Source organism: Streptomyces sp. NPDC003635, assembly GCF_053587635.1.
The window spans coordinates 284,034-340,556 of record NZ_JBSFOK010000001.1; the positions used below are offsets into that span (position 1 = coordinate 284,034).

51 protein-coding genes and 1 pseudogene (2 of these 52 running past the window's edge) are annotated in these 56,523 nt (G+C 72.4%); 37 read left to right on the forward strand and 15 right to left on the reverse strand.

What is annotated here, in order from left to right; genetic code table 11:
- The 16 genes from ACWDRW_RS01350 to ACWDRW_RS01425 all read left to right on the forward strand — a co-directional run.
- Positions 1-1,242: the 3' portion of a class I adenylate-forming enzyme family protein gene (locus ACWDRW_RS01350; RefSeq protein WP_451718343.1), read on the forward strand. 321 nt of this gene lie to the left of the window's left edge; only the last 1,242 of its 1,563 coding nucleotides appear in the window; its start codon lies beyond the left edge, outside the window; its stop codon occupies positions 1,240-1,242.
- Positions 1,239-2,237, forward strand: coding sequence for a transglutaminase domain-containing protein (locus tag ACWDRW_RS01355; protein WP_451718346.1), 999 nt, complete (start codon positions 1,239-1,241; stop codon positions 2,235-2,237). Before ACWDRW_RS01350 ends, ACWDRW_RS01355 begins: the two co-directional genes overlap by 4 nt.
- Before the next feature lie 65 nt (positions 2,238-2,302).
- The gene (locus ACWDRW_RS01360) at positions 2,303-4,546 is read left to right on the forward strand and encodes an MMPL family transporter (RefSeq protein WP_451718349.1); all 2,244 of its coding nucleotides are present in this window, start codon (positions 2,303-2,305) and stop codon (positions 4,544-4,546) included.
- A 179-nt stretch (positions 4,547-4,725) separates the two neighbouring features.
- A complete protein-coding gene (locus ACWDRW_RS01365; RefSeq protein WP_451718352.1) occupies positions 4,726-4,983 on the forward strand; it encodes a phosphopantetheine-binding protein in 258 nt (85 codons plus the stop codon).
- 5 nt (positions 4,984-4,988) lie between these two features.
- Positions 4,989-6,530, forward strand: a complete 1,542-nt coding sequence (locus ACWDRW_RS01370; protein WP_451718355.1) for a class I adenylate-forming enzyme family protein — start codon at positions 4,989-4,991, stop codon at positions 6,528-6,530.
- A complete protein-coding gene (locus ACWDRW_RS01375) occupies positions 6,527-8,143 on the forward strand; it encodes an FAD-dependent monooxygenase (protein WP_451718357.1) in 1,617 nt (538 codons plus the stop codon). Before ACWDRW_RS01370 ends, ACWDRW_RS01375 begins: the two co-directional genes overlap by 4 nt.
- Before the next feature lie 142 nt (positions 8,144-8,285).
- On the forward strand, positions 8,286-10,484 hold the full coding sequence (locus ACWDRW_RS01380; protein ID WP_451718359.1) for an anthranilate synthase component I: 2,199 nt from the start codon (positions 8,286-8,288) through the stop codon (positions 10,482-10,484).
- The gene (locus ACWDRW_RS01385; protein ID WP_451718362.1) at positions 10,481-11,356 is read left to right on the forward strand and encodes a 4'-phosphopantetheinyl transferase family protein; all 876 of its coding nucleotides are present in this window, start codon (positions 10,481-10,483) and stop codon (positions 11,354-11,356) included. Before ACWDRW_RS01380 ends, ACWDRW_RS01385 begins: the two co-directional genes overlap by 4 nt.
- Position 11,357: 1 nt before the next feature.
- Entirely contained in the window at positions 11,358-13,310 is a 1,953-nt protein-coding gene (locus ACWDRW_RS01390) for an FAD/NAD(P)-binding protein (RefSeq protein WP_451718365.1), read from the forward strand.
- A gap of 119 nt (positions 13,311-13,429) precedes the next feature.
- Complete coding sequence (pcaB, locus tag ACWDRW_RS01395; RefSeq protein WP_451718368.1) at positions 13,430-14,995, forward strand: 3-carboxy-cis,cis-muconate cycloisomerase; 1,566 nt, start codon at positions 13,430-13,432, stop codon at positions 14,993-14,995.
- A complete protein-coding gene (locus tag ACWDRW_RS01400) occupies positions 14,992-15,813 on the forward strand; it encodes an alpha/beta fold hydrolase (protein WP_451718371.1) in 822 nt (273 codons plus the stop codon). Before pcaB ends, ACWDRW_RS01400 begins: the two co-directional genes overlap by 4 nt.
- A 34-nt stretch (positions 15,814-15,847) precedes the next feature.
- Positions 15,848-16,147: a hypothetical protein gene (locus ACWDRW_RS01405; protein WP_451718373.1), complete on the forward strand. Its 300-nt coding sequence runs from the start codon at positions 15,848-15,850 to the stop codon at positions 16,145-16,147.
- A 177-nt stretch (positions 16,148-16,324) separates the two neighbouring features.
- On the forward strand, positions 16,325-17,812 hold the full coding sequence (locus tag ACWDRW_RS01410) for a DUF2252 domain-containing protein (protein WP_451718378.1): 1,488 nt from the start codon (positions 16,325-16,327) through the stop codon (positions 17,810-17,812).
- Entirely contained in the window at positions 17,809-18,282 is a 474-nt protein-coding gene (locus ACWDRW_RS01415; RefSeq protein ID WP_451718384.1) for a hypothetical protein, read from the forward strand. The genes ACWDRW_RS01410 and ACWDRW_RS01415 overlap by 4 nt, the downstream gene beginning before the upstream one ends.
- 41 nt (positions 18,283-18,323) lie before the next feature.
- Positions 18,324-19,175, forward strand: coding sequence for a hypothetical protein (locus ACWDRW_RS01420; protein WP_451718386.1), 852 nt, complete (start codon positions 18,324-18,326; stop codon positions 19,173-19,175).
- A gap of 10 nt (positions 19,176-19,185) precedes the next feature.
- Complete coding sequence (locus ACWDRW_RS01425) at positions 19,186-19,533, forward strand: rhodanese-like domain-containing protein (protein WP_451718388.1); 348 nt, start codon at positions 19,186-19,188, stop codon at positions 19,531-19,533.
- A 64-nt stretch (positions 19,534-19,597) separates the two neighbouring features.
- Here ACWDRW_RS01425 and ACWDRW_RS01430 read toward each other — a convergent pair whose 3' ends face one another.
- Complete coding sequence (locus tag ACWDRW_RS01430) at positions 19,598-20,734, reverse strand: acyl-CoA dehydrogenase family protein (RefSeq protein WP_451718390.1); 1,137 nt, start codon at positions 20,732-20,734, stop codon at positions 19,598-19,600.
- A gap of 236 nt (positions 20,735-20,970) precedes the next feature.
- Between ACWDRW_RS01430 and ACWDRW_RS01435 the strand changes: the two genes are divergently transcribed.
- Genes ACWDRW_RS01435 through ACWDRW_RS01445 form a run of 3 tightly spaced genes read left to right on the forward strand, consistent with a single transcriptional unit; the run spans position 20,971 to position 23,593 of the window.
- Positions 20,971-21,684, forward strand: a complete 714-nt coding sequence (locus ACWDRW_RS01435) for a DUF5819 family protein (RefSeq protein ID WP_451718392.1) — start codon at positions 20,971-20,973, stop codon at positions 21,682-21,684.
- Entirely contained in the window at positions 21,681-22,853 is a 1,173-nt protein-coding gene (locus ACWDRW_RS01440; protein ID WP_451718394.1) for an HTTM domain-containing protein, read from the forward strand. The genes ACWDRW_RS01435 and ACWDRW_RS01440 overlap by 4 nt, the downstream gene beginning before the upstream one ends.
- Positions 22,850-23,593 carry a TrmH family RNA methyltransferase gene (locus tag ACWDRW_RS01445; RefSeq protein ID WP_451718396.1) on the forward strand — a complete coding sequence of 248 codons (744 nt, stop codon included), beginning with the start codon at positions 22,850-22,852 and terminating at the stop codon, positions 23,591-23,593. The genes ACWDRW_RS01440 and ACWDRW_RS01445 overlap by 4 nt, the downstream gene beginning before the upstream one ends.
- Here the strand turns inward: ACWDRW_RS01445 and paaN are convergent.
- On the reverse strand, positions 23,590-25,281 hold the full coding sequence (paaN, locus tag ACWDRW_RS01450; protein ID WP_451718398.1) for a phenylacetic acid degradation protein PaaN: 1,692 nt from the start codon (positions 25,279-25,281) through the stop codon (positions 23,590-23,592). The genes ACWDRW_RS01445 and paaN overlap by 4 nt on opposite strands.
- Positions 25,282-25,440: 159 nt before the next feature.
- On the opposite strand from paaN, the gene ACWDRW_RS01455 reads away from it, so the two are divergent.
- From ACWDRW_RS01455 to ACWDRW_RS01465, 3 genes are all read left to right on the forward strand, one after another.
- A complete protein-coding gene (locus tag ACWDRW_RS01455; protein WP_451718400.1) occupies positions 25,441-26,958 on the forward strand; it encodes a 3-hydroxyacyl-CoA dehydrogenase in 1,518 nt (505 codons plus the stop codon).
- Positions 26,955-27,545: a TetR/AcrR family transcriptional regulator gene (locus ACWDRW_RS01460; protein ID WP_451718403.1), complete on the forward strand. Its 591-nt coding sequence runs from the start codon at positions 26,955-26,957 to the stop codon at positions 27,543-27,545. The genes ACWDRW_RS01455 and ACWDRW_RS01460 overlap by 4 nt, the downstream gene beginning before the upstream one ends.
- Before the next feature lie 71 nt (positions 27,546-27,616).
- On the forward strand, positions 27,617-27,907 hold the full coding sequence (locus tag ACWDRW_RS01465) for a hypothetical protein (RefSeq protein ID WP_451718405.1): 291 nt from the start codon (positions 27,617-27,619) through the stop codon (positions 27,905-27,907).
- 12 nt (positions 27,908-27,919) lie between these two features.
- Here the strand turns inward: ACWDRW_RS01465 and ACWDRW_RS01470 are convergent, their stop codons facing one another.
- The gene (locus tag ACWDRW_RS01470; RefSeq protein ID WP_451718674.1) at positions 27,920-28,405 is read right to left on the reverse strand and encodes an Lrp/AsnC family transcriptional regulator; all 486 of its coding nucleotides are present in this window, start codon (positions 28,403-28,405) and stop codon (positions 27,920-27,922) included.
- Positions 28,406-28,595: 190 nt separating this feature from the next.
- Here ACWDRW_RS01470 and pdhA (ACWDRW_RS01475) point away from each other — a divergent pair, with 190 nt between their 5' ends.
- The 6 genes from pdhA (ACWDRW_RS01475) (at position 28,596) to ACWDRW_RS01500 (ending at position 35,601) form a co-directional block, all read left to right on the forward strand.
- Positions 28,596-29,726 (forward strand): pyruvate dehydrogenase (acetyl-transferring) E1 component subunit alpha, encoded by a 1,131-nt coding sequence (pdhA, locus tag ACWDRW_RS01475; RefSeq protein ID WP_451718407.1) that lies wholly within the window; start codon positions 28,596-28,598, stop codon positions 29,724-29,726.
- Complete coding sequence (locus ACWDRW_RS01480; protein WP_451718409.1) at positions 29,723-30,727, forward strand: alpha-ketoacid dehydrogenase subunit beta; 1,005 nt, start codon at positions 29,723-29,725, stop codon at positions 30,725-30,727. The genes pdhA (ACWDRW_RS01475) and ACWDRW_RS01480 overlap by 4 nt, the downstream gene beginning before the upstream one ends.
- Positions 30,727-32,097, forward strand: coding sequence for a dihydrolipoamide acetyltransferase family protein (locus ACWDRW_RS01485; protein ID WP_451718412.1), 1,371 nt, complete (start codon positions 30,727-30,729; stop codon positions 32,095-32,097). The genes ACWDRW_RS01480 and ACWDRW_RS01485 overlap by 1 nt, the downstream gene beginning before the upstream one ends.
- 71 nt (positions 32,098-32,168) lie before the next feature.
- Positions 32,169-33,092, forward strand: coding sequence for an NTP transferase domain-containing protein (locus tag ACWDRW_RS01490; RefSeq protein WP_451718415.1), 924 nt, complete (start codon positions 32,169-32,171; stop codon positions 33,090-33,092).
- Positions 33,089-34,507, forward strand: a complete 1,419-nt coding sequence (locus ACWDRW_RS01495; RefSeq protein ID WP_451718418.1) for a molybdopterin molybdotransferase MoeA — start codon at positions 33,089-33,091, stop codon at positions 34,505-34,507. The genes ACWDRW_RS01490 and ACWDRW_RS01495 overlap by 4 nt, the downstream gene beginning before the upstream one ends.
- On the forward strand, positions 34,495-35,601 hold the full coding sequence (locus tag ACWDRW_RS01500) for a potassium channel family protein (protein WP_451718421.1): 1,107 nt from the start codon (positions 34,495-34,497) through the stop codon (positions 35,599-35,601). The genes ACWDRW_RS01495 and ACWDRW_RS01500 overlap by 13 nt, the downstream gene beginning before the upstream one ends.
- A gap of 17 nt (positions 35,602-35,618) precedes the next feature.
- Here ACWDRW_RS01500 and ACWDRW_RS01505 read toward each other — a convergent pair whose 3' ends face one another.
- Both ACWDRW_RS01505 and ACWDRW_RS01510 read right to left on the reverse strand, forming a co-directional pair.
- Complete coding sequence (locus tag ACWDRW_RS01505; protein ID WP_451718424.1) at positions 35,619-36,467, reverse strand: ABC transporter permease; 849 nt, start codon at positions 36,465-36,467, stop codon at positions 35,619-35,621.
- Positions 36,464-37,462: an ATP-binding cassette domain-containing protein gene (locus ACWDRW_RS01510; RefSeq protein ID WP_451718426.1), complete on the reverse strand. Its 999-nt coding sequence runs from the start codon at positions 37,460-37,462 to the stop codon at positions 36,464-36,466. Before ACWDRW_RS01510 ends, ACWDRW_RS01505 begins: the two co-directional genes overlap by 4 nt.
- A 149-nt stretch (positions 37,463-37,611) precedes the next feature.
- On the opposite strand from ACWDRW_RS01510, the gene ACWDRW_RS01515 reads away from it, so the two are divergent.
- Entirely contained in the window at positions 37,612-38,592 is a 981-nt protein-coding gene (locus tag ACWDRW_RS01515) for an NAD(P)H-quinone oxidoreductase (RefSeq protein WP_451718428.1), read from the forward strand.
- Positions 38,593-38,627: 35 nt separating this feature from the next.
- Here the strand turns inward: ACWDRW_RS01515 and ACWDRW_RS01520 are convergent, their stop codons facing one another.
- The gene (locus ACWDRW_RS01520; RefSeq protein WP_451718430.1) at positions 38,628-39,008 is read right to left on the reverse strand and encodes a hypothetical protein; all 381 of its coding nucleotides are present in this window, start codon (positions 39,006-39,008) and stop codon (positions 38,628-38,630) included.
- 135 nt (positions 39,009-39,143) lie between these two features.
- Between ACWDRW_RS01520 and ACWDRW_RS01525 the strand changes: the two genes are divergently transcribed.
- Positions 39,144-39,686, forward strand: a complete 543-nt coding sequence (locus ACWDRW_RS01525; protein WP_451718432.1) for a bacterial proteasome activator family protein — start codon at positions 39,144-39,146, stop codon at positions 39,684-39,686.
- A 74-nt stretch (positions 39,687-39,760) separates the two neighbouring features.
- Here ACWDRW_RS01525 and ACWDRW_RS01530 read toward each other — a convergent pair whose 3' ends face one another.
- Positions 39,761-41,386, reverse strand: a complete 1,626-nt coding sequence (locus ACWDRW_RS01530) for a protein kinase domain-containing protein (protein WP_451718435.1) — start codon at positions 41,384-41,386, stop codon at positions 39,761-39,763.
- Between the two features lie 357 nt (positions 41,387-41,743).
- Between ACWDRW_RS01530 and ACWDRW_RS01535 the strand changes: the two genes are divergently transcribed.
- On the forward strand, positions 41,744-43,321 hold the full coding sequence (locus ACWDRW_RS01535; RefSeq protein WP_451718438.1) for a protein kinase domain-containing protein: 1,578 nt from the start codon (positions 41,744-41,746) through the stop codon (positions 43,319-43,321).
- 5 nt (positions 43,322-43,326) lie between these two features.
- Here the strand turns inward: ACWDRW_RS01535 and ACWDRW_RS01540 are convergent, their stop codons facing one another.
- Together ACWDRW_RS01540 and ACWDRW_RS01545 are read right to left on the reverse strand one after the other, a co-directional pair.
- Positions 43,327-44,322 (reverse strand): phosphotransferase enzyme family protein, encoded by a 996-nt coding sequence (locus ACWDRW_RS01540; protein WP_451718441.1) that lies wholly within the window; start codon positions 44,320-44,322, stop codon positions 43,327-43,329.
- 554 nt (positions 44,323-44,876) lie between these two features.
- Positions 44,877-45,034 (reverse strand): annotated as a pseudogene (locus tag ACWDRW_RS01545) (DNA-binding response regulator); the annotation flags it as partial.
- Between the two features lie 353 nt (positions 45,035-45,387).
- On the opposite strand from ACWDRW_RS01545, the gene pdhA (ACWDRW_RS01550) reads away from it, so the two are divergent.
- The 3 genes from pdhA (ACWDRW_RS01550) to ACWDRW_RS01560 are packed head-to-tail and all read left to right on the forward strand — an operon-like array spanning position 45,388 to position 48,911.
- Entirely contained in the window at positions 45,388-46,539 is a 1,152-nt protein-coding gene (pdhA, locus tag ACWDRW_RS01550; RefSeq protein WP_451718443.1) for a pyruvate dehydrogenase (acetyl-transferring) E1 component subunit alpha, read from the forward strand.
- 1 nt (position 46,540) lies between these two features.
- Positions 46,541-47,518 carry an alpha-ketoacid dehydrogenase subunit beta gene (locus tag ACWDRW_RS01555; protein WP_451718446.1) on the forward strand — a complete coding sequence of 326 codons (978 nt, stop codon included), beginning with the start codon at positions 46,541-46,543 and terminating at the stop codon, positions 47,516-47,518.
- A gap of 10 nt (positions 47,519-47,528) precedes the next feature.
- Positions 47,529-48,911, forward strand: coding sequence for a dihydrolipoamide acetyltransferase family protein (locus ACWDRW_RS01560; RefSeq protein ID WP_451718449.1), 1,383 nt, complete (start codon positions 47,529-47,531; stop codon positions 48,909-48,911).
- 47 nt (positions 48,912-48,958) lie between these two features.
- Here the strand turns inward: ACWDRW_RS01560 and ACWDRW_RS01565 are convergent, their stop codons facing one another.
- From ACWDRW_RS01565 to ACWDRW_RS01580, 4 genes are all read right to left on the reverse strand, one after another.
- Positions 48,959-49,129: a hypothetical protein gene (locus ACWDRW_RS01565; protein WP_451718451.1), complete on the reverse strand. Its 171-nt coding sequence runs from the start codon at positions 49,127-49,129 to the stop codon at positions 48,959-48,961.
- Between the two features lie 124 nt (positions 49,130-49,253).
- Complete coding sequence (locus tag ACWDRW_RS01570) at positions 49,254-49,841, reverse strand: hypothetical protein (RefSeq protein WP_451718454.1); 588 nt, start codon at positions 49,839-49,841, stop codon at positions 49,254-49,256.
- A 355-nt stretch (positions 49,842-50,196) separates the two neighbouring features.
- Positions 50,197-51,159 (reverse strand): D-alanyl-D-alanine carboxypeptidase family protein, encoded by a 963-nt coding sequence (locus tag ACWDRW_RS01575; RefSeq protein ID WP_451718457.1) that lies wholly within the window; start codon positions 51,157-51,159, stop codon positions 50,197-50,199.
- 105 nt (positions 51,160-51,264) lie between these two features.
- Positions 51,265-52,167 carry a D-alanyl-D-alanine carboxypeptidase family protein gene (locus tag ACWDRW_RS01580; protein ID WP_451718459.1) on the reverse strand — a complete coding sequence of 301 codons (903 nt, stop codon included), beginning with the start codon at positions 52,165-52,167 and terminating at the stop codon, positions 51,265-51,267.
- 231 nt (positions 52,168-52,398) lie between these two features.
- Here ACWDRW_RS01580 and ACWDRW_RS01585 point away from each other — a divergent pair, with 231 nt between their 5' ends.
- Together ACWDRW_RS01585 and ACWDRW_RS01590 are read left to right on the forward strand one after the other, a co-directional pair.
- Positions 52,399-53,073, forward strand: coding sequence for a GntR family transcriptional regulator (locus ACWDRW_RS01585; protein ID WP_451718461.1), 675 nt, complete (start codon positions 52,399-52,401; stop codon positions 53,071-53,073).
- Positions 53,070-54,365: an MFS transporter gene (locus tag ACWDRW_RS01590; RefSeq protein ID WP_451718464.1), complete on the forward strand. Its 1,296-nt coding sequence runs from the start codon at positions 53,070-53,072 to the stop codon at positions 54,363-54,365. Before ACWDRW_RS01585 ends, ACWDRW_RS01590 begins: the two co-directional genes overlap by 4 nt.
- A gap of 4 nt (positions 54,366-54,369) precedes the next feature.
- Here the strand turns inward: ACWDRW_RS01590 and ACWDRW_RS01595 are convergent, their stop codons facing one another.
- Both ACWDRW_RS01595 and ACWDRW_RS01600 read right to left on the reverse strand, forming a co-directional pair.
- On the reverse strand, positions 54,370-55,122 hold the full coding sequence (locus ACWDRW_RS01595; RefSeq protein WP_451718467.1) for an SAM-dependent methyltransferase: 753 nt from the start codon (positions 55,120-55,122) through the stop codon (positions 54,370-54,372).
- Between the two features lie 74 nt (positions 55,123-55,196).
- Complete coding sequence (locus ACWDRW_RS01600; protein ID WP_451718469.1) at positions 55,197-56,021, reverse strand: maleylpyruvate isomerase family mycothiol-dependent enzyme; 825 nt, start codon at positions 56,019-56,021, stop codon at positions 55,197-55,199.
- A 215-nt stretch (positions 56,022-56,236) separates the two neighbouring features.
- Between ACWDRW_RS01600 and ACWDRW_RS01605 the strand changes: the two genes are divergently transcribed.
- Positions 56,237-56,523, forward strand: the beginning of a protein-coding gene (locus tag ACWDRW_RS01605) for a carbon-nitrogen family hydrolase (RefSeq protein WP_451718472.1). Its footprint extends 511 nt past the window's final position; 287 of the gene's 798 nt are visible here — the first part of the coding sequence; it begins with the start codon at positions 56,237-56,239; its stop codon lies beyond the right edge, outside the window.

Sequence of the window (56,523 nt, forward strand, 5' to 3'; positions counted from 1 at the left end):
ATGACCGGCCGCGCCGAGCCGGCCGCCCTCCTCACCGACGCCGTCACCGAGGCGGCCGGCGTGCTGGACTCCGTCGACCCGACCCTGCCGCGCTGGTACGTCGGTGAGCGCGGCGAGCACGGCCTGTCCCTGCTGGACGCCGAGCGCGGTCACATCCCGCCCGCCGTGGTGCCCCGCGAGGACACCCCGCAGCTGGTCACCCACAGCTCCGGCACCACCGGAGTGCCCAAGCTGGTGCTGCACTCCGTGCACAGCTTCGCCGGGCACGCCCGTCCCCAGATCACCATCGGCAAGGTGCTGCGGGTGCGCGACCCGTACCTGATGTGCCTGTCGCCGGTGCACGCCCGCTGCATGTCCGGGATGCTCGCCATCCTCGCGCTCGGCCTGCCGCTCGGCTTCCTCACCGACACCGCCCCCGAGAACGCGGCCGAGCTGCTCGCCGCCGTCCGCCCGGGCGTCGTGGAGACCGTCCCGAACGCCTTCATCCGCTGGGAGGAGGTCGCCGAGAAGCAGCCCGAACTCTTCGCGCAGACGCGGCTGTTCGTCAGCTCCTTCGACGCCGCCCACCCGCGCACCATCCGCACCCTGCTGGGCGCGGCCAAGCCCGGCGCCCGCTACATGCAGGCGTACGGCCAGACCGAGACCGGACCCGTCACCGTCAAGTCCCACAAGCTCAAAAGCCGTTGCGACGACGGTCGTTGCGTCGGCCGGGCCGTGCTCGGACACACCAAGATCCGCGTCCTCGACGACGCGGGCGACAAGGCCCGCAAGGGCACCCCCGGGCAGATCTTCGCCCGTTCCTCCGGAGTCACCCCCAGCTACCTCGGCTCCCCCGACCAGCGGGTCGACGGCTGGTGGGCGATGGGCGACTACGGCCTGGTCAGCGACCGCGGCTGTCTGCACCTGTTCGACCGGATCGTGGACCGGGGCAGCGGCGTGGAGAGCCTGCTGGCGGCCGAGGACGACATCCTCGAGGCGCTGCCGCAGCTCACCGAGGCCGTGATCATCCCGATGGCCGACGGGCCCGCGATCCCGCTGGTCGTCACCCGCGGCGACGCCCCGCTGGACCTGGCCGCCTGGCGCCGCGCGGTCGCCTCGCTGCCGGAGCTCGCCGCGCCGGTGCAGTGCCGCTGGGACGACATCCCCCACACCGCCACCTGGAAGGTCAAGCGCCTGGAGGTGGCGCGCCGGCTCGCCGCGGGCGACCTGCCGGTGCTGACCACGGCAGGGGAGGAACGATGACGACCGCCCCGACCCGCCGGACCACCACCGCGTCGGAGCTCTGGACGAACTGGCTTCCGGCGGTGGAACGGCTCGTCCCGGTGCCCGAGGAGTTCCGGGTCGCCCGGCTCGCCCACGCGGAGGCCGCGCGCGAACTCGCCGTCGACGAGGACGTGCTGGAGAACCTGGTCGGCGCCGGCTTCCCCGCCGAGGACACCCCCGACGGGCTGCGCTACGACTACCACGACGTGATGAACCTCGGGCTCCAGTCCGGGCTCGGCCGCTCCCTGGCCGAGCTCGGCGAACGCCAGTGCATGCGGCTCGCGGCCGGACAGCCCGAGAGCTGGACGACCGAGCGCGTCACCCGGCTCCGGCTCACCGCCACCTGCTCCGCCGCCGGGTGCACCAGCTGCGTCACCAGCCCGGTACCCGCCGAGCCCGCCCCCAAGCTGTTCGAGGGCCGGCTCACGGAGTGGGTTCGGGAGGAGGGCGGTACCGCGGTGGCCACCGTCACCACCCGCGGCCACCGGGACGCCCCCCGCACCGACACCGTCCGCCGGATCTACGACGACCTGCTCGACCGGCTGGTCTCCGGCGAGTACCAGTACGGCTGGGTGCCCGAGGAGCTGCGGGCCCGCCCCGCGACCGCGATCGAGCACCGCACCGTGGACTGTGTCGTCGCCGCCTGGCAGATGCAGCGGTGGGCCGAGGAGGCGGGCGTCCGCGCCCGTACCCGCCGCGGCTTCCTGCTCGGTCTGGTCGGCGTCGAGCACGCCTGGACCGAGGTGTTCGAGGAGGGCCGCTGGCTGCTCCTGGACCCGGTGCTGGCGTACCTGGGTTCCCGGCACCGGGCCACCCACCCGGAGTTCGCCGACTTCACCCGAGGTTCGGTGCACAACCGGCTCCTCGCCTGGGACCGGTCCGTCGACGAGTCGCTGGCCGACCACGACTGCGTGGCCGGCGGACACGTCCGCGTCGACTGCCGTCAGCTCCCCGCCGCCCGTACCCCCGCCTGAGCGTACGGCGGACACATCCCCCCATCGGGGCGACGCCCCGCCCCGTCATTTCTGGAGGAATACCCATGTTCAACAAGCTGGCCGCCTTGGCGACCGGCCGCCGAAAGCTGGTTCTCTGGCTGGGACTGCTCTTCTGTGTCGTGGCCGGCGGACTCGGCGGCGCCGTCAACAGCAAGCTGTCCTCCGGTGGTTACGAGGTACCCGACGCTCCGTCGACGCAGGCGAACGAGATCCTCAGCGAGAAGTTCGGCACCGGTGAGCCCAACCTCGTGCTGCTGGTCAAGACCCCGAAGGGCGTCGACGACCCGGACACCGCCGCCAAGGGTGCCGAGCTGACCGAGAAGCTCGGCGCGGAGGACGGCGTGCAGGAGGCCGCCTCCTACTGGACCCTGGACAAGGCGCCCAGCCTGAAGGCCGAGAAGTCCGACTCCGCCCTCGTGCTCGCCCACCTTCAGGGCAACGAGGACGAGGTCGACGACTACCTGGCCAAGCTCCGCCCGCACTACGAGGACGGCTTCGAGGGCCTGCAGATCCAGTTCGGCGGCCGCGCCGAGGCCTACGCGGAGATGAACGAGCAGACCCAGGAGGACCTGGCGCTCGCCGAGACCCTGGTGCTGCCGCTCACCCTGATCCTGCTGGTCCTCATCTTCCGCGGGGTCATCGCCGCCCTGCTGCCGCTGGCCGTCGGGATCGTCGCCATCATCGGCGCGCTCGGTGTGCTGCGGGTGCTGGTGGAGCTGACCGACGTGTCGGTCTTCGCGATGAACCTCACCACCGGCCTCGGCCTCGGTCTCGGTATCGACTACAGCCTGTTCGTGGTCAGCAGGTACCGGGAGGAGCTGAGGAAGGGCGCCGAGGTCAACGCCGCCATCGCAACCAGCCTGCGCACCGCCGGCCGGACCGTCCTGTACTCGGCGATCACCGTGGCGCTCTCGCTGTCGGCGCTGCTGCTGTTCCCGATGTACTTCCTGCGCTCCTTCGCCTACGCCGGTATCGCCGTCGTCGCCTTCGCGGTGCTCGCCGCCCTGGTGCTGCTGCCGGCGCTGCTCGCGGTCATCGGCACCCGGATCAACAAGTGGTCCTGGAACCGCAAGAAGCCCGAGCAGGCCGTCGAGAACGGCTTCTGGCACAGGCTGGCCACCCTGGTCATGCGCCGTCCGCTGCCGCTGGCCACCGGCGTCATCGTGGTCCTGCTGCTGCTCGGCGCGCCGTTCCTCGGCATCAAGCTCAACCTCGCCGACGAGCGCACCCTGCCCGCGGACGCCGAGGCGCACCAGGTCGGCACCGTCCTCGTCGAGGACTACTCGGCCCGCGAGATGGAACCGCTCATGGTGGTGGCCGAGAACGCGGGCGGCGCGGCCGACCGCGAGTCCAAGGTCGCGGCCTACGCCGAAGAACTCTCGAAGATCGACAACGTGGCCCGGGTGGACGCCCTGACCGGCTCCTACGCGGACGGAAAGCAGATCGCCCCGGCCGGCGCGCTCAACGAGCGCTACGAGAAGGGCGAGGGCACCTGGCTCTCGGTCATCCCGGAGGTCGGCTCCTACACCGACGAGGGCCAGGACCTGGTCGTCGACGTGCGGGACGCGAAGGCGCCGTTCGAGGACGTGAAGGTCGCGGGCACCGCCGCCTCCTTCAAGGACACGATGACCTCGCTGACCGACCGGATGCCGTGGGCGCTGCTGCTGATCGCCGTCTCCACGTTCGTGCTGCTGTTCCTGATGACGGGCAGCGTGCTGATGCCGGTGAAGGCGTTCGTGCTCAACCTGCTCAGCCTCACCGCCACCTTCGGCGCGATGGTCTGGGTCTTCCAGGACGGCAACCTGATGTGGCTGACCGGCGACTTCACCGTCACCGGCGGCATCGTGGCCACCACCCCGATCATGATGTTCTGCGTGGCCTTCGGCCTCTCCATGGACTACGAGGTCTTCCTCCTGTCCCGGATCAAGGAGGAGTACGACCGCAATGGCGACAACACCCGTGCCGTCGCCCTGGGCCTCCAGCGCACCGGGGGCCTGGTCACCGCGGCCGCCGCGCTGATCGCCCTGGTCTTCGCCTCCTTCCTGGTCTCCGGCATCACCTACATGAAGCTGCTCGGCCTCGGTCTCGCCCTGGCCGTGCTGATGGACGCCACGCTGGTGCGGGGCATCCTCGTTCCGGCCTTCATGCGCCTGGCCGGCCGCTACAACTGGTGGGCCCCGCGCCCCCTGACCCGTGTCTACGAGCGGTTCGGGCTGAGCGAGGGCGAGGAAGCCTCCGGCGGTAAGGCCGTGAGCCCTGCGCGTGAGCCCGTGGACGCAGGCCGATGAGTGCCGCGACAGGCCGTCGAGCGTCTGCGGCCTGACCGTGGCTGGTCGCGCAGTTCCCCGCGCCCCTTAGCGGCGCCGGCGGACCGCCCGACCGTCCAGTACCCAACTCCGGCGGGGTCCATGGCCACCCGGGCCCCGCCGGCCCCTCCACCCGCCTCTTCACCTCTAGGGGAACTCCCATGTCCGACCAGCTCACCCCGGGCCACGCGCTCCTGCTGGAGTTCGTCGATATGCCCGAACTGCTCGACGGCATCGGCCGTGACGACGACCTGACGACGGCCGGGCTCAACTCCGGCGACCTGATCCGGCTCGCCCTCGCCATCGAGGAGCAGACCGGCAGCCCGCTCGACGACGACGAACTGACCGCGCTGCACACCGTCGAGGGCATCGACCAGGTGCTGACCGCGCGCTCCGCAGCCGTGAGCGAGGCCCGCTGATGTGGATGGCCCACTTCGTCCGGCGTCACGCCGGACAGCGCCCCGACGCACTCGCCCTGGCCGACGAGCGGCTCTCGCTCACCTGGCGTGAACTGGACGAACGCACCGACGCGTTGGCCGCCGCCCTGATCGACCGCGGGATCGGCCCCGGTGAGCGCCTCGTGGTCAGCTCGCCCAACCGGGTCGAGGTCCTGGAGCTGTACATCGCGGCCGGCAAGGCCGGGGCGATCGTCTGCCCCGTCAACCACTCCTTCCCGGCCCCCGAGGTCGAGCACGTCGTCTCCAACTCCGCCCCGCGCGGGGTGATCGCCGAGCAGGGCGTGCTGGACCGGCTCGGTGACGCGTTCGGCGACAGCTGGAAGCTCGCCCTGGACAGCCCCGCCTACCAGGAGCTGCTCAGCACCCCGCGCCGGGCGCTGCCGCTGCCCCACATGGACGACCTGTTCGCGATCCTGCACACCTCGGCCACCACCGGCCGGGCCAAGGGCGTCGCCGTCACCCACCGCTCGGTGTCCGCCTGCTACACGGCGCTCGCCGCCGAGGCCCGGTTCACCGCGGACGACGTGATGCTCAACCCCTGTCCCCTGTTCCACGGCTCCATGGTGATCGGCCTGGCCCTGCTCGCGGCCGGCGGAACCCTGGTGCTCCAGCGGGAGTTCGCGCCGCAGCGGTTCCTCGCCGAGGCCGAGCAGCGCGGCGCGACCCGTGCCTTCCTGGTCCCGTCGATGGTCCGCTTCGCCCTGCGCACCAAGGCGTTCGACACCACCGACCTGTCCACCCTCGTCGACGTCATGTTCGGCGGCGCCCCCATGCCGGAGGAGCTGCTGCGCGAGTCCCTGGAGCGCTTCCCCTGCCCGTTCCGCGGGATCTACGGCATCACCGAGGGCGGTGGCCCGATCGCCACCGTCGTCTTCGGCGGGGCCGAGGACCACGGCGCGGACGCCACCGCCCGGGAGCTCCGGCTGCGCTCGGCCGGGCGGATGCTGCCCGGCTGCCACATCGAGGTCCAGGACAAGGAGGGCGGCGCGCTGCCGCCCGGCGAGATCGGCGAGGTCTGCGTCCGCGGCGACGGGGTGATGCGCGGCTACTGGCGCAACCCCACGGCCACCGAGTCCACCCTGCGCGACGGCTGGCTGCGCACCGGTGACCTCGGTTACTCCGACGCCGACGGCTACCTCTACCTGGTCGACCGGATCAACGACGTGCTCATCCGCGGCGGGCAGAACGTCTACCCGGCCGAGATCGAGCGGGTCCTCGGCGCGCAGCGCGGGGTCGCCGACGCGGCCGTCGTGGGCGCCCCCTCGGAGGAGTGGGGCGAGGTGCCGGTGGCCTTCGTGGTCGCGGAGGGCGAGGAGGTGTCCGCCGCCGGCCTGGTGAAGGCCTGCGCCAGCGAACTGGCCAGCTACAAGCGGCCGGTGCGCATCGAGTTCGTCTCCGAGATCCCGCGCAGCGCGGCCGGCAAGATCCTGCGCCGCAAGCTGCGCGAGCGGTTCGCCGACGGAATGCCGGGCGCCGCCCCGGTGCCGCCCACGGACCGGGGAGCGTGAGCGCCGTGCGAGTCGCCTGCATAGGCGCCGGGCCCGGCGGGCTGATGCTGGCCCTGCTGCTGCGCCGCCTCGGCGGCCACGAGGTCGACGTCTTCGAACGCAGCCCCGCCGGTGCCACCTACGGCTTCGGCGTGGTCTTCTCCCGCTTCAGCCTGGCCCGGCTGCGCCGCGCCGCCCCGGACGTGGTCGCCGCCCTGCTGGACCGCGGCGCCCGCTGGGACGACGTGGAGGTCCGCCGGGACGGCGAGCGGATCCGCTCCTCCGGCCACGGCTTCGCCGCGGTCGAACGGCGCACGCTGCTCACCGCGCTGAACGAACTCGCCGAAGAGGCGGGCGCACGACTGCACTTCGAGACCGAGGCCGACGCGTCCGAGCTGCTCGGGCGGTACGACGTGGTGGTCGCCGCCGACGGCTCCGGCAGCCGCACCCGGGCCGCGTTCGCCGAGGAGTTCGGGGCCAGTGTCGTCCCCGGCAGCGGGCGGTACGCGTGGTTCGGGGTGGACCGGGCCTTCGACGCGATGACGTTCCTGTTCGCGGACAGCCCGTACGGCCCGGTCGGCGCCCACGTCTACCCGTACGGCCCGGACCGCTCGACGTTCCTGGTCGAACTCGGTGCGCAGGCGTGGCGGCGGGCCGGGTTCACCGAGGGCGCCACCAAGCCCCCGGGCTGGAACGACGAACAGGCCATGGAGTTCTGCGCCGAGGTGTTCGCCGAGCATCTGGGCGGGGCCAAGCTGCTGGGCAACGGCTCGCGTTGGCTGACCTTCCCGCACATCTCCGGCAGCCGCTGGTCCACGGGGCGTCTGGTGGGTCTCGGGGACGCCGTCCACACCGCGCACTTCTCCGTGGGCTCGGGGACCACCCTGGCCCTGGAGGACGCGGTCGAGCTGGCCCGCCGACTCGCCGAGCACGGTGAGGGCGACGATCTGGAGGCGACGCTGGCCGCGTACGAGGCCACCCGCCGGCCGATCGTCCAGTCCGTGCAGGAGGCCGCCTGGGCGAGCCTGCGGATGTGGTCGCACCCCGAGGAGCACCGCGCCCTCGACCCGGCCACGCTGATGCTCCGCCTGCTCACCCGCACCGGTCAGTCCGCCGCGGACGTGCTGCTGCGGCTCGATCCCCAGCTCGCCAAGATCGGCGACGGAATCACGGCGCTGCCCGAGGGCCCGGTACCCACGCTGGTCCCGTCCGCCGGACAGGCGGCACCCGGAGACGCGGTGCTCGCCGGTCAGGACGGCCCCGTGCTGGTCGAGACGGACGCCGACGCCACCGCCGTACAGGAGGCCGGGGAGCGGTTGCGGGCGCTGCGGCTCGAACTGCCGGACGCCTCCCTCGGGTTGCTGGTGCGGGCACCCGCGCCGGCCGAGGAGCCGGTGGCCCGGCTGGTCGACTCCGTCGCCGCGCTCGCCCAGGCCGTTCCGCTCGCCGTCGTGGCCGTGGCGCCCGGCGATCAGCTGCCCGCCGCCGACCGCACCGCCCGCTCGGCCGTCGCCGAACGCCTGACGGCGACCGGCACGCACACGGCGTATGTCTGCCGCCCGAACGAACTGAGCCAGGGCTGGACCCACGTCCGCTCCGGACGCGCGTCCGAGCTGTGGACGACCGGGACCTGACCCCGCACCGCCGACGACCACCCGAACCTCGACCCGCAGCGCCGATGGTGGCCGGGGTCGAGAGAACGCCGTACCCCGTACCGCGCCGGGCGTGAGCCCATCGCCCCGGGCCACCACCGGGTTCGAGAAAGGAATTTGGGGGATGCCCCAGCTGGAAACCTCCCGGCCGCGCACCGGCCGGGCAGCCCCGTCCGGACGGTGGACGACGCCCGCCGGAGTCGAGGTCGTCCGCACCACCGAGCTCCTCGGCTCCGCCGCCGCCCTCCGCACCGACCTGGAGGACACCCTCGACGAACGCCGCGGCATGCTCCTCTTCCGCGGCGAGGACCGGATCATCGGCTACACCGACCCACCCGTGGAGATCACCGCCACCGGACCCGAGATTCGGGTCACCGCGCTCAACCAGCGCGGCCGCGTGCTGCTGCCCGCCCTGCTGGCCCTGTTCTCCCGGGCGACCGGGCACGCCGAGGCCGACGGGGACACCCTGCGCGTGCGCGGCGGCGTCCCGGACGGCACCTTCGCCGAGGAGGACCGCACCCGCCAGGTCGGCGTGTTCGCCGCGATCCGGGCCCTCGTCGAGGGCTTCGCCTCCGACGACCCGCTGCTCGGCCTCTACGGCGCCTTCGGCTACGACCTGATCTTCCAGGTCGACCCGGTGACGCTCACCCAGCATCGTGCCCCCGGCGACCGCGACATGGTGCTGCACCTGCCCGACACCGTCTTCGAACTCGACCTGGGTTCTGACGAGGCGGTCCGCCACGACTACGAGTTCCGCGTCGGCGGCTCCCGCACCGACGGCCTGGACCGCGCCACCCCGGCCCGTCCCTTCGTGCCCGCCGCGAAGGCCCCCGAGCGCGATCACGCGCCCGGCGAGTACGCCCGGGTCGTGGAACAGGCCCGCCCGCTCTTCCGCTCCGGCGACCTCTTCGAGGTCGTGCCCAGCCAGTCCTTCCACCGGGTGGTCCAGCGCCCGCCGTCCCAGCTCTTCCGCACCCTGCGCGAGCGCAACCCCGCCCCGCACAGCCTGCTGATGAACCTCGCCCAGGACGAGTACCTGGTCGGCGCCTCCCCGGAGATGTTCGTCCGGGTCAGCCGACGGGCCGAGGCCGGCGCCCTCGTCGAGACCTCCCCGATCAGCGGCACGATCGCCCGCGGCCGGGACGCCCTGGAGGACGCCGAACGCATCCGCACCCTGCTCAACTCGGCCAAGGACGAGCACGAGCTGACCATGTGCACGGACGTCGACCGCAACGACAAGTCCCGGGTCTGCCTGCCCGGCACGGTCCAGGTCACCGCCCGCCGCCGGATCGAGAAGTACTCCACCCTCATCCACACCGTCGACCGCGTCGAGGGCGTGCTCAGGCCCGACCGGGACGCGCTGGACGCCTTCCTCGCCCACCTGTGGGCGGTCACCGTCACCGGCGCGCCCAAGCTGTCCGCGATCGAGTTCATCGAGCGCCACGAGCGCTCCCCGCGCCGTTGGTACGGGGGAGCGGTGGGCCGGATCGGCTTCGACGGCGACCTGGACACCGTGCTGACCCTGCGCACCATCCACCTGCACGACGGTGTCGCCTCGGTCCGTGCCGGGGCGACCCTGCTGCACGACTCCTCACCGGAGGACGAGGAGCTGGAGACCGAGCTCAAGGCGAAGGCGCTGCTCGGCGTCCTGGACGAGCCCTCGGCTCCCCCGCGGCCCCGGCTGACCGTCGAGGAGGGCCCCGGCACCGGCCGGCGGATCCTGCTGGTCGACCACCGCGACTCCTTCGTGCACTGCCTCGCCGGCTATCTGCGCGAGACCGGCGCCGAGGTCGGCACCTACCGCAGCGGCGGCCATCTGCCCCTGCTCGCCGAACAGCGCCCCGACCTGGTGGTGCTGTCCCCGGGCCCCGGCACCCCGGCCGACTTCGGCACCGCCGCCACCCTCGCCGAGGCCGAGCGGCTCGGCATCCCGGTGTTCGGGGTCTGCCTGGGCCTGCAGGGCATCGTCGAGTACCTCGGCGGCACCCTCGGCGTGCTGCCCGAGCCGGTGCACGGCAAGCCGTCCCGGGTCCGGCGCACCGAGGGCGACTCCCTGCTGCTGGAGGGGCTGCCAAAGAGCTTCACCGTGGGCCGCTACCACTCCCTGTACGCCGACCCGGCCACGCTGCCCGACTCGCTGAGGGTCACCGCGGCCACCGAGGACGAACGGGTCGCGATGGCCGTCGAGGCGCCCGGGCACCGATTCGCCGCGGTCCAGTTCCACCCCGAGTCGATCATGACGTACGCCGGGCGCACCGGACGGATCGTGGTCCACAACGCGGTCGCGCAGCTGACCCGCACCCCGATCGGAGCCCTGCGGTGACCGCGCTGCTCCCGGCGCCGGGGGAGGTGGCGGCGCTCGACGGGCGAAGCGCCGTGCGGTCCGCCCCGGCGCCGGCGAGCGGTGACCCCGAGCCCGTCGACCTGGCCGCCGTGGCCGCCCTGTTCGAGCCGCCCGTGATCGCGGCCCAGGCGCACACCGGTGAACTGGACTTCCGGCAACTGCCCGCCGATGTGCGTGACTTACTGCGCGGCTACACCGCGCCGCTGCGCCGCGAGACCTTCACCGCGGGCCGACTCGCCGCGGCCCGCGCCACCGCCGCGCTGACCGGTACGCCCCGGTGGCTGAGCGCCGACGCCCGCGGGGCGCCGAGCTGGCCGTACGGCGTGGCCGGCTCGCTCAGTCACACCAACCGGGTCGCCCTGTGCGTGACCGGACCCGACCGCGGCGTCGGGCTCGGCGTCGACATCGAACCCCTGGAGACGGGCGCGGAGTTGCTCTCCGCCCTGCACTACGTGTGCACGCCCGAGGAGGCCGGCCGCCTGCGCGACTGCCCCGACCCGGCCCGCGCCGTACTGCGGCTGTTCTGCGTCAAGGAGGCCCTCTACAAGGCGCTGCCGCCCGACACCCAGGACGGCGTCTCCTTCCAGTCCGTGGACCTGGAGTGGGAGGAGCCGCCGGCCGGCCGGGACCCCGGTGAGCCGGTCCGACTGCGCGTCGCGCGCGGCCCGGCGCCCGGCACGGTGGGCCGCTGCGCCGTCGTCGGCAGCCGCATGATCGCGGCGGTCGCCGTGCCGTGGACGCCCCCCTCCCCTTCCCGTACCGACCGCCGCACCGAAGCCCGCCCGGACCGCCGTACCCAAGTCCGCCCGGACCCCCGTACCGAGTCCCGTAATCAGCAGGACGGACAGTGACATGACCACCAGACAGCACACCGTGTGCGTGATCGGCGCGGGACCGCGGGGCCTCTCCGTGATCGAGCGGCTCTGTGCCGCCGCCCGTGCCGCCGCCCCCGACACCGCCATCGGCATCCATGTCGTCGACCCGCACGCGCCCGGCGCCGGCCAGGTCTGGCGCACCAGCCAGTCCCCGCACCTGCTGATGAACACGGTGGCCGGACAGATCTCGGTGTTCACCGACGCCAGCGTCGAGCTGACCGGCCCCCTGGAACCGGGCCCCAGCCTGCACGCCTGGGCCGAGTCCCTGGTCGCGGGCGACATCCCCGGGCACTACCCGGAGCAGGTCCTCGCCGAGGCCCGCGCCCTGGGCCCCGACACCTACCCGACCCGCGCGTTCTACGGCCACTACCTGCGCTGGGCGTTCGACCGTACGGTCGCGAACGCCCCGAGCTGTGTGACCGTCACCTGGCACCGGTCCCGTGCCGTGGCCCTGGACGACGAGGCCGCCGCCCTGGCCTCCGGCCACCCCCCGCGCCAGCGGGTCACGCTGGAGGACGGCACGGTCCTGGAGAACCTGGACTCCGTGGTGCTCTCCCAGGGCCATCTGCCCGCCCGGCCCACCGCCGTGGAGGAGCAGTTCGCGGCGCTCGCCCGCGAGTACGGGCACACCCACCTCGCCCCCGCCAACCCCGCCGACACCGACCTGGAGTGCGTCCAGCCCGGCCAGCCCGTCCTGCTGCGCGGGCTCGGGCTGAACTTCTTCGACTACATGGCCCTGCTCACCACCGGCCGCGGCGGCAGCTTCACCCGCGTCTACGGCCGACTGGTCTACCTGCCCTCCGGCCGCGAGCCCCGGATGTACGCCGGTTCCCGGCGCGGCGTGCCCTACCAGGCGCGCGGCGAGAACGAGAAGGGCCCGCACGGCCGGCACGAACCGCTGCTGCTCACCCCGGCCCGGATCGCCCGGATGCGGGCGGCGCGGGGCGCCGAGGGCGCCGACTTCCTGCGGGACGTGTGGCCGCTGGTCGCCAAGGAGGTCGAGACCGTCTACTACCGGACGCTGCTGGCCGCGCGCGGCCGGGCGGACCGCGCCGAGGCGTTCCAGCGGGCCTTCCTGCTCGCGCTGCCGGGCACGTCCGCGGAGGAGACGGTGCTCGACGCCTACGAGATCGGGGAGAAGGACCGCTGGGACTGGGACCGGCTCTCCCAGCCGTACCAGGACCAGGAGTTCGGCGGGCCCGAGGACTTCACGGCCTGGCTGCTGGACCATCTGCGCCAGGACGTCGCCGAGGCCCGCGGCGGCAATGTCAGCGGCCCGCTCAAGGCGGCCCTGGACGTGCTGCGCGATCTGCGCAACGAGATCCGGCTCGTCGTGGACCACGGCGGACTGCACGGCGACTCCCAGCGCGAGCACCTGGACCGCTGGTACACCCCGCTCAACGCGTTCCTCTCCATCGGGCCGCCCGCGTCCCGCATCGAGGAGGCGGCCGCCCTGATCGAGGCCGGTGTGCTGCACATCATCGGCCCCGACCTGCGCGTCGACGTCGACCGGCAGGGCTTCCACGCCCATTCGCCGCTGGTGCCGGGCTCCCGGATCCGCACCGAGGTGCTGATCGAGGCGCGGCTGCCCGACATCACGCTGAGCCGCACCGAGGACCCGCTGCTGCGGCACCTGCTGGAGACCGGCCAGTGCGCCGCGCACCGCATCGCCACCCGCAGCGGCACCTGGATCTACACCGAGGGCCTCGCGGTCACCCCGCGCCCCTTCCAGCTGCTGGACGCGGCCCGGCGCCCGCACCCCCGGCGGTACGCCTTCGGCGTGCCCACGGAGTCCGTCCACTGGGTCACCGCGGCGGGCATCCGCCCCGGCGTCAACTCGGTGACGTTGACGGACTCGGACGCGATAGCCCAGGCGGCGCTCGGGGCGGTACTGGACCAGCGCGGGAGCCTGGAGCGGACGGCGGCGTGAAGAGCCCTCAGTGAGCGGCGGATCCGTGCCGGCGGCACGCCGTGAAGTCGGCTGATCGCCGGCGCGGATCCGCCGGTCGGCCCGCCCCCACAGAACCAGCACCGGAGGAGAACCCAGTCATGTCAGACCCCCACGCCCCGCAGCACCCTTCGGACGCCGGGCTGCTGTCCCCCGTGCGGGCCGGTACGCCCGTGGAGGCGGCGGTGTCCGACGAGGCCTGGCTGTCGGCCATGGTCGAGGCCGAGACCGCGCTGGTCCGGGCGCAGGCCCGGCTCGGCTCGGTGCCGGAGCCGGCGGCGCGGGCGATCACCGAGGCGGCCCGCCCCGAGCGCCTGGACCTCCGCGCGCTCGCCCACGCGGCCCGGGAGACCGCCAACCCCGTCGTCGGGTTCGTGAAGGCGCTGACCGCCGTGGTCGCGGCCGAGGACCCGGCCGCCGCCGAGTACGTGCACCGCGGCTCCACCAGTCAGGACATCCTGGACACGGCCACGATGCTGGTCGTCCGGCGGGCCACCGTGCTCATCCGCGCCGACCTCGACCGGTGCGCGGCCGCCCTGGAGGAGCTGGCCCGCGCGCACCGGGACACCCCGATGGCGGGCCGCACCCTCACCCTGCACGCCGTGCCCACCACCTTCGGCCTGAAGGCGGCCGGCTGGCTCCAACTGGTGACGGAGGCCCTGCACCGCGTGGACGAGCTGGCCGCCTCCCTGCCCGTCGAGCTGGGCGGCGCCGCCGGCACCCTGGCCGGCTACCTGGAACACGCCGGCACCCCCGGCGACGACTACGCCGACCGGCTGGTCGAGGCGTACGCGCAGGAGACCGGCCTGGCCCCGGCCGCGCTGCCCTGGCACGTGCTGCGCACGCCGATCGCCGACACCGGGGCGGTGTGCGCGTTCCTCGCCGTCGCGCTGGGCAAGATCGCGGTCGACGTGCAGTCGATGGCCCGTACTGAGGTCGGCGAGGTGACGGAACCGGCGGTGGCCGGCCGGGGCGCATCCTCGGCGATGCCGCACAAGCGGAACCCGGTCCTCGCCACGCTGATGCGCTCGGCCGCGCTCCAGGTGCCGCAGTACGCGGCCGTGCTGTACGGCGCCATGCTGGCGGAGGACGAGCGCTCCGGCGGCGCCTGGCACGCGGAGTGGCAGCCCCTGCGGGAGTGCCTGCGGCTGGCGGGCGGCTCGGCGCACACGGCGGCGGAACTCCTCGCCGGCCTCACCGTGCACGCGGAGCGCATGCGCGCCAACCTCGACCTGACGGATGGCCAGATCGTCTCGGAGCGGGTGGCGGCCGTACTGACACCGCTGCTGGGCAAGGCGGAGGCGCGCTCCCTGCTCACCCGGGCCTCGCACGAGGCGGCGGCACGCGGGACGGGGCTCGCGGAGGTCCTCACGGCGGCTCCCGAGGTGACACGGCATCTGAGCCCGGCCGAACTGGCCGCGTTGCTGGATCCGGCGGGGTACCTGGGCGCGGCTCCGGGGCTGGTGGACCGGGTGGTGGGCGTCGAGCCGACCCTCCGGGACGCGACGGCTTCGGGTACGGGCTCTTCGGGCAGGGGCTCCTCGGATGCGGGCTCCTCGGACCCGGCGGCTGCGGGCAGGGCCTTTTCGGACACGGCTGCTTCGGACACCGCCGCCTCCGACACGACGGTTCCCGATCCGTCTCTCCCCGGTCTGTCGGCGGCATGAGCGGCGCCGCCCTCGCGCACACCCGGCACGGCTCCGGGTCCCCCCTCGTGCTGCTGCACGGGATCGGCAGCGGCAGGCGGTGCTGGGACCCGGTGACCGGGCTGCTCACCGCGCGGCACGAGGTGCTCGCCGTGGATCTGCCGGGGTTCGGGGACAGCCCCGCGCTCGCTCCGGGAGTACGGCCCACCGCGCGGGAACTCGCCGGAGCCGTCGGCCGGTTCCTCGACGCGCGGGGGATCTCCACGGCGCATGTGGCCGGGAACTCGCTCGGCGGCTGGGTGGGCCTGGAGCTGGCCCTGGCCGGGCGGGTCCGCACCCTGAGCCTGGTCTCCCCGGCGGGCCTGTGGCGTCGTACGACCCCGCCGACCACCCGCCTGCTGCTCCGCTCCTGCCGACTGGCGGCACCCTGGCTGGCCGGCCCCGCCGCGCCTCTCCTGCGGACCGCGCCGACCCGCGCCGCGCTGCTCGCGGGCATCTACGGCCGGCCCGCCCGGCTGCCCTACGACCACGCCCGGACGGCCGCCCAGGACATGGCGCGGGCCCGTGCCTTCGAGGCCACCTGGCGGGCCGTCAGCACCACACGGTTCACCGGTGGACGGGGGATCGGCGTGCCGGTGCGGGTGGCGTTCGGGTCCCGGGACGCCGTCCTGCGCCCCGGGCAGGCGCGCTTCCTGGACGAACTCCCCGCGGGCACGGTGGCGCACGTGCTGCCGGGGTGCGGTCATGTCCCGATGCACGACGCGCCCGAGGCGGTCGCCCGGTTCATCCTCGCCACCACCGCCGACCAGCCGCGCGGGGAGGAGTTGGCGGCCCCTTGAACGGTCCTTGACCACTCTTCACCAGCCTGGGGGTATGAAACGCGAACCCTCCGCGCAGCGGCGGCAGTTGCTCGACACCCTCCAGGGTCTGCTCGACGACCTGCCGCGCCCGTCCGGCGGGACCCCGCTTCGGGCCGAGGACGTCCTGGCGTACCTGGAGACCGGCCGGGGCGTCCACACCGGCACGAGGCCGGTCCCTTCGGCGGGAACCGGCGTGGTCCCCCCGGCGGGGACGCCGGAGGGGGACGCGGCGGTGGAGGCGTCGCTGCGGCTGGTGATCGAGGCGTTCAGCGCGCTGCTGAGCGCACGGGGGGATCCGGCGGGGCCGCGGTGACGGGCATCCCGCTGCCGTACGGTCCCGTGATCCTCCCCGGGCACCGCGTCGAGGCCGGCCTGCCCCGGGTTTCCCGGGCGACCGCGCTGCCGCGTGCCCCGGGTTCTCCCCATCCGCCGGGTTGTCCACAGGGCCTGACGCGTTCCGGTCCCCCCGCTGTACCGTCGGCACGAGTTGATGTTCGTGCGGACCGGAGGCGGTCCGGGTACGGGGGAGGCGGTCGGTGTGGTCGACGTCGGTGCAGCGGAGAAGGCGGATGAGGCGGGCGCGCGGTCGGCGTCGCGTCGGCTGCCCCAGGTGCGCGGATTCGCCGAGTGGCCCGGGAGCGGCTCGCCGAAGCAGGAGGGCAAGGCCCTGCGCGAGCGCGTCCCGCGCAGCTCGCACGCGCTGCTCGACCTGGACCCCGACCGCCCGGACGCGCTCGCCGCGGTGGAGGAGTCCAACCGCGGCCGGCTCCCCGAACTGACGCCGATCCGGGTCGGCCGGATGGCGGCCACGCCCTTCGCCTTCCTGCGCGGATCGGCGGGCCTGATGGCCCACGACCTCGCCCGCACCCCCATGACCCGCGTCCTCGCCCAGATCTGCGGCGACGCCCACGCGGCGAACTTCGGTCTGTACGGTGACGCGCGCGGCGGCCTGGTCATCGACCTCAACGACTTCGACGAGACGCTGCTCGGCCCCTGGGAGTGGGACCTGAAGCGGCTCGCGACCTCCCTGGTGCTGGCCGGACGGGAGACGGGCGCGTCCGAGGACACCTGCCGCGAGGCGGCGCACGACGCGGTGGGCGCCTACCGGCGCACGATGCGGCTGCTCGCCAAGCTGCCGGTGCTGGACGCGTGGAACGCCATCGCGGACGAGGAGCTCGTCTCGCACACCGACGCCCATGACCTGCTCGGCACCCTGGAGCGGGTGGCCGAGAAGGCGCGCTCCAACACCAGCGGCCGGTTCGCGGCGAAGTCGACCGAGGCGACCGAGGACGGCGGGCGCCGCTTCGTGGACGCCGCTCCGGTGCTGAGCCGGACGCCGGACGAGGAGGCGGCGACGGTGGCCGCGTCCCTGGAGGAGTACGTCGGCACCCTCTCGGAGGACCGCCACCCCCTGCTGGCCCGGCACGCGGTGCACGACGTGGCGTTCCGGATAGTGGGCACGGGCAGCGTCGGTACCCGCTCGTACGTGGTGCTGCTGCTGGACCACCGGGGCGAACCCCTGATCCTCCAGGTGAAGGAGGCCCGCCCCTCCGCGCTGCTCCCGCATCTGGCGACGGCGGGCTTCGAGACCCCGGCGCCGGAGCACGAGGGGCGCCGGGTGGTCGTCGGCCAGAAGCGGATGCAGGTGGTCAGCGACGTCCTGCTGGGCTGGACGACGGTGGCGGGCCGTCCCTTCCAGGTACGCCAGTTCCGCAACCGCAAGGGCAGCGTCGACCCGGCGGCCCTGACCCCCGAGCAGTTGGACGACTACGGCCGGATGACCGGCGCTCTCCTGGCCCGCGCCCACAGCCACAGCGCCGACCCGCGCAGAATCGCCGGCTACTGCGGCAAGAACGAGGAGCTGGACGAGGCGATCGCCGCCTTCGCCGTGGCCTACGCCGACCGCACGGAGGCGGACCACGGCGACCTGGTGGCGGCGGTGCGCAAGGGCCGGATCGCGGCGGAGACGGGTGTATGAGGTACGTCGACCTCGACGCGCGGGTCGGTGAGCTGACGGGCGTCATCGATCCACGGCCGTATCTGGAGCGGCTTCCCGAGTTCGCGCCCGGTCTTCCGCCGGGCGCCCGGGCCTTCGCCACCGACCCCGGGCACTACGCCTTCGCCGGGCACCGGTGTGTGAAGGACCTGCGGCCGCTGGGGGTCCGCCGGCTCGCCGAGGACGAGGTCGAGCTCTGCTTCGGGCACAACTGCTTCAAGCACGACGAGGACCTGGTCGTCCGCTACAGCGGCGTCTCGCGTTTCCAGGTCGACGTCCTGGACGCCTGTGACGTGACGGGCCTCGGGGAGGTGATCCTCGACGAGGTGCTGCCGCATCCCGACGGCTGCACGCACGAGGTCGCCTGCCGCCCGGGCACGCTGCTCGTGATCTGCCGGGATCTGACCGCGTCCTGGGTTCCGGCGGACTGCCCCGAGGCACGGGAGTCGTGATCACCGGCCGGTCCGGGCGGGCCGTGGCCTAGTCTGGTCGGGTGACGACCCCGGAAGCCGAGCAGTCCGACACCCAGCCCGCCGAGGGTTCCGCTTCCCCGCCCGCCGAGGGTTCCGCTCCCCGGCCCGAGGAGCGGCTGGAGCGGGCCGTGCGGGCTGCCGAGCAGGCGCTCATCGAGTACGAGATCGCGGTGGAGACCTTCCGCGTCGAGGTGGAGAACTTCTCCCGGCTGCACCACCAGAAGCTCGGCCCGATGTACGCCCGGCTCGACGAGCTGGAGGCCCGGATCGCCGAGGCGCGAGCGGAGCGCAGCGGTGATCCGGAGGACCTGCGCAAGGCGCAGGAGGCGCGCGCCCGGGTCATGCCCATGCCGGGTGTGGAGGAGTTGTTCCACGGCTGGATGGACGGCGACGGGCTGTTCCCGGAGGCGTCCGCGATGCTCACGGACCAGCCGGTGCGGCCCCCGCAGCGGGTGCGCCCCAGCGAGGAGGCCCGCAAGCTCTACCGCGAGCTGGCCCGCAAGGCCCACCCCGACCTGGCCCAGGAGGACGCGGAGCGGGCCCGCCGGGAGGAGTTCATCACCCGGGTGAACGCCGCCTACGCCCGGGGCGACGAGGCCCTGCTGCGGGAGCTGGCCGAGGAGTGGGCGGCGGGCCCGGCCCCGAAGGAGCGCACGCCCAGTCCCGCCGAGGAGCTCTACGCCCGCCTGGAGTGGCTCGCCGAGCGCAAGGAGCTGCTCGGCGTGGTCGTACGGGAGCTGGAGGAGAGCGCGATCGGCTCGATGCTCCGGCTGGCCCCGGACGACCCGGACCAGCTGCTGGAGGAGATCGCCGAGCAGCTGCTGGCCGATGTGGCGGCCCGCGAGGCCGAGCTCGCGGAACTGCTCGGGTAGCGTCGGGGTCATGCATTTCGGATCTGGCGTTCCCACGGTTGAGGTCACGGACCTCAAGGACGGCGACTTCCTCCTGGACGTCCGCGAGGCCGACGAGTGGCAGGCGGGCCATGCCGAGGGGGCGCTGCACATCCCCATCAGCGAGTTCGTCGCCCGTTACGGCGAGCTGACCGAGGCCGCCCCGCAGGACGGGCGGGTCCATGTGATCTGCCGCTCCGGAGGCCGCAGCGCGCAGGTCGCGATGTACCTCGTCCAGCAGGGCGTCGACGCGGTGAACGTGGACGGGGGCATGCAGGTGTGGGCGGCGGCGGGCCGCCCGGTCGTCACTGAGGACGGGCAGCAGGGCTTCGTGCTCTAGCTTCGTCACGCCGGACGGGCAGCGGGGCCTGGCAGGGCGGGGTAAAGGTCCGGCGTGCGGGGCCTCAGCCCAGCGGATGTGCCGCCAGCAGATCCCCCAGCGCCTCCTCGTGCGCCGCCGCGGGGCCGAGCGACAGCTCCAGTTGCTTGGCCCACGCGTGATACCGGTGCAGCGGGTAGTCGACGTCGGCCCCGAACCCCCCGTGCAGGTGCTGCGCCGTCTGCACGACCCGCCGTACCCCCTCCGCGGCCCAGATCTTGGCCACCGCCACGTCGCCGGCCACCGGCAGCGCGCCCGGCGCCCGCGCCGTGACCCGCCAGGCGGCCTGCCACAGCGTGGCCTCCATGGCTCGCAGGTCGATGTACCGGTCCGCGGCCTGCACGGCGACCGCCTGGAAGGTGGCGAGCGGGAACCCGAACTGCTCCCGCTTGCCGGTGTACTCGCCGGTCATCCGCAGCACCCGCTCGCCGAGCCCCAGCGCCAGCGCACACGTCCCCACGGTCAGCAGCTCCCGCAGCCGCTCCCAGGCCCCTTCCGCGTCCACCACGTCCGCGACCCGCGCGGAGTCCAGCCGCAGCTCCCCGAGCCGCTCCCCGTTGGTGGAGTACTGCTCGGCCAGTTCCACCCCGGCCTGCCCGCGCGGCACCAGCGCCAGGACGGCCCGTCCGTCGTCCGCGCCGTCCGTGGTCGCCGGTACGACGACCAGGTCGGCGTCGTGCGCCCAGGGCACAGCCGTCTGCGTGCCGTCGAGCACCCACTGCCCGCCCTCCCGCCGCGCGGTCACCGCCAGCTCCGCCGGATCGTGTCCGGTACGGCCGTGCGCGGCGACGGTCAGCACCACCTCGCCCCGCCCGGCCCGCGCGAGCAGCCCGGACTTCAGCGGCTGAGGGCCATAGGCGTCGAGGACGGTCAGCGCGGCGCTGTGCTCCAGCAGCGGCACCCGGGCCAGCACCCCCGCCGCCTCGCGCAGCACCAGACAGAGCGCGACCGCGTCGAGGCCGGCCCCGCCGTGCTCCTCGCCGATCAGCAGGCTCAGCAGATCGGCGTCGGCGAGCCGGGCCCACAGCGCGCGGTCGAAGTCCTCGGCCACGGCGCCGGGGGTCAGCGCGGGGGACGGCACGGCGTCCGGGGCGACCCCGGCGAACACCCCCCGCGCCGCCTCGGCCGCCGCCTGCTGCTCCTCGGTGAAGGAAAAATCCACGGTCCCTGCCCTCCCGCGCACACGGAGATCTGACGGTCCGTCAAGATAGAACAGGTTCTAGGAGAAGGGAACGCCACGGGCCGCAACCCCTACCGACCACTCGGCAGACGTGACCCCACCGTGAACCGGGACCCGTAAGGTGGCACCCTGCCGCGACCGAGAGGGCTGTGCCCGGCGGCGGGCCTGAGTACCGTTCCGGTGCGGCAGGACGGACCGGAATCGGGGAAGGGGGCGGGATGGGCGCGTACGACGCAGCGGGTGACGCCCGCCACGGGCCGCCGCCCGAGCCCGCTCCCGAGCCGCGGGTCGGCGTGGCCGCCCTGTCCCTGCGCTACCAGATAGCCGCCGCCCTCGCGCTCGCCGTCGTCGCGGTCGCCGTCTGTGTCCACGTCGGCATGGTCTTCCTGCACGTCGCGCCCTCGAACACGGTCAGCAAGCAGCACGGCTCGGCCATCAACGACTGGATCTATCCGGAGTTCGAGCAGAACTGGAAGCTCTTCGCGCCCAACCCGCTCCAGCAGAACATCGCCGTGCAGGTCCGCGCCGAGGTCCGCGAGGCGAACGGTGAGATGCGCACGACCGGCTGGTACGACCTGTCCGCCCAGGACGGCCGGGACATCGACGGCAATCTGCTGCCCAGCCACACCCAGCAGAACGAGCTGCGCCGCGCCTGGGACTTCCTCGTCGCCACGCACGACACCGACAACCGTCCGGTCGGCCTGCGCGGCGAGCTCGCCGAGTCGTATCTGCGCCGCATCGTGGTCCTGCGTCTGGACCGCGAGGGGGCCGCGGAGCCCGGTGGCCTCGTCGAGCGCGTCCAGGTCCGCTCGCGGACCACCAACGTGCCCCCGCCCGACTGGAGCGAGGAGAAGGTGCCGGACAAGCCGGTGTACCGCGTGCTGCCCTGGTGGGAGGTCCCCGAGGACGAGACCGAGGGGGAGCCGGCGTGAACCGCTTCGCCCTCGCCGTCTCGGCCGGCATCGCCCGGATCACCGAGTCCGCTCTCGGCCCGTACCAGACGGCGATCGTCCGCATCGGCTTCGCCGCGACCTGGCTGCTGTTCCTGCTCCGCGAGCTGCCCCACCGCCATGAGCTGTACGGCCCCGACGGCCCCTGGAACTTCGAGCTCGGTCAGCAGCTGATCGGCACGAACGGCGCCTTCACGGCCCTGATCTGGACCGACGGCCGCCTCTGGTTCGAGCTGGTCTACGCCCTCGCCGTGCTCTTCGCCGTCCTGCTGCTGCTCGGCTGGCGGACGCGCACGATGTCGGTCCTGTTCATGGTCGGCGTGCTGTCCCTGCAGAACCGCTCCATCTTCATGGGCGACGGCGGCGACAACGTCCTGCACCTGATGTCGATCTACCTGGTCTTCACCCGTTGCGGCCAGGTCTGGTCCCTGGACGCCCGCAGCGGGGACCGGCGGCCCGACCGGGTCGGCCCGCTCCTGTGGTCCGTCCTCGGCCTGATCCTCGTGGCCGCGACGCTGGCGGGCCGCCTCGACGGCGACCTGACGGTCCCCCTGGTCCTGTGGACGGTGTGGATCGCCCAGGCCGTGTGGTGGATCGTCGGGCGCCGCGCGAAGACCGCCGAGCCGCGCGTCCTCCTCGACGTCGTCGCGAACGTCGTGCACAACGGCGCCCTGCTCGTGATCATGGCCGAGGCCTGTCTGATCTACGCCACCGCCGGTTGGTACAAGATCCAGGGCTCCCGCTGGGGCGACGGCACCGCCGTCTACTACCCCCTGCACCTGGACTACTTCTCCCCCTGGCCCGCACTCGCCGAGGCCCTGACGGCCAGCGGCACCATGGTGATGCTGGTGACGTACGGGACGGTCCTGGTCCAGGTCGCCTTCCCGTTCACGCTGTTCAACCGGCGGGTCAAGAACGTCCTGCTGGCCGCCATGATGTTCGAGCACGCGGTGATCGCGGTCGTCCTCGGGCTGCCGTTCTTCTCCCTGGCGATGATCGCGGCGGACGCGGTCTTCCTGCCGACGTCGTTCCTGCGCCGGGTGGGCGCCCGGGCGGCCCGGGTCCCCCTCCGCCGCAAGAGCGGTGTGCCGCTCCCCGAGCCCCGCAGCCCGGAGAACCCCGAGCCCACCCACGTAGGCTCGCCGTCATGACCGCCCCCGTCACCACCTGGCACCGCCTCGCCGACACCGCCGTACTCCTGGACGGCTTCCACGCCCTCAAGCACGCGGTGCGCTTCGGGGCGGAGGTGCCCGTGGCGGTGGCGGTGGACCGGGACGCGGCCCTGGCCCTGGCGGACGAGCTGGCCCCGGACGTACGCGACCACCTGGCGGACCTGCTGACGGAGATCCCCGAGGAGGCCTACCGCGCCCTGGTCCCGCGCCCGCATCCCACGGCGGTGGCGGCACTGGCCGTACGGCCGTCCCGCGCGGCCAACCTGGAGCGGCTGGCCGCGAGGCCGCGCACGACCCCGGTGGTCCTCCTCGACCAGCCGCGCAACCTGGGCAACGCGGGCGCGGTCATCCGGCTGGCCGCCGGTTTCGGCGCGACGGGCGTGATCACCACCGGCACGCTCGACCCCTGGCACCCCACGGTCGTCCGCGGCGGCGCGGGCCTGCACTTCGCGACGGCGGTGGAGCGGGTGACGGCGGAGGAACTGCCCGAGGGGCCCTTGTTCGCCCTGGACCCGGAGGGCGACGACATCCGGGGCGTGAAGCTCCCGGACGACGCCGTCCTGGCCTTCGGCTCGGAACGCACCGGACTGTCGGCGGAGGTCCGCGACCGGGCGGACCACCTGCTGTCCCTGCCGATGCGCCCCCAGGTGAGCAGCTACAACCTGGCGACGAGCGTCGGAATGACGCTCTACCACTGGAGCGCGTTCAGCGGCTCCTAGGCCTCCCGCCGTACCTCCACCACGCGGAACCGGTTGGCGACGAAGGCCCCGTCGCACAGCGCCGAGTTCGCCGCCGGGTTGCCGCCCGATCCGTGGAAGTCGGAGAACGCGGCGGTCTGGTTCACGTACACCCCGCCCGTCAGGTTGAGCGACAGCTGCGCCGCCTCCTCCAGGCAGACCTCCTGGACCGCGGCCTCGACCTCCGGGTCGACCGTGTACGCCCCGACCGTCATCGCGCCCTTCTCGCGGATCGTCCGCCGCAGCAGCTCCACCGCGTCCGTGGCGGAGTCCATCGCCACCGCGAACGACACCGGGCCGAAGCACTCGCTCATGTACGCGGCCTCGTCGTCCGGCTTGGCCCCGTCCAGCTTCACGACCACCGGCGTACGGACGACCGCGTCGGGGAAGTCCGGGTTGCTGATCTCCCGTGAGGCGAGGGCCACTTCGCCGAGCCCGGCCGCCGCCTCCAGGCGGGCCTTGACGTCCGGGTTCACGATCGCGCCGAGCAGCGCGTTCGCCCGGGCGTCGTCACCGAGCAGTCCGTCCACCGCGCGGGCGAGGTCCGCCACGACCTCGTCGAAGGAGCGCGGACCGCCCTCGGTGCGGATGCCGTCCCGGGGGATCAGCAGGTTCTGCGGCGTCGTGCACATCTGTCCGCTGTACAGCGACAGCGAGAACGCGAGGTTGGACAGCATGCCCTTGTAGTCGTCGGTCGACTCCACGAGCACCGTGTTGACGCCGGCCTTCTCCGTGTAGACCTGCGCCTGGCGGGCGTTGGCCTCCAGCCAGTCGCCGAAGGCGGTCGAACCGGTGTAGTCGATGATCCGGATCTCCGGGCGCACGGCGAGCGTCTTGGCGATGCCCTCGCCGGGCCGCTCCGCGGCGAGCGCGACGAGGTTCGGGTCGAAACCGGCCTCGGTCAGGACCTCGCGCGCGACCTGGACGGTGAGCGCGAGCGGCAGCACCGCCCGGGGGTGCGGCTTGACCAGCACGGCGTTGCCGGTGGCGAGGGAGGCGAACAGGCCCGGGTAGCCGTTCCAGGTCGGGAAGGTGTTGCAGCCGATGACCAGCGCGACCCCGCGCGGGACCGGCGTGAACGCCTTGGTCAGCGCGAGCGGGTCCTTCTTGCCCTGCGGCTTGGTCCACTCCGCGGTGTCGGGGGTGCGGACCTGCTCCACGTACGCGTAGGCGACGGCCTCCAGACCGCGGTCCTGCGCGTGCGGGCCGCCCGCCTGGAACGCCATCATGAACGCCTGCCCGGAGGTGTGCATGACCGCGTGCGCGAACTCGTGGGTGCGGTCGCTGATCCGCTTGAGGATCTCCACGCAGACCACCGCGCGCATCTCCGCGCCCGCGTCCCGCCAGGCCTTCTGTCCGGCCTTCATGGCGGGCAGCAGCACGTCCACGTCCGCGTGCGGGTACTCGACGCCGAGCGCCGGGCCGTACGGGGAGGTCTCGCCGCCCACCCAGCCGTCGGTGCCGGGCTGGCCGAGGTCGAGCCGGGTGCCGAGGAGGGCGTCGAAGGCGGCCTTGCCCGCCGCCATGTCCAGGCTGCCGTTCTCGCCGTAGGCCTTGGGGTGCTCGGGGTGCGGGGACCAGTACGCGCGGGTGCGGATGGCTTCGAGCGCCTGGTCGAGGGTGGGCCGGTGCTTGGCGATCAGGTCGTGGGGGGTCAGGGCGGCGGCCATGCGGGACCAACTCCTAGTCTCGAGAACTCCTCGTCGAGTTCATGACCTGGCAGAAACATGGGCAGGAACAGCCATCGAGAGTTAGAGTAACCGAACGATCGGTCGGTACAAGGGGGTCCGCCGCATCTGTGGAAAACCCCGTGCGGGAGGATCGCGGACATGACAGCACTCGACCTCAGCAGCCCTGTGGCCGTCGTGGGCACCGGCACCATGGGCCAGGGCATCGCCCAGGTCGCGCTGGTCGCCGGCCATCCCGTACGGCTGTACGACTCCGTGCCCGGGAAGGCCCAGGAGGCGGCCGCCGCGATCGGCGCCCGGCTCGACCGGCTCGTCGAGAAGGACCGGCTGACCGACACCGACCGGGACGCGGCGCGCGCCCGGCTCCGGCCGGCCGAGACGCTCTCCGACCTCGCCGACTGCGCCCTGGTGATCGAGGCCGTACTGGAACGCCTGGACGTCAAGCAGGAGTTGTTCCGGGCGCTGGAGGACGTCGTCGCCGACGACTGTCTGCTCGCCACCAACACCTCCTCCCTGTCGGTCACCGCGATCGGCGGCGCCCTCGCCAACCCCGGCCGCTTCGTGGGCCTGCACTTCTTCAACCCGGCCCCGCTGCTGCCGCTGGTCGAGGTCGTCTCCGGGTTCGCCACCGACGTCACCTCGGCCACGCGCGCGTACGAGACCGCCCGCGCCTGGGGCAAGACCCCCGTCGCCTGCGCCGACACCCCCGGCTTCATCGTCAACCGCATCGCGCGGCCCTTCTACGCCGAGGCCTTCGCGGTCTACGAGGCGCAGGGCGCCGACCCCGCCACCATCGACGCGGTCCTGCGCGAGTGCGGCGGCTTCAAGATGGGCGCCTTCGAACTGACCGACCTGATCGGGCAGGACGTCAACGAGTCCGTCACCCACTCCGTGTGGCAGTCCTTCTTCCAGGACGTCCGCTTCACGCCCTCGCTCGCCCAGCGCCGGCTGGTCGAGTCCGGCCGCCTCGGCCGCAAGAGCGGACACGGCTGGTACGACTACGCGCAGGACGCCGGGCGCTCCGAACCGCACACCGCCGAGCCCGAGCGCGCGCCCGCGTATGTCGTCGCCGAGGGCGATCTGGGCCCGGCCGCCGAACTGCTCACGCTGCTGCGCGAGGCAGGCGTCCCGGTGCGCGAGGAGGAAGAGGACCACGGCACCCGGCTCGTCCTGCCCGGCGGCGGCCAACTGGCGCTCGCCGACGGGCAGACCTCGGTGGAGTTCCGGGACGTCGTCTACTTCGACCTCGCCCTGGACTACCGCCGGGCCACCCGTATCGCCCTGTCCGCCTCCCAGGACACCTCCCCGCAGACCCTCGCCGAGGCCACCGGCCTGTTCCAGGCGCTCGGCAAGGACGTCAGCGTCATCGGCGACGTGCCCGGCATGATCGTCGCCCGCACGGTCGCCCGGATCGTCGACCTCGCCCATGACGCGGTCGCCAAGGGGGTGGCCACCGAGGAGGACGTCGACGTCGCGATGCGGCTCGGCGTGAACTACCCGCTGGGCCCCTTCGAGTGGAGCCGCAGGCTCGGCCGCAACTGGGCCTACGCCCTCCTCGACGACCTCCATCTGCGCGACCCCTCGGGGCGGTACGCGCCCTCCCTGGCGCTCTACCGGCACGCGTACGCCACCGACAAGCGGGAGGGCAGCGGCTCATGACCACCGCCAAGCGCGACACGTACACCCCCGAGACGCTGCTGTCGGTGGCCGTCCAGGTCTTCAACGAACGCGGCTACGACGGCACCTCCATGGAGCACCTCTCCCGCGCGGCGGGCATCTCCAAGTCGTCGATCTACCACCACGTCACCGGCAAGGAGGAGCTGCTGCGCCGGGCCGTGAGCCGGGCGCTGGACGGTCTCTTCGGGATCCTCGAGGAGGAGCCCGCGCGCGTGGGGCGTGCCTCGGACCGCCTGGAGCACGTCGTCCGGCGCATGGTCGAGGTGCTGATAGCCGATCTGCCGTACGTGACCCTGCTGCTGCGGGTCCGCGGCAACACCGGTACCGAGCGGTGGGCGCTGGAGCGGCGCCGGGACTTCGACCACGAGGTCGCCGAGCTGCTGAAGGCGGCGGCGGCCGACGGGGACGTGCGCGGTGACGTGGAGGTCAGGCTGGCCACCCGGCTGGTCTTCGGGATGATCAACTCCATCGTGGAGTGGTACCGCCCCGAGAGCCGGGGCATGAACGAGCGCGAGGTCGCCGACGCCGTCGCGCGGGTGGTCTTCGGGGGCCTGCGCCAGGCCGCGTGAGCACGCGCGCGTGCCCGGATGAGTACGCCACCCCATGATCCCCGGCCGCAATGGCTGCTGAACTGGGGCGCATGAGCCAGAACGACACGCTGTCGCCCGACCTCACGTGGTGGCGGACGCCTCTTGTGGTCACCCTGATCGGGCTGACGCTGCTCGCGTGGCAGTGCGCCGTCTTCGGCGTCGGCGCTTTCGGGGTCTACGGGGGCGTGGGCTACTGGGGGTTCGGCCTGTTCGTGGTCGCCTGGGCGCTGCCGCGGCGCCGGTCGGCGCGGATGCTGCGCAACGCGGCGGCTGCGGCCGGTCTGCTGTGCCTGATGCTCCCGCTGGTGTTCGTGGCGCTGCTGGCCACGACCATGGCTTGAGACCCGGTCGGCCTAGCCCTGGGGCTCCAGGTCCTCTTCCTCGAACACCAGCAGGGTGCGGGTGCTGAGCACCTCGGGGATGGCCTGGAGCCGGGTCAGCACCAGCTCGCGCAGGGCCCGGTTGTCGGGCGTGTGCACCAGCAGCAGGACGTCGAAATCGCCCCCCACCAGCGCAATGTGCGAGGCCCCCGGCAACTGCCTGAGCTGCTCGCGGACGGTGCGCCAGGTGTTCTGCACGATCTTCAAGGTGATGTACGCCGACGTCCCGTGCCCCGCGCGTTCATGGTCCACGCGGGCGCCGAAACCCCGGATGACACCGTCCTCGATGAGACGGTTGATGCGCGCGTAGGCGTTGGCGCGCGAGACGTGGACCCGCTCGGCGACCGACCGTATGGAGGCGCGGCCGTCCGCCTGGAGCATCTGGAGGATGTCCTGATCGATGGCGTCGAGGGGACGCGGCGGCGGCAGCGGACCGCCCCCGTCGGGGCTGTCGGCCATTTGTTCAGGTGCCATGTCCCCCCGCCTCCCTGTCGTGGACGTACTGCGTTCATTCCAGGCTGTGGAGAACCGTTTGTCCACAGCCTGGAGGTGCCTGTAGCCAAAATGTGCCGACGACCGAACAATCGGTAGGTGAGGCGGGTCACAGCCGACCCGCCTCCCGTAGCCGCTCCCACGAGGAGGTGCCGTCATGACGGTCATGGAGCAGCGAGGCGCGTACCGGCCATCGCCGCCGCCCGCCTGGCAGCCCCGCATGGACCCCGCGCCGCTGCTGCCCGACGCCGAGCCCTACCGCGTCCTCGGCACGGAAGCGGCCGCCAAGGCCGACCCCGGCCTGATGCGCCGGCTCTACGCCGAGCTGGTGCGGGGCCGTCGGTACAACGCCCAGGCCACAGCCCTGACCAAGCAGGGCAGGCTCGCCGTGTACCCGTCCACCACCGGCCAGGAGGCCTGCGAGGTCGCGGCCGCGCTCGCCCTGGAGGAGCGCGACTGGCTCTTCCCCAGCTACCGCGACACCCTCGCGGCCGTCGCCCGGGGCCTGGACCCCGTCCAGGCGCTGACGCTGCTGCGCGGCGACTGGCACACCGGCTACGACCCGCACGAGCACCGCATCGCCCCCCTGTGCACCCCGCTCGCCACCCAGCTCCCGCACGCCGTGGGGCTCGCCCACGCCGCCCGCCTCAAGGGCGACGACGTGGTCGCGCTCGCGCTCGTCGGCGACGGCGGCACCAGCGAGGGCGACTTCCACGAGGCGCTGAACTTCGCGGCCGTCTGGCAGGCGCCGGTGGTCTTCCTGGTCCAGAACAACGGCTTCGCGATCTCCGTACCGCTCGCCAAGCAGACCGCGGCTCCGTCGCTGGCCCACAAGGCCGTCGGCTACGGCATGCCCGGCCGTCTGGTCGACGGCAACGACGCGGTCGCCGTGCACGAGGTGCTGACCGACGCCGTGCGCCACGCGCGGGCCGGTGGTGGGCCCACCCTGATCGAGGCGATCACCTACCGCATCGACGCCCACACCAACGCCGACGACGCCACCCGCTACCGCGGCGACGCCGAGGTCGAGACCTGGCGCGGACACGACCCGATCGCCCTGCTGGAGCACGAGCTCACCGAGCGCGGCCTGATCGACGAGGCCGGCAAGCAGGCCGCCAGGGACGACGCCGAGGCCATGGCCGCCGACCTGCGCGAGCGGATGAACCAGGACCCGGTGCTCGACCCCATGGACCTGTTCGCCCATGTGTACGCCGAGCCCACCCGGCAACTGCGCGCCCAGCAGAGCCAGCTGCGCGCCGAGCTGGACGCCGAAGGGGACATGCGATGACCACCGTCGCGGTGAAGCCCGCCACCATGGCGCAGGCCCTCACGCGCGCGCTGCGCGACGCGATGGCCGACGACCCGTCCGTGCACGTCATGGGCGAGGACGTCGGCACCCTCGGCGGCGTCTTCCGGGTCACCGACGGACTCGCCAAGGAGTTCGGCGAGGACCGCTGCACCGACACCCCGCTCGCCGAGGCCGGCATCCTCGGCACGGCCGTCGGCATGGCGATGTACGGACTGCGCCCGGTCGTGGAGATGCAGTTCGACGCCTTCGCCTACCCCGCCTTCGAGCAGCTGATCAGCCACGTCGCCCGGATGCGCAACCGCACCCGCGGCACCATGCCGCTGCCGATCACCATCCGGGTGCCCTACGGCGGCGGCATCGGCGGAGTCGAGCACCACAGCGACTCCTCCGAGGCGTACTACATGGCGACCCCCGGCCTCCATGTCGTCACGCCCGCCACGGTCGCCGACGCCTACGGTCTGCTGCGGGCGTCCATCGCCTCGGACGACCCGGTCGTCTTCCTGGAGCCGAAGCGGCTGTACTGGTCGAAGGACTCCTGGAACCCGGAGGAGCCGCAGCACGTTGAACCGATCGGCCGCGCGGTGGTGCGGCGCTCCGGCCGGAGCGCCACGCTGATCACGTACGGTCCGTCCGTGCCGGTCTGCCTCGAAGCCGCCGAGGCGGCCCGCGAGGAGGGCTGGGACCTCGAGGTCGTCGACCTGCGCTCACTGGTGCCGTTCGACGACGAGACGGTCTGTGCCTCGGTGCGACGGACCGGGCGAGCGGTCGTCGTGCACGAGTCGGGCGGGTTCGGCGGCCCGGGAGGGGAGATCGCGGCCCGCGTCACGGAGCGCTGCTTCCACCACCTGGAGGCGCCGGTGCTCCGGGTCGCAGGGTTCGACATCCCCTACCCGCCACCGATGCTGGAGCGTCACCACCTGCCCGGCGTGGACCGGATCCTGGACGCCGTGGGGCGTCTGCAATGGGAGGCCGAGAGCTGATGGCACAGGTGCTGGAGTTCAAGCTCCCCGACCTCGGGGAGGGGCTCACCGAGGCGGAGATCGTGCGCTGGCTGGTCCAGGTCGGCGACGTCGTCGCCGTCGACCAGCCGGTCGTCGAGGTCGAGACCGCGAAGGCGATGGTCGACGTCCCCTGCCCCTACGCCGGCGTGGTCACCGCCCGCTTCGGCGAGGAGGGCACGGAGCTGCCCGTCGGGGCGCCGCTGATCACGGTCGCCGTCGGGGCACCGGCCGACGGGTCCGACGCCGAGGGATCGGGCAACGTCCTGGTGGGCTACGGCACCTCGGAGGCCCCGGCCCGCCGCCGGAGGGTCCGCCCGGCCCCGCCGTCGGCCAACGGCTCGGCCGCGCCCCCCGCGGAGAGCGTGGCGCGTCCGGTCGGCACCGCCGCCGGGCACGGCGTGCGGGACACGGCACCGGTCGAGGAGGAGACCCGCGGTGACGGCCCCGTCCCCGTGATCTCCCCGCTCGTGCGCCGCCTCGCCCGTGAGAACGGCCTGGACCTGCGCGAGATGACCGGTTCCGGCCCCGACGGACTGATCCTGCGCGCCGACGTGGAGTACGCCCTGCGCGCCGCCGCCGCACAGGGGCGCACCGCCACAGCCCCGGAGGTCCCCGCACCCGCACCCGCACCGGCCCCCGTCCGCTCCTCCGCTCCCGCCGAGGGACTGCGCGTCCCCCTCAAGGGCGTCCGCGGGGCCGTCGCCGACAAGCTCTCGCGCAGCCGGCGTGAGATCCCGGACGCGACCTGCTGGGTGGACGCCGACGCGACGGAGCTGATGCGCGCCCGTACCTCGATGAACGCGGCGGGCGGCTCGAAGATCTCCCTGCTGGCTCTGCTGGCGCGGATCTGCACCGCGGCCCTCGCCCGCTTCCCGGAGCTCAACTCCACCGTGGACATGGAGGCCCGGGAGGTCGTCCAGTTCGACCACGTCCACCTGGGCTTCGCCGCGCAGACCGAGCGGGGACTGGTCGTCCCGGTCGTCCGGGACGCCCACGCGCGGGACGCGGAGTCGCTGACCGCGGAGTTCTCCCGGCTCACCGAGTCGGCCCGCACCGGCGCGCTGACGCCCGCGGAACTCACCGGCGGCACCTTCACGCTGAACAACTACGGCGTGTTCGGCGTCGACGGCTCCACGCCGATCATCAACCACCCCGAGGCGGCCATGCTCGGCGTCGGCCGGATCATCCCCAAGCCGTGGGTGTACGAGGGCGAGCTGGCGGTGCGCCAGGTCGTGCAGCTCTCGCTCACCTTCGACCACCGGGTCTGCGACGGCGGCACGGCGGGCGGCTTCCTGCGCTATGTCGCCGACTGCGTGGAACAGCCGGCGGTCCTGCTGCGCACCCTTTGATCGCGCGGCCTCCCACGCGTTCCCGGTGATCGCCCGTTCCCTGTGATCGCCGGGACACGCATACTCATGGGGTGACCGCGTACGAGCCGCCGGCCGAGCCCGAGGCCGAGCACCCGGACGAGCCCACGACCGAGGCGTATGACGCCGTCGTGCTCGCCGGGGGTGCCGCGCGGCGGCTCGGGGGTGCGGACAAGCCCGGTCTGCGAGTCGGCGGGCGGCCGTTGCTGGACCGTGTCCTCGCCGCCTGCGCCGACGCCCGCGCCACCGTCGTCGTCGCCGGCCCGAGGCCCACCGCGCGCCCGGTGACCTGGGCCCGCGAGGACCCGCCCGGCGGCGGCCCGCTCGCCGCCCTCGACGCCGGTCTGCGCCGTACCTCGGCGGACCGGATCCTGCTGCTCTCCGCCGATCTGCCGTTCCTCGACGCGGTCACCGTGGAACGGCTCCTGCGAGCCGTCGGCGACACGGACGGCGCGCTGCTCACCGACGCCGACGGCCGTGACCAGCCCCTCGTCGCCGCGTACCGCGCGCCCGCGCTGCGCGCCGGCCTCGCGGCCCTCGGCCAGGAGCACGGCGCGCTGACCGGCCTGCCCCTGCGCCGTCTCACCTCCGGTCTCCGCCTCAACCGCGTCCCCGGCCCCGTCGCGTCCTTCGACTGCGACACCTGGGACGACATCGCCACCGCCAGGGCACGCATCAGGGAGCATGGGCACGTGTTGGATGAATGGATTTCCGCAGTCAAGGAAGAGCTGGGCATCGACCTCGACGTCGACACCAAGCTCCTGCTGGACCTCGCCCGCGACGCCGCCCACGGCGTGGCGCGGCCCGCGGCCCCGCTGACCACCTTCCTCGTCGGCTACGCGGCGGCTCACGCCGGTGGCGGCCCCGAGGCGGTCGCCGAGGCCGGCCGCAAGGCCGCGGCCCTCGCCCTGCGCTGGGCGGACGAGAAGACGCCCGGAGCGGACGCGGAGTCCGGCCCGACCCCGGACGCCGGATGACCCCCCGCAGCGTCCGGACCGACCAGGACGCCGAGGACCTCGACGTCGAGGAGGTACTCGCCCTCGTGAAGGAGCCCCACCCCGCGGGCGGCCCCGCCCCGGCACCGAGGCAGCGGCCCGAGAGCCCCGACCAGCACCAGGACAAGCAGCGCCACGGGCCCGGCGACGGCCACCACCGGGCCACCCCCTGGCCCGAGGCCCGTGCCCTCGCGGCCCGCGCGGGACGGGGCCGCGGCGCCCGCAGAGCCCCCGTCTCCGCCCCCCTCGACGAGGCGCTCGGCCTCACCCTCGCCGCCCCCCTCGCCGCCCTCACCGACCTGCCCTCCTTCGACAGTTCCGCGATGGACGGCTGGGCGGTCGCGGGCCCCGGCCCCTGGGCCGTACGGGACACGGGGATCCTCGCCGGACACGCCGAGCCCGCCCCGCTCACCGACGGCGAGGCCGTCCGCGTCGCCACCGGCGCCCGGATCCCGCCGGACACCACCGCCGTGCTGCGCAGCGAACACGGCCGCACCGACGACATGGGCCGGCTGCACCCCACCCTCCCCCCGTCTCGGCTTGGCCCGACCGGGGGGACCCCCACCCTCCAGCACGGCCAGGACATCCGCCCCCGCGCCCAGGAGTGCCGCTCCGGCGACCAACTCCTCCCCGTCGGCACCCTGGTGACTCCGGCCGTCCTCGGCCTCGCCGCCGCCGCGGGCTACGACACCGTCACCGCCGTCCCCCGGCCGCGTGTCGACGTGCTCGTCCTGGGCGACGAGTTGCTCACCGAAGGGCTGCCGCACGACGGCCTGATCCGGGACGCCCTCGGTCCGATGCTGCCGCCCTGGCTGCGTGCGCTGGGCGCCGAGGTCGCCACCGTGCGCCGGCTCGGCGACGACGCCGAGGCGCTCCACAAGGCCGTCGCCTACTCCGAGGCCGACCTGATCGTCACCACCGGCGGCACCGCCTCCGGGCCGGTGGACCACGTCCACCCCACCCTGCGCAGGATCGGCGCCGAACTCCTGGTCGACGGCGTCAAGGTGCGCCCCGGCCACCCCATGCTGCTGGCCCGCACCAAGGAGAACCAGCACCTGGTCGGCCTGCCCGGCAACCCCCTCGCGGCCGTCTCCGCACTGCTCACGCTCGCCGAGCCGCTGCTGCGTACCCTCGCGGCGCGCCCCGCCCCCGAGCCCTACCTGCTGCCCTTGCGGGACGCGACGCACGGGCATCCGCACGACACCCGGCTCGTCCCGGTCGTGCTGCGCGGCGACCACGCCGTCCCGCTGCACTACAACGGCCCGGCGATGCTCCGGGGCGTCGCGGCGGCCGACGCCCTGGCCGTCGTACCGCCGGGCGGTACCGGGGCCGGGGACGAGGCGGAACTGCTGGACCTGCCCTGGGCGTCCTCAGGGATCGGGGTGTGTTTCACGTGAAACTTCCGGGCCATGACGTCATCGCCCGCCAGCCGGACGAACGCCTGGTGACGCAACGGGTGAAGCTGCCGAAGAAGGTGGTGGAGCATCCGTTCCGGCAGGTCGCCAAGCGGGTTGCCATGGCGCTGACGCTGCTGTTCGTCTGCGCCCTCATCGTCTACGCCGACCACGACGGCTACAACGACAACTCCGACGGCAGCCTCGACTTCCTCGACGCCTTCTACTACGCGACCGTCACCCTCTCCACCACGGGCTACGGCGACATCACCCCGGTCAGCGACACCGCCCGGCTCACCAACATCCTTGTCATCACGCCCATGCGGGTGCTCTTCCTGATCATCCTGGTCGGCACCACGCTGGAGGTCCTCACCGAGCGCACCCGGGAGGAATGGCGTCTGAACCGCTGGAGGTCCGCCTTGCGCGACCACACCGTCGTCGTCGGCTTCGGCACCAAGGGGCGCTCGGCGATCCAGACCGTCTGCGCGACGGGACTGAAGAAGGAGCATGTCATCGTGGTCGACCCCAGCTCCAAGGCGATCGACGCCGCCACCGCCGAGGGCTACGCGGGCATCGTCGGGGACGCCACCCGCAGCGACGTCCTGAAGCGGGCCGAGGTGCACAAGGCCCGGAAGGTCATCATCGCCACCCAGCGCGACGACACCGCCGTCCTCGTGACGCTGACGGCCCGCCAGCTCAACCGCGGCGCGAAGATCGTGGCCGCCGTGCGCGAGGAGGAGAACGCCCCGCTGCTGAAGCAGTCCGGCGCGGACGCGGTCATCACCAGCGCCAGCGCGGCCGGCCGGCTCCTCGGCCTGTCGGTGCTCAGCCCCGCGGCCGGCATGGTGATGGAGGACCTGATCCAGCAGGGCAGCGGACTCGACCTCGCCGAACGGCCGGTCATAAAGGCCGAGGTGGGCAAGGGCCCGCGCGAGACGGCCGACCTGGTCGTCAGCGTCGTCCGCGGCCACCGCGTCCTCGGCTACGACCACCCGGACGTCGGCACGCTCCAGGCCACGGACCGCCTCATCACCATCGTGCGGGCGACGCCGAGCACCCAGGTGGCACCCGACGTCCGCCCGATCCCGCAGGACTGAGGCGCCTTCCCCACGGACTACTTCCGGTTGTACAGCCGCATCGTGATCGGCCCGAAGACCGCGACGAAGAGCCCGGCCCACCCCAGCGACCAGGCGATCTCGTCGGCCGGCCAGTCGCCCGCCATCAACTCCCGCACCGCCGAGGACAGGTGGGTGATGGGGCTGTTGTTGACGAAGGCCTGGAGCCAGCCCGGCATGGTCTTCGGGTCGACGAAGACGTTGGACAGGAAGGTCAGCGGGAAGATCACCATCATGCTGACGCCCATCACCGACTTCTCGGTGCGCAGCAGCAGCCCGAACATCGTCCAGATCCACGAGAACGCGAACGAGAACACCACCAGCAGCGCGATCCCGGCGAGCACTCCGGCCACGCCGCCGTCCGGGCGGTAGCCGATGATCATGCCGACGGCGAGCATCACGACCGACGCGATGGTGTACCGCAGGGCGTCGCCGAGCAGATAGCCGACCATCGTCGACGGCCGCCAGATCGGCAGCGAGCGGAACCGGTCGAAGACACCCTTCTCGATGTCCGTGTTGACCGAGACCCCGGTGTACATCGTGATCATCACGACCGACATCACCAGGATGCCCGGCAGCAGGAACTGGATGTACTCCTTCGGCGACCCGGCCAGGGCGCCCCCGAACAGGTACGTGTACATCAGCACCATCATGATCGGGAACGCGGTGACGTCGAAGAGCTGCTCCGGGACGTGCTTGATCTTCAGCATCGCCCGCCAGCCGAAGGTCAGCGAGGCCGACAGCGCGCTCGGCCGGGGCGGCCGTTCACCGGTGACGAGCAGCGCGGCGAGCGACTCGGTGCTGACGGGGGCGAGTTCCTTGGCTTCCGTGCTCGTCGCGGTGCTCATGCCGCCACCTCGTCCTTGGTGTCGTCGCTGGTCCTGTGTCCGGTGAGGGCGAGGAACACCTCGTCCAGGCTGGGCTGGCCCAGCGAGAAGTTGTCGACGGTGATGCCGCCGCGGGCCAGCTCGGCGAGTGCCCGCGAGGCCTGCTCCGCCGCGTTGTCCCCGGCCGTCGTGGACAACCGGGCGGTCAGCGCCACCGGATCGGGCTCCAGCTGTACGGCGGCGTCCAGCGCCGTCCGCAGCACGCGCTCCGCCTCCGCCCGCTGTCCCGCTTCCCGCAGCCGCAGGTGGACGGACCCGGCGCCGACCGACGCCTTCAGCTCGCCCTTGGTGCCCTCCGCGATGACCTTGCCGTGGTCGATGACCGCGATCCGGGAGGCCAGCTGGTCGGCCTCGTCGAGGTACTGCGTGGTCAGCAGCACGGTCGTGCCCTGGGCGACCACCGCGCGCACGATGTCCCACACCTGGTTGCGGCTGCGTGGGTCGAGCCCGGTCGTCGGCTCGTCGAGGAAGAGCAGATCGGGGGTGTTGAGGATGGAGGCGGCGATGTCGATACGGCGCCGCATGCCGCCCGAGTAGTGCTTGACCTGCTTCCCGGCGGCCTCGGACAGCCCGAACGCCTCCAGCAGCTGCTCGCTGCGCAGGCGCGCGGTCTGCTTGGAGTGGCCGAGGAGACGGCCCAGCAGCACCAGGTTCTCGGTGCCGGTGAGGTCCTCGTCGACCGACGCGTACTGGCCGGTCAGGCTCACCCGGCCGCGCACCTCGTCCGCCTCGCGTACGACGTCGTGGCCGAAGACATGGGCCTCGCCGCCGTCGGGCCGAAGGAGAGTGGCGAGCATTTTCACGGTGGTGGTCTTCCCGGCGCCGTTCGGGCCGAGGACGCCGTAGACCGTGCCGGCCGGGACCGACAGATCCACTCCGTCGACGGCCCTGGTCTCGCCGAACGTCTTCACCAGGCCCGCGGTCTCGATGGCCAGGGCTGACGTGTGCTGGCTCATGGTGAGTCATCCTTCCGCGCACTGTGGTTACGCATGGGGAGACCTTTACCGTCGCCCAAACTCATCGGTGCCGCACCGGGTTTTCTCACCGAACCGGTCCGAGGACCGAGGCGGGATGGGACCGGGGACCGAGGAGTAGCGTCCCCCTCATGCATGCGATCACGATTGACGAACCCGGCGGGCCCGAGGCGTTGGTGTGGGCCGAGGTGCCGGATCCGGAGCCCGGTGAGGGCGAGGTCCTGGTCGAGGTGGCGGCGAGCGCCGTGAACCGGGCCGACATCCTGCAGCGGCAGGGTTTCTACGACCCGCCGCCCGGCGCGGTGCCCTATCCGGGCCTGGAATGTTCGGGACGCGTCGCCGAGATCGGCCCCGGCGTCTCGGGCTGGGCGGTCGGCGAGGAGGTGTGCGCGCTGCTGTCGGGCGGCGGCTACGCCGAGAAGGTCGTCGTCCCGGCCGGTCAGCTGCTGCCCGTGCCCGAGGGTGTCGGCCTGGTCCGGGCGGCGGCGCTGCCCGAGGTGGTCTGCACGGTCTGGTCGAACGTCTTCATGATCGCCCATCTGCGGCCGGGTGAGACCCTGCTCGTGCACGGCGGCTCCAGCGGCATCGGCACCATGGCGATCCAGCTCGCCAAGGCGGTCGGCGCCAAGGTGGCGGTCACGGCCGGCAGCCCGGAGAAGCTTCGGCGGTGCGCGGAGCTGGGCGCGGACATCCTGATCGACTACAAGGAGCAGGACTTCGTCGAGGAGGTCAAGAAGGCCACCGACGGGGCGGGCGCCGACGTCATCCTCGACAACATGGGCGCCAAGTACCTGGACCGCAATGTCCGCACCCTCGCCGTCAACGGCCGGCTCGCGATCATCGGCATGCAGGGCGGGATCAAGGGCGAGCTGAACATCGCCACCCTGCTCGGCAAGCGGGCCGCGGTCAGCGCGACCTCGCTGCGGGCCCGCCCGCTGACCGAGAAGACGGCGATCGTCGCGGCCGTACGCGAGCACGTGTGGCCGTTGCTCGACGCCGGTCATGTGCGTCCGGTCGTCGACCGGGAGCTCCCGATGAGCGACGCGGCGGCCGCGCACCGGGTCGTGGAGGAGAGCGGGCACATCGGCAAGGTGCTGCTGGTCACGGACTGAGCGGCCGGCCGGTCAGCCGACTCCGGCTCAGTCGGTCAGTCGGTCCGGCGCAGTCGCAGGCCGACGAAGGCGAGCCCGAGGCCGAGCCCGATCAGCATCAGGCCGCTGCCCAGCGGCAGCACCTCGAGCACGGGCTCGGCCCGTACACCGACGACCTCGGCGGGTGCGGGGGAGGCGGCGGCCTCCGAAGGGGCGGCGGGAGAGGGTTCGGCCACGGGCTCCTCGTCCGGCACCGTCACGTCCGGCCGTCCGGGCCGGTCCCGCCCCTCACCGGCGAGGCTCCCGGCCCGCGACACCGAGGGCGAGGCCGAGGCGGACGGCGTCGCGTCCACCCCGCACGCCGTCCCGCCCCCGTAAGCGCCGATCAGGACGACGAGGAGTCCCGTCGTCCGTACCGTCCGCAGCCATCGAGTCACGGAACAAGACTCACATTCCCTCGCCACTCCGGCATTCCAGGCGCCGCCGACAGGTCGAACCCGGCGTAAACGGTGGATCACCTCTCGTGGGGGGCACCACGCTGGTGAGATGGACGGGTGCGAGAGAATGGCGGCATGGAGATGCCGAGGAACGAAAGGTCGCCGGAGAACCCGCAGATCCTGGTCGTGGGCCAGGACGGCATGGCGCTCGGTGGCGGCAACGGGGACGAGGACTCCCGCGAGATTCCGGTGACGGAGCAGGTGGAGCAGCCGGCGAAGGTCATGCGGATCGGCAGCATGATCAAGCAGCTGCTCGAGGAGGTGCGCGCGGCTCCTCTCGACGAGGCCAGCCGGGTCCGGCTCAAGGAGATCCACGCCAGCTCGGTGAAGGAACTCGAGGACGGCCTGGCCCCCGAGCTGGTGGAGGAACTGGAGCGCCTCTCCCTGCCCTTCACCCACGAGGCGACCCCGTCCGACGCGGAACTGCGGATCGCCCAGGCCCAGTTGGTCGGCTGGCTGGAGGGCCTGTTCCACGGCATCCAGACCACCCTTTTCGCCCAGCAGATGGCGGCCCGGGCCCAACTGGAACAGATGCGCCGCGCGCTGCCCCCGGGCGTCGGCGGCCACGACGGCGAGGAACAGCACCCGGGCGGCCGCTCGGGCGGACCGTACCTGTAAAGCCGTATCCCGCCTCATTCAGCCGTATCCATGCGGAAGGGCCCGGAATCACCGGGCCCTTCTCTGTGTCCGGGTCAGGACGGCGGGTTGCCCGTGGAGACGTTGAGCGAGATCTTCGGCGGGTTCTCCGGGTCGATGTCCGTGCCGGCCGTCGGGAACTGCTCCATGACGGTGTCCTGGCCGAAGGTGTTCTCGTCGACGTCCTTGCGCTCGACTTCCCAGCCCGCGGCCCGGGCACAGGCGCGCACCGAGTCGTAGTTCTTGTAGGTGAAGTTGGGCAGCTCGACCATCTCGGGGTCGTTGTACGACTCCACCGGCTCGGTGCACTTGTCCGTCTCGATGGTCTTCGTCTTGTCCGGGCCGCGATGGCCCTCCACCACCGTCGGGGACTTGCTGGGGTCGGCCTTCGGGTTGTCGTCGTCCGCCCCGCCGCCGTTCAGCGTCAGCGCGGCGATCAGGCCGCCCACCGCGAGTACGGACACCACGATCGAGCCGATGATCACCGGCTTGTTGTTCCGGCGCCCGCCGCCCCCGGAACCGGAGGCGGGCTGCTGCGGGCTGATCGTGTACGGCGGCGGAGTCGAGGCGTACCCGGCCGGGGCCGGCGTCTGGTAGCCCGGCTGCTGCGGGTAGCCGTACGCCGGAGCGGGTCCGGGCGTCGGCGTGCTGTACGGATTCGGCGCCGGGGTCGGCTGGTACGGCGTCTGGACCGGGCCGGTGGGCGCGGGCGTCGACTGGTCGACCGGCGGGAAGACCGCGGAGCCGACACCGGCGCCGCTGGCGGTCTGCGCGCCGGGCACGATGCTGGGCGCGGCGGCCTGGAAGGAGGACGCCACCCGCAGGCACTCGTCGCGCATGGACTCGGCGCTCGGGAAACGCTCGTTCGGGTTCTTCCGCAGCGCGCGGGCGACCAGCGCGTCCACCGCGGGCGGCAGCGAGCGGTTGATGGCGGAGGGCGCCACCGGCTCCTCCTGCACGTGCGCGTACGCGATGGCCAGCGGCGAGTCCGCCTCGAACGGCAGCCGTCCGGTGACCAGCTGGAACAGCATGATGCCGACCGAGTACAGATCGGACCGCGCGTCCACGCCCCGGCCGAGCGCCTGCTCCGGGGAGAGGTACTGCGGGGTGCCGACGACCATGCCGGTCTGGGTCATCGAGGTGACCCCGGACTGCATGGCGCGGGCGATGCCGAAGTCCATCACCTTGACGACGCCACGCTTGGTCATCATCACGTTGCCCGGCTTGATGTCCCGGTGGACCAGGCCCATCTCATGGCTGATCTCCAGCGCCGCCAGCACATCCGCGGTGATCTTCAGCGCCTTGTCGGCGGGCATCGCGCCGTACTGCCGGACGTCCTCGTCGAGCACGGAGCCGAGCGGACGGCCCTCGATGTACTCCATGACGATGTACGGCGTCGTCATCCCGTCGACGTCGTCCTCGCCGGTGTCGAAGACCGAGACGATGTTGGTGTGCGTGAGCTTGGCCACGGCCTGGGCCTCGCGGCGGAAGCGCTCGCGGAAGGCCTGTTCGCGACCCAGCTCGGTGTGCAGGGTCTTGACCGCGACCTGGCGGTCGAGCACGGCGTCGTACGCCAGATGCACCGAGGCCATTCCGCCCTCGCCGAGCAAGTCGCGCAGCTGGTAGCGGCCGGCCGCCAGTGCTCGTCCCGTGTACCGCCCCTGTGCGCCGTCCTGGCTCATGTCTCCGTGTCCCCCATAGCCCGTCGGCGCCCGGCGATTGTCGTGGATCCGTCGGTGATCCGTCGTTGATCGAAAGTGCTATTCCCGGCCAAGTCTGCCCCAGGGCAGTGACACGTCAAGCTCGGTGCCCGTTCCGTGACCGTACGCGAAAGAAGCGTCGCGCAAGCGTTACAGGGGCCCTACGGCCGGTACACAGAATTTGCACGACGGAGCGGCCAGCGGGTTTCATGGCCGGTCCGTCATGGACCGGCCGCGGGGTCCATCACGGACCGGCGGCCCCGGCGGAGGCTGTAGCGTGGCCGACGGAGACCGTAACAACACCGCGCGCACCGCGGGCAGAAACGACGGCGAGGACTGATGGCACAGCAGCAGCGCGCTCAGGGCCCGTCCGACCCCGAGGCGACTGGCGGCGGTATGTCAGATGCGCCGGAGATGTGGGGTAACGGCGGGCTGGTCGGGGACGGCCGGTATCGGCTCACCCGCAGACTCGGCCGGGGCGGCATGGCCGAGGTCTTCGCGGCCGAGGACGTACGCCTGGGGCGTACCGTCGCGGTCAAGCTGCTGCGCGCCGATCTCGCCGAGGACCCGGTCTCCAAGGCCCGGTTCACCCGCGAGGCCCAGTCGGTGGCCGGTCTCAACCACCACGCGATCGTCGCCGTGTACGACTCCGGTGAGGATTTCGTGGGCGGCCAGAGCGTGCCGTACATCGTCATGGAGTTGGTCGAGGGGCGCACCATCCGCGACCTGCTGATCAACGCCGAGGCGCCCGGGCCGGAGCAGGCCCTGATCATCGTCTCCGGGGTGCTGGAGGCGCTCGCCTACTCCCACCAGCACGGCATCGTGCACCGTGACATCAAGCCGGCCAACGTCATCATCACCAACAACGGCGCCGTCAAGGTGATGGACTTCGGCATCGCCCGCGCCCTGCACGGCGCGTCCACGACGATGACGCAGACCGGCATGGTCATGGGCACCCCGCAGTACCTCTCCCCGGAGCAGGCGCTCGGCAAGGCCGTCGACCACCGCTCCGACCTGTACGCGACCGGCTGCCTGCTGTACGAACTCCTCGCGCTGCGGCCCCCGTTCACCGGTGAGACCCCTCTCTCGGTGGTCTACCAGCACGTCCAGGACATCCCGACGCCTCCGTCGGAGGCCTCCGACGCCTCGCCGCCGGAGCTGGACGGCCTGGTCATGCGCTCCCTCGCCAAGGAGCCCGACGACCGCTTCCAGACCGCCGAGGAGATGCGCGGCCTGGTCCAGTACGGCCTCCAGATGCTCTACGACCAGGGCGGCCACACCGGCACCTGGAACACCGGGCCGGTCGACACCCACGACGGCCGCACCCCGTCCGGGGGCTTCGCGCAGACGGCCGTGATGGGCCACGCCGGCGCGGACGCCTCCGGCACCGCGGCGATTCCGGCGCCGATCCTGCCCGGCGGCCGCTACGGCGGAGGGGACGACGGCGGTTTCGAGGGGCACGGCAACAAGGGCAGTGGCCGCGGCAAGCTGTGGATCCTGGCCGTCCTCGCGGTGATCGCCATCGCGGCGGGCGTCGCCCTCGCGCTGAACGGCGACAACGACAAGAACCCCGGCACGGACACCACGAAGTCCCCGAGCGTCACGCAGTCCGAGGACGACCGGACGGCCAGCGAGACGCCGAGCGACGACGAGTCCGAGGAGCCGACGGACACGTCCACGGACGACGACTCCGGTTCCGACGGCGGCTCGAACTGGACGCCGTCGTACACGCCGTCCTACACGCCGTCGCCCTCGGCCACCGAGCCGACGGAGGAGCCGACGACGACGGAGCCGACGGACGAGCCGACGACGGCCGAGCCGACCGACGAGCCCACGGGTGAGCCGACGGGCGAGCCGACGGGCGAGATCATCGGCGGCACCACTGACGGCGGAACGGACGGTGGCGCGGAGGGCTGACAGGGTCAGCCCGCGAACGCCTCGCAGACCTCGTCGTACCTGCGCGTCCACCACACCACCAAGGCCGACGCCGCCGGGAACTGCGGGTCCGCGCGGGTGTCGTTCCGCTCGTAGTGCCAGCGCAGCATCCAGAAGTCGTTGAGGCGTTCCCACCAGACCCGGTGCACGGCTGACGCCAGTTCCGACGGGGTGGCGGACGCCGCTCGGCGGTACGCGCGCGTGTACGCCCGTACCTTCGGCAGGTCGAGGGTTCCCGCGGGCCGTACGAAGAAGATCGCGGCGGCCCGTACGGCCTCCTCCGCGCGGGGCTGCACGCCGAGCCGGTCCCAGTCGACGATCGCGGCGGGGGCGTCGCCCTTGTAGAGCAGGTTGAAGGGGTGGAAGTCGCCGTGCACCCAGCCCACCGGGCCCCCGCGCGGGGGGCGGCGGTCGGCATGCCGTTCCAGGAGCTCGCGCCGCTCCAGCAGCCGGTGCCGGGCGAGGGCGTCGAAGGAGTCGGCGGGGCGGTGCCGACGCACCCGCGCGAGCAGGTCCTCGATGAGGGCGAAGGTGTCCGCGGGATCGGCGCTCACCGCGGGCGCCCGCCCCTCCGGCGGCATCACCCGCTCCAGACCCGCGTGCACCGCCCCGAGCAGCGCGCCGAGCCGCGCGCACTGCCCCTGCGTGAGCTGGCCCCCGTGCCGGTGCCGGCCGTCGATCCAGGGGTGCAGGGCGTAGGCGTGGCCGCCGACCACCGCGACCGTACGGCCGTCCCGTCCGGTCAGCGGCGGCGCCACCGGGACGCCGAGGTCGGCGAGGCGCTGGGTCGCCCGGTGCTGACGGGCGATGGCGGCGGGGTCGGCCGTCTCGGGATCGAAGTGGTGCTTGAGGAAGTAGCGGCCGCGGGTCGTGCGCAGCCGGTAGCCGCGGTTCAGCAGTCCCTGGTCGACGGGCTCACAGGCGACCGCGCATCCGGCGGCGTACTGACGGAGCAGGGCGCCCAACGGGGGCGCGGGATGCACAGGGGGTGGTACACAAGGGCGCGGCACGCGCCAGATGCTAGGGCACGAGCCGGGCCTCTGAACTGGGCGTTGTCACAGAAAGTCGACGTCAGTCGCATTCGGTCACGGGGTGCTCCGGAAGTGGCGTTCCAGGCCGCCGTCGGTCGCGTGCACGCTCCCGAACAGCGGCTCGACGATCAGATGGACCGGCTCGTGAGGCTCCCCGTCCACGAGCCGTGCAGCGGGCCCGAACCGCTCCAGCTCGGCCGCGACCGGCCCGTACGCCGAGCACGCGCCGACCGACGGCGCGGACCACAGACTCTCGCCGGGCCGCGCGCGCAGCAGAGGCTGTCGGAACCGTAGGCGACCACGCTGCCGATGCAGGCGCGGTGATGTCCACAGCCTGTGGGCATCCGCGGCGGCACCCGCCCATCGCTCACGATGCGTGCGCGCGGCAGAGCCGTAAGACCCGCGAAACGCCCGGTACGCGAAAACCCGCGGAGGAAGGGCCGGCGCTGACACGCCACGGCTGGACGTCATTCTTGATCGTCTTTTCGGCGGATGGCGTTCCTCGGCGGTCGAGTTGCCGATACGCGCACGATCGCCTCGGCCGATGTGCCCGCCTCGCGGCCACCTCGATGCCCTCCTCGACGGACAACAACTCATGAACGCCGCGTCGGACAACCTCAGGGTCGTCAAGTGGAAATACCCTGACTTTTCCGTCCTCGCGCACGGGGCAAGTCAAACACGGAAACTCTTCCTCTGACCTGGGTGGGCGGGATAACGTGCCGTTGCTCCGGCCTCCTGCAAGGCTGTGACCAGTGCCCTTCGAGTTCCTCGCGATTTACTTGGAAATCCAAGCAAAATCGCAGGTCAAAGGGGGTTTCACAGAAATGTGGCGCACTGGGTAACGTGATGGTTGCAGGGCGCTCGCCGGGGCACCTGTCACGCCTGTTCCGGCCGAGTGACACCCACCCCGTGCACGGGTGTCGGACCAGGTGAGCCGCTCCCTCAGGCTCTGAACGAGCTGGGGGGATCCCCAGGCTTACCGGCAACCCCGGGGGCCGGATCGACGGAGGAGCACACGTGACCGTGGAGAGCACTGCCGCGCGCAAACCGCGACGCAGCGCCGGGACCAGGAAGTCCCCGAGCACCAAGCCCGAACTCGTTCAGTTGCTGACGCCCGAGGGCAAGCGCGTCAAGAACGCCGAGTACGACAAGTACGTCGCCGACGTCACCCCCGAGGAGCTGCGCGGTCTGTACCGCGACATGGTGCTCACCCGCCGCTTCGACGCCGAGGCCACCTCCCTGCAGCGCCAGGGCGAGCTGGGCCTGTGGGCCTCGCTGCTGGGCCAGGAGGCCGCCCAGATCGGTTCCGGGCGGGCGCTGCGCGATGACGACTACGTCTTCCCGACCTACCGCGAGCACGGCGTGGCCTGGTGCCGCGGAGTCGACCCGACCAACCTGCTCGGCATGTTCCGGGGTGTGAACAACGGCGGCTGGGACCCGAACAGCAACAACTTCCACCTGTACACGATCGTCATCGGCTCGCAGACCCTGCACGCCACCGGCTACGCGATGGGCGCGGCCAAGGACGGCACGGACAGCGCGGTGATCGCCTACTTCGGCGACGGCGCCTCCAGCCAGGGCGACGTGGCGGAGTCCTTCACCTTCTCGGCCGTCTACAACGCGCCGGTGGTGTTCTTCTGCCAGAACAACCAGTGGGCGATCTCCGAGCCGACCGAGAAGCAGACCCGCGTCCCGCTCTACCAGCGCGCCCAGGGCTTCGGCTTCCCGGGCGTCCGGGTCGACGGCAATGACGTCCTGGCCTGTCTCGCGGTCACCAAGTGGGCCCTGGAGCGGGCCCGCCGGGGTGAGGGCCCGACCCTGGTCGAGGCGTACACGTACCGCATGGGCGCGCACACCACCTCCGACGACCCGACCCGCTACCGCGGCGACGAGGAGCGCGTGGCCTGGGAGGCCAAGGACCCGATCCAGCGCCTTCGCCAGTACCTGGAGTCCGCACACCACACGGACGAGGGATTCTTCGCGGAACTGGAGACCGAGTCCGAGGCGTTGGGCAGGCGGGTGCGCGAGGCGGTCCGTGCCATGCCGGACCCGGACCACTTCGCCATCTTCGAGAACGCGTACGCGGACGGGCACGCGCTCGTCGACGAGGAGCGAGCCCAGTTCGCCGCTTACCAGGCATCGTTCGCGGACGCAGAAGGGGGCAAGTGACATGGCCGAGAAGATGGCTCTCGCCAAGGCGATCAACGAATCGCTGCGCAAGGCCCTGGAGGCCGACCCCAAGGTCCTCATCATGGGCGAGGACGTCGGCAAGCTCGGCGGTGTCTTCCGGGTGACCGACGGCCTCCAGAAGGACTTCGGTGAGGAGCGGGTCATCGACACCCCGCTCGCCGAGTCCGGCATCGTCGGCACCGCGATCGGCCTCGCGCTGCGGGGCTACCGCCCGGTGGTGGAGATCCAGTTCGACGGCTTCGTCTTCCCGGCCTACGACCAGATCGTCACCCAGCTCGCCAAGATGCACGCCCGCTCCCTGGGCAAGGTCAAGCTCCCGGTCGTCGTGCGCATCCCCTACGGCGGTGGCATCGGCGCGGTCGAGCACCACTCGGAGTCCCCCGAGGCGCTCTTCGCGCACGTGGCGGGCCTGAAGATCGTCAGCCCCTCCAACGCCTCGGACGCCTACTGGATGATGCAGCAGGCCATCCAGAGCGACGACCCGGTGATCTTCTTCGAGCCCAAGCGGCGCTACTGGGACAAGGCCGAGGTCAACACCGAGGCGATCCCGGGTCCGCTGCACAAGGCACGGGTCGTCCGCCCCGGCACCGACCTCACCCTCGCCGCCTACGGCCCGATGGTGAAGCTCTGTCAGGAGGTGGCCGACGCGGCCGCCGAGGAGGGCCGGAACCTGGAGGTCCTGGACCTGCGCTCGGTCTCCCCGCTCGACTTCGACTCCATCCAGGCCTCGGTGGAGAAGACCCGCCGCCTGGTCGTGGTCCACGAGGCGCCGGTGTTCTTCGGCTCCGGCGCGGAGATCGCCGCCCGGATCACGGAGCGCTGCTTCTACCACCTGGAGGCCCCGGTGCTCAGGGTCGGCGGCTACCACGCCCCGTACCCGCCGGCGCGCCTGGAGGAGGAGTACCTGCCGGGCCTGGACCGGGTGCTCGACGCCGTCGACCGTGCCCTGGCGTACTGAGGAGAGGGTCGTGACGACGATGACGGAAGCGTCCGTACGCGAGTTCAAGATGCCGGACGTCGGTGAGGGCCTCACCGAGGCCGAGATCCTCAAGTGGTACGTCCAGCCCGGTGACACGGTCACCGACGGCCAGGTGGTGTGCGAGGTCGAGACGGCGAAGGCCGCCGTCGAACTGCCCATCCCCTACGACGGCGTGGTCCGCTCCCTGCACTTCCCGGAGGGCACCACGGTCGACGTCGGCACGTCGATCATCGCGGTGGACGTCTCGGGCGGCACCGCGGCCCCGGCGCCCGCCGAGGCCGCCCCTGCCCCCGCTCCCGCGGAGCCCGAGGAGGAGAAGCCGCAGGGCCGCCAGCCGGTCCTCGTCGGCTACGGCGTGGCCGCGTCCTCCACCAAGCGCCGCCCGCGCAAGGGCCCTCAGGTCCCGGCGCAGGAGGCGGCCGCGGCCATCCAGACCGAGCTGAACGGCCACGGGGCGGTGAAGGAGCGCCCGCTGGCCAAGCCGCCGGTGCGCAAGCTCGCCAAGGACCTCGGGGTCGACCTCGCGACGGTGACCCCGACCGGCCCGGACGGCATCATCACCCGCGAGGACGTGCACGCGGCGGTCGCCCCGGCGCCCGAGCCGGCGGTCGTCGAGGTGCCGAAGCCCGCCGCTGCCCCCGCCCCGGCCCCGGTGGCCACCTACGACGGCTCCCGCGAGACCCGCGTCCCGGTCAAGGGGGTCCGCAAGGCCACCGCGGCGGCCATGGTCGGCTCGGCGTTCACGGCCCCGCACGTCACGGAGTTCGTGACGGTGGACGTGACGCGGACGGTCAAGCTGGTCGAGGAGCTCAAGCAGGACAAGGAGTTCGAGGGCAGGCGGGTCAACCCCCTCCTGCTCATCGCCAAGGCCCTGCTGGTCGCCATCAAGCGCCACCCGGACATCAACGCCTCCTGGGACGAGGCGAACCAGGAGATCGTGGTCAAGCACTACGTCAACCTGGGCATCGCCGCGGCCACCCCGCGGGGGCTGATCGTGCCGAACATCAAGGACGCGCACGACAAGACGCTGCCCCAGCTGGCCGACTCCCTCGGCGAGCTGGTGTCGATGGCGCGGGAGGGCAAGACGTCCCCCGCCGCGATGCAGGGCGGCACGGTGACCATCACCAACGTCGGCGTCTTCGGCGTCGACACGGGCACCCCGATCCTGAACCCCGGCGAGTCCGCGATCCTCGCGGTCGGCGCGATCAAGCTCCAGCCGTGGGTCCACAAGGGCAAGGTCAAGCCCCGCCAGGTCACCACCCTGGCCCTCTCCTTCGACCACCGCCTGGTCGACGGCGAGCTGGGCTCCAAGGTCCTGGCGGACGTGGCGGCGATCCTGGAGCAGCCGAAGCGGCTGATCACCTGGGCGTGACCGCCACATGACGCGAGCGGGAGCCGCGCAGCCGGCGCGGCTCCCCGTCACGTCACACCGAGGCCCCACCCCGGGACTGCCCTGAGTCCGGACCGGGGGTCCTCGGCGCCGCCGGGTGCCCGGGGGAAGCGCTCGAACAGCGGCCGTAGGTCGTCCAGTTCGCGGCGCATGATCTCCACGTCCGACGGCGGCACGGAGTTGTCGGCCCAGCGAGGCACCGCCGAAGCGTCGCCAGTGCCCGTGTGTGGGCGCGGTTGACCCAGTCGTTGCCCGCCAGCTCCGGCAGGGAGTCGCCGTCCTGGCGGCTCAGTCCAGTTCCCCCTCAGTCGATCGGTGCGCGCGTCACTCGCCGCGCAGGAGGGCCTCCGCCTCGCCACGCAGGAAGGCCTCCGCCTCGTGGCGCAGCGCCACGGGCGCGGCGGGCCAGGCCGGGGTGCGCATGGCTTCGCGCAACTTGACCTCCTTCACCTCGCGGGGCGCGTCCGGGCGGATGCCGAGGTGTGGCCATACGCGGTCCAACTCGTCGTACGGCAGCGGCCACTGCGCGCCCGGGGCGGACTCGGGACCGCTCGTCTGCGGCGCGACATGGACCTCGTCGGCCGTGGCGGCCGGGGTGATCTCGACGAGGGTGAGGCCCAGGCGGCCGATCGCCCCGCGGAACAGCGACCGGTGTGCCTCGACGGTGTCCGGTCCCGGACGCTCGCCTTCGTGGAACAGGGTGAAGACCCAGCCGGAGTCGCCGGTACGGGCGAGGTCCAGCACCAGCCGCGTGCCGGGACCGCCGGAGAATTCCCGGTGCGCGATGCTCCCCGCCGCGCCCGGCCCCTCGGTGCGGGGCGTGGGGTCAAGCCGGAACTCCTGTGTCAGTGAGTCGAGTTGGTCGTCGGACAGGTTGCCGTGGGACAGGGCGCGCAAGGCGGGCCAGAGCATGTCTCGGACTCCTTCTTCGGATCGGCGTACGACATCATGATCCCCCCGGATGCCGCGCCGGATCCGTGGTCTCCGGGGATGTGAGCAGGTACATCTCGAAGTCCTCCTCCGCCCCGGGGGTCGTCGGCGGAGGTGGTGGCGGTTCCTGGTGGCCGCCCACACAGGCCGGGAGTTTCAGGTGCGGGCGCAGGGCGTGGACCGTGCTGATCCAGTCCGCCTCGGCGAAGTCCCGTCCCGGGGTGGGCTCTTCCTCGCCTGCCTCCGGCCGCCGATGCCCCGGCAGGAGCCCCTCTGTGAGCTCTGCACGGCGAAGGGCCCACCGCGGTGTCGCGATGGGCCCCTTCGATCCTGTGGATCAGTCGCGCTGGGCGCCCGGCGGAAGCGTGCGGAGCTGCATCGTGGAGGCCGTCGTCGTGCCGAAGGCGTAGTCCATCAGCTTGGCGGCGTCCGTGAAGCGGTAGGCGTCGTTCAGGAGGACACCCACGACCGTCTTGCCGTTGCGGGTGCCGGCGAAGACCAGGCAGGGCCCGGACGGGGTGTTGGTGCCGGTCTTCACACCGATCGCGCCGCTGTAGGAGCCCAGCAGCTGGTTGGTGTTGTACCAGGTGTACTTGCGGGTGCCACCGGTGCTCGTCGTCGCGTAGTGCACGGACGACGGCTTCTTCACGATGCCCGCGAACGTCGAGAACGTCATCGCGCTGCGGGTCAGCTTCGCGAGGTCGCGGGGCGTCGTGTAGTTGGTGTTCTGCGTGGAGTTGCCGTCGAACGAGTCGAAGTGCGTGTTCGTCAGGCCGAGGGCGTCGGCCTTCTTGTTCATCTTGGCGATGAAGTTCTTGGTGCGGGCCGCGACCGTGGTCCCGGAGCCGAACTTGTCGGCGAGGGCCATGGCGGCGTCGCAGCCGGAGGGCAGCATCATCGCGACGAGCAGCTGGCGGACGGTGACCTTGTCACCGGTCTTCAGGTCCGCGGTGCTCGCGCCCACCCTGGCGACGTAGTCACGGTACGCCTGCTTGATGGTGACCTTGGTGTCCAGGTTGACGCCCTCGATGGCCAGCACGACCCGCGCCGTCATGATCTTCGTGGTGCTCGCCATCGGCCGCCGGGTGTCGGCGGACTTGCTGTAGAGCGTGGAGCCGGTCGCGCTGTTGAGCATGAAGGCGCCCTTGGCGCTGACCGTGGGCGCGGCGGCCGCGGTGACCTGGGTGGGCGTCGCGGCCTGGGCGGGTGCAGCCAGGGCGCCACCCGCCACCAGCGCTCCGGTCGTGGCCACGACGGCGGCGGTTCTGCGGATGCGTACGCCCTTGATGCCGGTAATCACTTGTGAATGCTCCGAGTCTTCCGAGAGATCGCGCAGGGCAATGGGGGTGCTCTCAGAAGACTCACGAACCACACGAAGGGATGTACGGCTGATCAGATTTTCTTGTCAGCTGATCCTGGCGTAGCCGTAGTTGATGAGCTTCTTCACGTCCTCCGTGCGGTTGGCCGCCGAGGAGGAGGTCATGACGGCGCCCATCACCGACTCGCCGTCCTTGGTGGCGGCGAAGACGAGGACGTACTTGGCCTCGGTGCCCGAGCCGGTCTTCACCCCGAGCGTGCCGTTCCAGCCGAGCAGCGTGTTGGTGTTCGTCCAGGGGGCCATCGTCCGGGTCGAGCCGCTGCTGGTGATGGTCTTGGCCGTGTACGACTTGGTCTTCACGACCGTCTTGAAGGTGGAGCTCTTCATCGTCGAGCGGGCGAGCTTGGTCAGGTCGCGCGGCGTCGAGTAGTTGGAGCCGTTACTGATGCCGTCGAACGAGTCGAAGTGCGTGTTCGTCATGCCGAGGCTCTTGGCCATGTTGTTCATCTTGGCGATGAAGTTCTTGGTGCGGGCCGCGACCGTGGTCCCGGTGCCGAACTTGTCGGCGAGCGCCATGGCGGCGTCACAGCCGGACGGCAGCATCATCCCGTACAGCAGCTGACGGACGGTGACCTTGTCGCCGACGATCAGATGGGCGGAGGACGGATAGCCCTTGCGGACCATGTAGTCGCTGACCGCCTTCTTGATGGTGACCTTGGCGTCGAGGTTCAGGTTCGACTGCGAGAGCACGACCTTGGCGGTCATGATCTTCGTGGTGGAGGCCGTGAGCCGCTTGGTGTCGGCGGTCTTGGTGTAGAGCGTGGTGCCGGTGGCGCTGTTCATCAGGTAGCCGCCCTTGGCGGTGATGGTGGGCGCCGTCACGGCCTGGGCCGGTGCCGCGGTGAGGGCCGCGGTGGTGAACATCGCGCCGGTCGTCAGCGCGACGGCCGCGGCCCGGCGGACCCGGAGGCCCTTGGTGGCGGAAATCAACACAAATACCCCGAAAGAGTCGAATGCCCCAGTGGTGCGGCCGAGTTGGAGGGGAAAGAAAGAGGGGCCGCACGTGTGTGACACGTAAGTAGCACAGAAAGTTGTGCGGCTGCTGGGGTGAATGTGGCCGCCGGGCAGGAGCATGTGGGTGAGGTCGCCATCGGGTCCGCGCGAGGTCCGCATGCTGGACGGCGCTCCCTCTTGCGTACGTGTTGTATCTAAGATGTGCGCATGCCGTCAGCCCCGCCCGCGACCCCCACCGCTCCCGCCAAGCAGCCCCCCGCCGCCGATCGTGTCTACTCGCACGTCAAGCAGGCCGTCCTGGACCGCCGCTACGAGGGCGGCACGCTCCTCACCGAGGGCGAGCTGGCCGAGGCCACCGGGGTGTCCCGCACACCCGTGCGGGAGGCGCTGCTGCGCCTGGAGGTGGAAGGGCTGATCAAGCTCTACCCCAAGAAGGGCGCGCTCGTCCTGCCGGTCTCGGCCCAGGAGATCGCGGACGTCGTCGAGACCCGGCTGCTGGTCGAGGAGCACGCGGCGCGCAAGGCGGTCCCCGCCCCCGCCGGACTCCTCGAGCGGCTCGCGGAACTGCTCGAGCGGCAGAAGACGGAGGCCGCCGCCGGCGACCTGGCCGCCGCCGCGGTCACCGACCGCTGCTTCCACGCCGAGATCGTCCGCAGCGGCGGCAACGAGATCCTGTCCCGCCTCTACGACCAGCTCCGCGACCGCCAGCTGCGCATGGGCGTGGCCGTCATGCACTCCCACCCCGACCGGATCGCCAAGACCCTCGCCGAGCACGAGGAGATCCTCGACGCGCTGCGCTCCGGGGACGCCGAGCGGGCCGTCGGCGCCGTCCACCGGCACGTCGGCTGGTTCTCGCACCTGGCCCGGGGTGAGGTCCGATGACCGCGACGGCACTGCCGGGCGACCCCCCGGGCGGCCGGCGCGCGATCGCCGTCTGGAGCATCGGCGTCTCGGTCTACTTCGTCGCCGTCATCTTCCGTACGTCCCTCGGCGTCGCAGGACTCGACGCGGCGGACCGCTTCGACGTGGGCGCCTCCGCCCTGTCCACCTTCTCCATCCTGCAGCTCCTGGTCTACGCGGGCATGCAGATACCCGTCGGCCTGCTGGTCGACCGGCTCGGCACCAGGAAGGTGCTGACCATCGGCGTGGTGCTGTTCACCGCGGGACAGCTGGGCTTCGCGTTCTCCCCGACGTACGGCATGGCCCTCGCCTCGCGGGCGCTGCTCGGCTGCGGGGACGCGATGACCTTCATCAGCGTGCTGCGGCTCGGCACCCGGTGGTTCCCGGCCCGGCGCGGACCGCTCGTCGCCCAGCTCGCCGGGCTCGCCGGCATGGCGGGCAACCTCGTCTCCACCCTGGTCCTGGCCCGGCTGCTGCACGGCGTCGGCTGGACGGCCGCCTTCGCGGGCAGCGCGCTCGCCGGTGTCGTCGTCCTCGTCCTGCTGCTGCTCTTCCTCAAGGACCACCCCGAGGGCCACGAACCCGAGCCGGTCCCGCACCAGGGCGCGGCCTACGTCCGCCGCCAGATCGCCGCCTCCTGGAGGGAGCCGGGGACCAGGCTCGGCCTGTGGGTGCACTTCACCACCCAGTTCCCGGCGATGGTGTTCCTGCTGCTGTGGGGCCTGCCCTTCCTGGTCGAGGCCCAGGGCCTCAGCCGCGCCACCGCCGGTGAACTGCTCACCCTGGTCGTCCTGTCCAACATGGTGTTCGGCCTGGTCTACGGCCAGCTCGTCGCCCGGCACCACGGGGCCCGGCTCCCGCTGGCGCTCGGCACGGTCGGGGCGACCGCCCTGATGTGGGCGGCCACCCTCGTCTACCCCGCCGAACAGGCCCCGATGTGGCTGCTGATCGTGCTGTGCGTGGTGCTCGGCGCCTGCGGCCCCGCCTCCATGCTCGGCTTCGACTTCGCCCGCCCGGCCAACCCGCCGGAGCGTCAGGGCACCGCCTCCGGCATCACCAACATGGGCGGTTTCGTCGCCTCCATGACCACCCTCTTCGCGGTCGGCGTCCTGCTCGACGCCACCGGCGACGACTACTCCGTCGCCTTCTCGGCCGTGTTCGTCCTGCAGGCGCTCGGGGTCAGCCAGATCCTGCGGCTGCGCGGGCGGGCGGCCCGGCGGGAGCGGGAGCGGCTGGTGGCGAGCCGGGTGGAGACGGTGCACGTCCCGGCGTGAGCGCTCAACCCGCGGCGACCAGGGTGAGGTAGGCGAGGCCCAGCACCCCGCGGTAGCTCATCCACCGGGCCCGGTGCCGGTCCAGCCGCTCCCGGGTCTCCGCCGCCTCGGGGTGTTCGGGATTCCGGGCGAGCCACACCTCGGCGTCCGCCTGGTACCCGGACTCGAACTCCTCCCACTCGTCGCGGTTCGCCGTCTCCGTCCACTCGGGCCTGAACCCGGCGTCGACAGCGAGATCGAGCAGGTCGGCCAGGCTGTGGTGATCGGTGACGGCGGCCCCCGGCCACATCCCGGCCAGCTCCTCGGGGGTGGGCGTCCGCTCCCAGAACCCCTCCCCGAGCAACACCCGACCACCGTCCCGGACGAGCCGCCGCAGCACCCGGATCGCGTCGTCGGGATCGTCGGACAGAGCCTGACTGGATCCCAGGCACAGCACGAGGTCGGCGGGCTCCTGCTTGCCGTCCCGGGCGGACTCCTCCCGGAACTCCACCCGCCCCGCGAGCCCCCGGGCCTCCGCCTCGCGCCGCCCCCGCTCCAGATCCACGGCATTGATGTCGACGCCGACACCGGTGGCCCCCGGCGCCGCGGCGAGCACCCGCAGCATGAACTCCCCCCACCCGCACCCGATGTCGAGCACGGTGGCGGGCGCGTTCTGCGCGAGCCGGTGCACGATGCGCCCGGCACGGTCCTCGGAGAGAGGGCTGTGGAAGGTCAGCCGGCTCAGACGCGGCGGTCCGTCGATCTTCGTGTCAGTCATGAGGGCAGGGAAGCACCGAACTCAGGCCCACGCCACGGCTTTTGGGCAGGCCCTCACTTTCCGTGCGGGCCCCGCTACTGCGTCACCGTGAAGTTCCGCAGGATCGCCCCCGTCAGCAGTGCGTCCCCCTCGGTCTTGATCCGGTCCGCGACCGCCTCGGGAGTCACCCGCCCGCAGGCCAGCCGGACGTACGTCTCCCAGTCCAGCGTCAGCGTCGCCGCGGGCCCCAGCGCGGGGGCCGTCTCCAGCGTCCCGCGGCCCTGGATGTCGACCCGGATCGTGCGCAGGAACTCCACCGGACCGTGCACGTCGAACACGACCGCCGAACTGCGTGGCGCGTCCGCCTTGTTCGCGACGACGTCCGGCAGCGCCGCCAGCAGCACGTCCCGCGCCACCAGCGCACCCGGCGAGTCGAGGTTCCCGGGCCGCCCGAGCGCGGCACGCAGGTCCTGCTCATGGACCCACACGTTGAACGCGTGCCCCCGCATGGACTCCTCGAGCGTCAGCTCCCGGCCCAGCGGACCGCGCACCTTCGTCCCCGGGTCCCGGGACTCGTTGCGCAGCTGCCGGTTGCGGCGGATCACCGTGTACTCCAGCTCGGAGGTCATCTCCGGAGCCGTGTGATGACGGCGGACGTCGACCTGCATCTCCATGTAGCGCTGGGCCTCGTTGGTGACATGGAACAGGTCGCGCGGGAGCGTGTGGATCGGCCGCGGATCGCCGAGCATCTCGCAGTCCAGGCCGATGACGTGCGACACCACGTCCCGGACCGACCAGCCCGGGCACGGCGTACGCCGGTTCCACTCGCCCTCCACAAGGGGCGTCACCAGCTCGGATATCGCGTCGATGGAGTGCGTCCAGGCGTCGGCGTAGGGCTGGAGGGTGGGATGCAGACTCACGGAACGGGACCCCTCGGCGGTCGGTACACGGGCTGGTGGTGGCGGCGGTGCCAGTGGGAGGTGGCTGTCGGCGACGTCTCGGAACTCCCCCACTTCTCGACTTCGCTCGAACCGGGGGGACCCCCAAGTTACGCTGCTGAGAGGCACCCCGGCAGTGCTTTCGTGTGACGATCGTAGGCCCGTGTGGACGGCTCGAATGCCAGGACGGTGGTAGTGTGCGCGCCTCTCTGATCCAGATCGCCGTAGACGAGGGCGAATCGGTCGAGTCTCGCAGGGTGCGGGCGGCCTCCCTGGTCCGGGAGCAGGCCGGGGCCGATCTGGTCGTCCTGCCCGAGCTGTGGACCACCGGCGCCTTCGCCTACGAGGAGTTCGGCCGGGAGGCCGAGCCGCTCGAAGGGCCGACGTACGAGGCGATGGCCAAGGCGGCGAGCGACGCGGGCGTCTGGCTGCACGCGGGCTCGATCCCGGAACGGACGGCACCTGACAGCGACTCCGCCACGGC

Bases quoted from the DNA above. Each gene is read 5' to 3' on its own strand.
- ACWDRW_RS01355 (WP_451718346.1), top strand. From the start codon at position 1,239: ATGACGACCGCCCCGACCCGCCGGACCACCACCGCGTCGGAGCTCTGG.
- ACWDRW_RS01360 (WP_451718349.1), top strand. From the start codon at position 2,303: ATGTTCAACAAGCTGGCCGCCTTGGCGACCGGCCGCCGAAAGCTGGTT.
- ACWDRW_RS01365 (WP_451718352.1), top strand. From the start codon at position 4,726: ATGTCCGACCAGCTCACCCCGGGCCACGCGCTCCTGCTGGAGTTCGTC.
- ACWDRW_RS01370 (WP_451718355.1), top strand. From the start codon at position 4,989: ATGGCCCACTTCGTCCGGCGTCACGCCGGACAGCGCCCCGACGCACTC.
- ACWDRW_RS01380 (WP_451718359.1), top strand. From the start codon at position 8,286: ATGCCCCAGCTGGAAACCTCCCGGCCGCGCACCGGCCGGGCAGCCCCG.
- ACWDRW_RS01390 (WP_451718365.1), top strand. From the start codon at position 11,358: ATGACCACCAGACAGCACACCGTGTGCGTGATCGGCGCGGGACCGCGG.
- pcaB (WP_451718368.1), top strand. From the start codon at position 13,430: ATGTCAGACCCCCACGCCCCGCAGCACCCTTCGGACGCCGGGCTGCTG.
- ACWDRW_RS01400 (WP_451718371.1), top strand. From the start codon at position 14,992: ATGAGCGGCGCCGCCCTCGCGCACACCCGGCACGGCTCCGGGTCCCCC.
- ACWDRW_RS01405 (WP_451718373.1), top strand. From the start codon at position 15,848: ATGAAACGCGAACCCTCCGCGCAGCGGCGGCAGTTGCTCGACACCCTC.
- ACWDRW_RS01410 (WP_451718378.1), top strand. From the start codon at position 16,325: ATGTTCGTGCGGACCGGAGGCGGTCCGGGTACGGGGGAGGCGGTCGGT.
- ACWDRW_RS01415 (WP_451718384.1), top strand. From the start codon at position 17,809: ATGAGGTACGTCGACCTCGACGCGCGGGTCGGTGAGCTGACGGGCGTC.
- ACWDRW_RS01425 (WP_451718388.1), top strand. From the start codon at position 19,186: ATGCATTTCGGATCTGGCGTTCCCACGGTTGAGGTCACGGACCTCAAG.
- ACWDRW_RS01435 (WP_451718392.1), top strand. From the start codon at position 20,971: ATGGGCGCGTACGACGCAGCGGGTGACGCCCGCCACGGGCCGCCGCCC.
- ACWDRW_RS01445 (WP_451718396.1), top strand. From the start codon at position 22,850: ATGACCGCCCCCGTCACCACCTGGCACCGCCTCGCCGACACCGCCGTA.
- paaN (WP_451718398.1), bottom strand. From the start codon at position 25,281: ATGGCCGCCGCCCTGACCCCCCACGACCTGATCGCCAAGCACCGGCCC.
- ACWDRW_RS01455 (WP_451718400.1), top strand. From the start codon at position 25,441: ATGACAGCACTCGACCTCAGCAGCCCTGTGGCCGTCGTGGGCACCGGC.
- ACWDRW_RS01460 (WP_451718403.1), top strand. From the start codon at position 26,955: ATGACCACCGCCAAGCGCGACACGTACACCCCCGAGACGCTGCTGTCG.
- ACWDRW_RS01465 (WP_451718405.1), top strand. From the start codon at position 27,617: ATGAGCCAGAACGACACGCTGTCGCCCGACCTCACGTGGTGGCGGACG.
- ACWDRW_RS01470 (WP_451718674.1), bottom strand. From the start codon at position 28,405: ATGGCCGACAGCCCCGACGGGGGCGGTCCGCTGCCGCCGCCGCGTCCC.
- pdhA (WP_451718407.1), top strand. From the start codon at position 28,596: ATGACGGTCATGGAGCAGCGAGGCGCGTACCGGCCATCGCCGCCGCCC.
- ACWDRW_RS01480 (WP_451718409.1), top strand. From the start codon at position 29,723: ATGACCACCGTCGCGGTGAAGCCCGCCACCATGGCGCAGGCCCTCACG.
- ACWDRW_RS01485 (WP_451718412.1), top strand. From the start codon at position 30,727: ATGGCACAGGTGCTGGAGTTCAAGCTCCCCGACCTCGGGGAGGGGCTC.
- ACWDRW_RS01495 (WP_451718418.1), top strand. From the start codon at position 33,089: ATGACCCCCCGCAGCGTCCGGACCGACCAGGACGCCGAGGACCTCGAC.
- ACWDRW_RS01505 (WP_451718424.1), bottom strand. From the start codon at position 36,467: ATGAGCACCGCGACGAGCACGGAAGCCAAGGAACTCGCCCCCGTCAGC.
- ACWDRW_RS01510 (WP_451718426.1), bottom strand. From the start codon at position 37,462: ATGAGCCAGCACACGTCAGCCCTGGCCATCGAGACCGCGGGCCTGGTG.
- ACWDRW_RS01515 (WP_451718428.1), top strand. From the start codon at position 37,612: ATGCATGCGATCACGATTGACGAACCCGGCGGGCCCGAGGCGTTGGTG.
- ACWDRW_RS01525 (WP_451718432.1), top strand. From the start codon at position 39,144: ATGGAGATGCCGAGGAACGAAAGGTCGCCGGAGAACCCGCAGATCCTG.
- ACWDRW_RS01530 (WP_451718435.1), bottom strand. From the start codon at position 41,386: ATGAGCCAGGACGGCGCACAGGGGCGGTACACGGGACGAGCACTGGCG.
- ACWDRW_RS01535 (WP_451718438.1), top strand. From the start codon at position 41,744: ATGGCACAGCAGCAGCGCGCTCAGGGCCCGTCCGACCCCGAGGCGACT.
- ACWDRW_RS01555 (WP_451718446.1), top strand. From the start codon at position 46,541: ATGGCCGAGAAGATGGCTCTCGCCAAGGCGATCAACGAATCGCTGCGC.
- ACWDRW_RS01570 (WP_451718454.1), bottom strand. From the start codon at position 49,841: ATGCTCTGGCCCGCCTTGCGCGCCCTGTCCCACGGCAACCTGTCCGAC.
- ACWDRW_RS01585 (WP_451718461.1), top strand. From the start codon at position 52,399: ATGCCGTCAGCCCCGCCCGCGACCCCCACCGCTCCCGCCAAGCAGCCC.
- ACWDRW_RS01590 (WP_451718464.1), top strand. From the start codon at position 53,070: ATGACCGCGACGGCACTGCCGGGCGACCCCCCGGGCGGCCGGCGCGCG.
- ACWDRW_RS01595 (WP_451718467.1), bottom strand. From the start codon at position 55,122: ATGACTGACACGAAGATCGACGGACCGCCGCGTCTGAGCCGGCTGACC.